Source organism: Candidatus Kryptoniota bacterium (assembly GCA_036567965.1).
Lineage (GTDB): Bacteria > Bacteroidota > Ignavibacteria > Kryptoniales > JAKASW01 > JAKASW01.
In genome coordinates this window covers 57,672-115,342 of sequence record DATCTN010000019.1, presented here as the reverse complement: position 1 = coordinate 115,342, position 57,671 = coordinate 57,672, and the positions used below count along the sequence as shown (strand labels likewise).

The 57,671-nt window shown below is 50.4% G+C and carries 42 protein-coding genes and 1 riboswitch (2 of these 43 cut by a window edge); of the genes, 11 read left to right on the top strand and 31 right to left on the bottom strand.

Annotated elements, in window-relative coordinates:
• From VIS48_08210 to asnS, 5 genes are all read right to left on the bottom strand, one after another.
• A protein-coding gene (locus tag VIS48_08210; protein ID HEY9166128.1) for a 4-hydroxy-3-methylbut-2-enyl diphosphate reductase crosses the window boundary here: on the bottom strand, positions 1-346 show its 5' end (the start). It extends 584 nt beyond the left edge of the window; only the first 346 of its 930 coding nucleotides appear in the window; the start codon lies at positions 344-346; the stop codon falls past the left edge of the window.
• Entirely contained in the window at positions 343-1,038 is a 696-nt protein-coding gene (gene cmk, locus VIS48_08205; protein ID HEY9166127.1) for a (d)CMP kinase, read from the bottom strand. Before cmk ends, VIS48_08210 begins: the two co-directional genes overlap by 4 nt.
• A 134-nt stretch (positions 1,039-1,172) precedes the next feature.
• Positions 1,173-2,417, bottom strand: a complete 1,245-nt coding sequence (locus VIS48_08200) for an ABC transporter permease (protein ID HEY9166126.1) — start codon at positions 2,415-2,417, stop codon at positions 1,173-1,175.
• A complete protein-coding gene (locus tag VIS48_08195; protein HEY9166125.1) occupies positions 2,407-3,306 on the bottom strand; it encodes an ATP-binding cassette domain-containing protein in 900 nt (299 codons plus the stop codon). Before VIS48_08195 ends, VIS48_08200 begins: the two co-directional genes overlap by 11 nt.
• Before the next feature lie 36 nt (positions 3,307-3,342).
• Positions 3,343-4,656 (bottom strand): asparagine--tRNA ligase, encoded by a 1,314-nt coding sequence (asnS, locus tag VIS48_08190; protein ID HEY9166124.1) that lies wholly within the window; start codon positions 4,654-4,656, stop codon positions 3,343-3,345.
• A 181-nt stretch (positions 4,657-4,837) separates the two neighbouring features.
• Between asnS and VIS48_08185 the strand changes: the two genes are divergently transcribed.
• Positions 4,838-5,821 (top strand): NAD-dependent epimerase/dehydratase family protein, encoded by a 984-nt coding sequence (locus VIS48_08185; protein HEY9166123.1) that lies wholly within the window; start codon positions 4,838-4,840, stop codon positions 5,819-5,821.
• 108 nt (positions 5,822-5,929) lie between these two features.
• Here VIS48_08185 and VIS48_08180 read toward each other — a convergent pair whose 3' ends face one another.
• The 14 genes from VIS48_08180 to sppA all read right to left on the bottom strand — a co-directional run bounded on the left by VIS48_08180 (position 5,930) and on the right by sppA (position 29,089).
• Positions 5,930-7,474 (bottom strand): acyl-CoA carboxylase subunit beta, encoded by a 1,545-nt coding sequence (locus tag VIS48_08180; GenBank protein HEY9166122.1) that lies wholly within the window; start codon positions 7,472-7,474, stop codon positions 5,930-5,932.
• 3 nt (positions 7,475-7,477) lie between these two features.
• Positions 7,478-9,136 (bottom strand): capsule assembly Wzi family protein, encoded by a 1,659-nt coding sequence (locus VIS48_08175; GenBank protein HEY9166121.1) that lies wholly within the window; start codon positions 9,134-9,136, stop codon positions 7,478-7,480.
• A gap of 216 nt (positions 9,137-9,352) precedes the next feature.
• Entirely contained in the window at positions 9,353-9,760 is a 408-nt protein-coding gene (locus tag VIS48_08170; GenBank protein HEY9166120.1) for an OmpA family protein, read from the bottom strand.
• Between the two features lie 185 nt (positions 9,761-9,945).
• Positions 9,946-10,614, bottom strand: coding sequence for a hypothetical protein (locus VIS48_08165; GenBank protein HEY9166119.1), 669 nt, complete (start codon positions 10,612-10,614; stop codon positions 9,946-9,948).
• An 85-nt stretch (positions 10,615-10,699) separates the two neighbouring features.
• Entirely contained in the window at positions 10,700-12,106 is a 1,407-nt protein-coding gene (locus VIS48_08160; protein HEY9166118.1) for a GWxTD domain-containing protein, read from the bottom strand.
• Positions 12,106-14,343 (bottom strand): TonB-dependent receptor, encoded by a 2,238-nt coding sequence (locus VIS48_08155; GenBank protein HEY9166117.1) that lies wholly within the window; start codon positions 14,341-14,343, stop codon positions 12,106-12,108. Before VIS48_08155 ends, VIS48_08160 begins: the two co-directional genes overlap by 1 nt.
• 38 nt (positions 14,344-14,381) lie before the next feature.
• Complete coding sequence (locus VIS48_08150; protein HEY9166116.1) at positions 14,382-15,278, bottom strand: DUF4249 family protein; 897 nt, start codon at positions 15,276-15,278, stop codon at positions 14,382-14,384.
• 120 nt (positions 15,279-15,398) lie between these two features.
• A complete protein-coding gene (locus VIS48_08145) occupies positions 15,399-16,424 on the bottom strand; it encodes a PorV/PorQ family protein (protein ID HEY9166115.1) in 1,026 nt (341 codons plus the stop codon).
• Between the two features lie 65 nt (positions 16,425-16,489).
• Positions 16,490-19,846 (bottom strand): T9SS type A sorting domain-containing protein, encoded by a 3,357-nt coding sequence (locus VIS48_08140; protein HEY9166114.1) that lies wholly within the window; start codon positions 19,844-19,846, stop codon positions 16,490-16,492.
• A 60-nt stretch (positions 19,847-19,906) separates the two neighbouring features.
• Positions 19,907-22,873: a TonB-dependent receptor gene (locus tag VIS48_08135; GenBank protein ID HEY9166113.1), complete on the bottom strand. Its 2,967-nt coding sequence runs from the start codon at positions 22,871-22,873 to the stop codon at positions 19,907-19,909.
• Between the two features lie 12 nt (positions 22,874-22,885).
• Positions 22,886-23,593 carry a hypothetical protein gene (locus VIS48_08130; protein HEY9166112.1) on the bottom strand — a complete coding sequence of 236 codons (708 nt, stop codon included), beginning with the start codon at positions 23,591-23,593 and terminating at the stop codon, positions 22,886-22,888.
• Between the two features lie 251 nt (positions 23,594-23,844).
• Entirely contained in the window at positions 23,845-25,422 is a 1,578-nt protein-coding gene (gene serA / locus VIS48_08125; GenBank protein HEY9166111.1) for a phosphoglycerate dehydrogenase, read from the bottom strand.
• Positions 25,419-26,582 carry an alanine--glyoxylate aminotransferase family protein gene (locus tag VIS48_08120; GenBank protein ID HEY9166110.1) on the bottom strand — a complete coding sequence of 388 codons (1,164 nt, stop codon included), beginning with the start codon at positions 26,580-26,582 and terminating at the stop codon, positions 25,419-25,421. The genes serA and VIS48_08120 overlap by 4 nt, the downstream gene beginning before the upstream one ends.
• Positions 26,583-26,623: 41 nt before the next feature.
• Positions 26,624-29,089, bottom strand: a complete 2,466-nt coding sequence (gene sppA / locus VIS48_08115) for a signal peptide peptidase SppA (protein HEY9166109.1) — start codon at positions 29,087-29,089, stop codon at positions 26,624-26,626.
• A gap of 131 nt (positions 29,090-29,220) precedes the next feature.
• On the opposite strand from sppA, the gene VIS48_08110 reads away from it, so the two are divergent.
• The 5 genes from VIS48_08110 (at position 29,221) to VIS48_08090 (ending at position 35,451) form a co-directional block, all read left to right on the top strand.
• Entirely contained in the window at positions 29,221-30,174 is a 954-nt protein-coding gene (locus VIS48_08110; GenBank protein HEY9166108.1) for an acetyl-CoA carboxylase carboxyltransferase subunit alpha, read from the top strand.
• A gap of 15 nt (positions 30,175-30,189) precedes the next feature.
• Positions 30,190-30,591 (top strand): thioesterase family protein, encoded by a 402-nt coding sequence (locus VIS48_08105; protein ID HEY9166107.1) that lies wholly within the window; start codon positions 30,190-30,192, stop codon positions 30,589-30,591.
• 127 nt (positions 30,592-30,718) lie between these two features.
• Positions 30,719-30,904 (top strand): Trm112 family protein, encoded by a 186-nt coding sequence (locus tag VIS48_08100; protein ID HEY9166106.1) that lies wholly within the window; start codon positions 30,719-30,721, stop codon positions 30,902-30,904.
• 153 nt (positions 30,905-31,057) lie between these two features.
• A complete protein-coding gene (locus VIS48_08095) occupies positions 31,058-32,512 on the top strand; it encodes a polysaccharide biosynthesis C-terminal domain-containing protein (protein HEY9166105.1) in 1,455 nt (484 codons plus the stop codon).
• Between the two features lie 128 nt (positions 32,513-32,640).
• Complete coding sequence (locus VIS48_08090; GenBank protein ID HEY9166104.1) at positions 32,641-35,451, top strand: T9SS type A sorting domain-containing protein; 2,811 nt, start codon at positions 32,641-32,643, stop codon at positions 35,449-35,451.
• Positions 35,452-35,559: 108 nt separating this feature from the next.
• Here VIS48_08090 and thyX read toward each other — a convergent pair whose 3' ends face one another.
• A complete protein-coding gene (gene thyX, locus VIS48_08085) occupies positions 35,560-36,447 on the bottom strand; it encodes an FAD-dependent thymidylate synthase (protein ID HEY9166103.1) in 888 nt (295 codons plus the stop codon).
• A 25-nt stretch (positions 36,448-36,472) separates the two neighbouring features.
• Positions 36,473-38,830: a bifunctional YncE family protein/alkaline phosphatase family protein gene (locus VIS48_08080; protein HEY9166102.1), complete on the bottom strand. Its 2,358-nt coding sequence runs from the start codon at positions 38,828-38,830 to the stop codon at positions 36,473-36,475.
• Positions 38,831-38,955: 125 nt separating this feature from the next.
• Positions 38,956-39,190: riboswitch (Lysine riboswitch) on the top strand.
• A gap of 77 nt (positions 39,191-39,267) precedes the next feature.
• Here VIS48_08080 and dapB point away from each other — a divergent pair.
• The 3 genes from dapB (at position 39,268) to VIS48_08065 (ending at position 41,881) form a co-directional block, all read left to right on the top strand.
• Positions 39,268-40,017 carry a 4-hydroxy-tetrahydrodipicolinate reductase gene (gene dapB, locus VIS48_08075; protein HEY9166101.1) on the top strand — a complete coding sequence of 250 codons (750 nt, stop codon included), beginning with the start codon at positions 39,268-39,270 and terminating at the stop codon, positions 40,015-40,017.
• The gene (gene dapA, locus VIS48_08070) at positions 40,007-40,915 is read left to right on the top strand and encodes a 4-hydroxy-tetrahydrodipicolinate synthase (GenBank protein ID HEY9166100.1); all 909 of its coding nucleotides are present in this window, start codon (positions 40,007-40,009) and stop codon (positions 40,913-40,915) included. Before dapB ends, dapA begins: the two co-directional genes overlap by 11 nt.
• Before the next feature lie 123 nt (positions 40,916-41,038).
• The gene (locus VIS48_08065; protein HEY9166099.1) at positions 41,039-41,881 is read left to right on the top strand and encodes a 2,3,4,5-tetrahydropyridine-2,6-dicarboxylate N-succinyltransferase; all 843 of its coding nucleotides are present in this window, start codon (positions 41,039-41,041) and stop codon (positions 41,879-41,881) included.
• 48 nt (positions 41,882-41,929) lie between these two features.
• Here the strand turns inward: VIS48_08065 and VIS48_08060 are convergent, their stop codons facing one another.
• Positions 41,930-42,364, bottom strand: a complete 435-nt coding sequence (locus VIS48_08060) for a DUF3795 domain-containing protein (GenBank protein HEY9166098.1) — start codon at positions 42,362-42,364, stop codon at positions 41,930-41,932.
• 276 nt (positions 42,365-42,640) lie between these two features.
• Here VIS48_08060 and VIS48_08055 point away from each other — a divergent pair, with 276 nt between their 5' ends.
• Entirely contained in the window at positions 42,641-43,492 is an 852-nt protein-coding gene (locus tag VIS48_08055; protein ID HEY9166097.1) for a hypothetical protein, read from the top strand.
• Positions 43,493-43,607: 115 nt separating this feature from the next.
• On the opposite strand, the gene VIS48_08050 is transcribed toward VIS48_08055, so the two are convergent.
• Complete coding sequence (locus VIS48_08050) at positions 43,608-44,327, bottom strand: phosphatase PAP2 family protein (GenBank protein ID HEY9166096.1); 720 nt, start codon at positions 44,325-44,327, stop codon at positions 43,608-43,610.
• Between the two features lie 292 nt (positions 44,328-44,619).
• On the opposite strand from VIS48_08050, the gene VIS48_08045 reads away from it, so the two are divergent.
• The gene (locus tag VIS48_08045) at positions 44,620-45,678 is read left to right on the top strand and encodes a HoxN/HupN/NixA family nickel/cobalt transporter (GenBank protein HEY9166095.1); all 1,059 of its coding nucleotides are present in this window, start codon (positions 44,620-44,622) and stop codon (positions 45,676-45,678) included.
• Positions 45,679-45,680: 2 nt separating this feature from the next.
• Here VIS48_08045 and VIS48_08040 read toward each other — a convergent pair whose 3' ends face one another.
• The 8 genes from VIS48_08040 to VIS48_08005 form a co-directional block, all read right to left on the bottom strand.
• A complete protein-coding gene (locus tag VIS48_08040; protein ID HEY9166094.1) occupies positions 45,681-48,008 on the bottom strand; it encodes a TonB-dependent receptor in 2,328 nt (775 codons plus the stop codon).
• Between the two features lie 205 nt (positions 48,009-48,213).
• A complete protein-coding gene (locus tag VIS48_08035; protein ID HEY9166093.1) occupies positions 48,214-49,794 on the bottom strand; it encodes a methylmalonyl-CoA mutase family protein in 1,581 nt (526 codons plus the stop codon).
• A gap of 67 nt (positions 49,795-49,861) precedes the next feature.
• Positions 49,862-50,731, bottom strand: a complete 870-nt coding sequence (locus VIS48_08030; protein HEY9166092.1) for a UbiA-like polyprenyltransferase — start codon at positions 50,729-50,731, stop codon at positions 49,862-49,864.
• Between the two features lie 187 nt (positions 50,732-50,918).
• Positions 50,919-51,710 carry a DUF4097 family beta strand repeat-containing protein gene (locus tag VIS48_08025; protein ID HEY9166091.1) on the bottom strand — a complete coding sequence of 264 codons (792 nt, stop codon included), beginning with the start codon at positions 51,708-51,710 and terminating at the stop codon, positions 50,919-50,921.
• A 302-nt stretch (positions 51,711-52,012) separates the two neighbouring features.
• Positions 52,013-54,151, bottom strand: a complete 2,139-nt coding sequence (locus VIS48_08020; protein HEY9166090.1) for a sodium-translocating pyrophosphatase — start codon at positions 54,149-54,151, stop codon at positions 52,013-52,015.
• Positions 54,152-54,247: 96 nt separating this feature from the next.
• The gene (locus VIS48_08015) at positions 54,248-55,945 is read right to left on the bottom strand and encodes a tetratricopeptide repeat protein (protein HEY9166089.1); all 1,698 of its coding nucleotides are present in this window, start codon (positions 55,943-55,945) and stop codon (positions 54,248-54,250) included.
• Complete coding sequence (locus tag VIS48_08010; protein ID HEY9166088.1) at positions 55,942-56,904, bottom strand: substrate-binding domain-containing protein; 963 nt, start codon at positions 56,902-56,904, stop codon at positions 55,942-55,944. Before VIS48_08010 ends, VIS48_08015 begins: the two co-directional genes overlap by 4 nt.
• A gap of 219 nt (positions 56,905-57,123) precedes the next feature.
• Positions 57,124-57,671, bottom strand: partial view of an energy transducer TonB gene (locus VIS48_08005; GenBank protein HEY9166087.1) — the 3' portion only. 187 nt of this gene lie beyond the right edge of the window; 548 of the gene's 735 nt are visible here — the last part of the coding sequence; its start codon lies beyond the right edge, outside the window; its stop codon occupies positions 57,124-57,126.

The window sequence follows — 57,671 nt, the reverse complement described above, 5'->3', positions numbered from 1 at the left end:
TCTGATAATGGTCGTCGTAGAATCTCTTGATTCGCTCCTGCAATTTTGACACAACCGGACACGTCGCGTCCACCAGTTCAAGGTTCAATTTCTTCGCCAGCTCGAATGTTGAGGGCGGTTCGCCATGAGCCCGAATAAGGACCTTCGCATCTTTCACGCTTCCGAGGTCCTTATGCGAAATAGTCTGGAGTCCTTTTTCTCCGAGCCGTTGGATCTCCTCCGGGTTATGAATTATATCTCCAAGGGAATACAATTTCCCCGACTGCTTCAATTCATCTTCGGCGAAATCTATCGCGCGCACAACGCCCCAGCAGAACCCACTGTTCTTGTCGACCGACACTTTCATTTTCTCACCGTCTCCTCAGTGTTCACCATAGCTCCATTTGCGTAATTCAAAATCATGTGGACCTGCTCTTCGATAGTCAAATGAGTCGTATCAATTTCGATCGCGTCATCAGCTTTTCGAAGGGGACTTGTCTCTCGAGTGGAATCTTTCAAGTCACGTTCTTTGAGGTCACGGACCACCTGGACGAGAGGAAGCTCGACCCCGCTTGTTGAGAGCTCTTCCTGCCGCCTTCTTGCCCGTTCCATCACGTCCGCAGTCACGAAGAATTTCAGATCCGCATCCGGGAAGACCACCGTTCCAATATCTCTCCCGTCTACCACACAACCTTTTTGTGAACCTATCTCGCGTTGCTTTTCCACCATAATTTTTCTGAGACCTGCGTAAGAACTTACAAGGCTTACGTTCCTGGTAACCTCTTCGGATCGAATAGCCTCGGTCACATCCCTGCCGTCGAGCTCGATATTCAATTTTCCCTTGTCATTGTGGAGGGTGATTTCGGATTCCCCGGCCATCTTGACGACTCGGGGCTCATCGGCGGGATCTAGGTTAGAGGAAAGGACCTTAAGAGTTATCGCCCGGTACATTGCGCCGGTATCGACATAAACATATCCGAGTTTCTGCGCCACGAGTCTTGCAGTTGTACTCTTGCCAGATCCAGCGGGGCCGTCGATTGCGATAAGTATTTTCCTCACACCTTTCCTTTTAGTACAAATCCAAAGGCCTACCTGAAGCCTCAGGGCATTAAATTTAGCCCCTTCGAGTGAAACAAGCAACGCTCCGAACCGGAGGTGGAAGAATTGGAACAATCCGGAGTGAAAACACGAAATCAGCCCCGTTTGATTGCCCAGCGCAGCAACTCCTTCAAGCTTGGGCGCTTACCGTAAACGAGGATACCGATCCTGAAGACTCTCCCGGCTGCAATCATGCAGAAATAGGTCGACACTATGAGAATCGCTGCCCCAGCTATCAGTTCCCACAAGTCAGGCGACTGGATGGGAATTCTGAATGCCATCATGGTCGGGGTGAGGAGCGGGATCAACGAAATCACCTTTAGGTATCCAGCAGTCGGATCTTGAGCAACCAGAAACGCGAGCGCAATCGGAAAGAAAATCAGCATCGAGGCGTAGCTTGTCGCCTGCTGTGCCTCCTGCTCGGTGGTGACCGGAGAACCTATCATGACGAATATTGAAGAGTAGAACAAGAATCCAAGAACAAAGAATACGAGAATCCACCAGCCATTGTCGGGAAAGGAGAGAAACCCAGCGAGCTGCCCCGCAAATGAGACTCCGATAGCAGCCCACACGGCAAGCTGAGTCATTCCAAGGAGGCTCAGCCCGAGGATTTTCCCCGTCATTATTTCGTCGGCGGTCGCGGATGACAACAAGACCTCGACTATCCTGTTCGACTTCTCCTCGATGACACTTCTGACGAGAAGCTGCCCTGACGTGATAATGAAGAGCGCGAGGATGATGATGAAGATGTAGCCGAGAGCGAATCCCGATCCGATCTCGGCCTTTGACTCTTCTCCGCCCTTAGACAACTTCACAGTCTCATAGCCAACGGGCTTTGCTACTTCGGCAATCAAACCGGGTCGGACTCCATTACGTTCGAGTTCGTTGGATACTATTATGTCTTTTACTTCCGATTGCATTCTTTCCATCTGTTGGAAGTTGGAGACGTTCTGAGAAACAAAAACGAATTTTCTCGTTCTGGCAATGCCGGAATCGATTATCAAGTACGAGGAAATTTTATCCTGGAGGACCATCCTGTTCGCAATTGTGCGACAGCTATCTCCGGGGGAGATATTCACGACGTGATAATTCGGTCTACCGTCCGGCAATTTATATTTCTCAAGAAGCTTTGCTGAAAGCCGAGGTGCGATCTCGCCCGTACTGTCGATGATCCCAATGCTGACCGTAGAAGAATCTCCTTTGTTGATAAGCAGCGTCGGAAGAACTGAGAAAAGCAATATAAATGCAGGTGTGAGGACCAACGAAATTATAAACGCTTTCGTTTTCACCTTTTCTATGAATTCCCATCTTGCGATCGTGAGTATTTTATTAATTGGCATTTTTTCCCCCGACAGCTTCAATAAAAATTGAATTAAGCGATGCTTCCTCAACCGAGAACTTCGTCACATCGACAGCTTTGAGTACCTGACTCAAGATCGCACGTCGATTATTGCCGTCGTCCATTTTGAGTTCAGCATAATTCTCGTAGAGATCCATTGATGCGATTCCTGATAGTTGACGCAACGCGGAAGGATCTCCCTCGAACTCAAGATGGATTGTGTTATTTCCGTATCTTCTTTTAATTTCACCAAGCTCGCCATAAAGCACGACCTTCCCCTTGTCGATCAGGCATATGCGGTCACACAATTTTTCTGCCTGTTCCATCTGGTGAGTTGAGAACACAATCGTTTTCCCCTTCGATTTCAATTCGCTCATTATGTCTTTGATAACGATTTGATTGACGGGATCCAGTCCTGAAAACGGCTCATCGAGGATAAGCATGTCAGGAGAATGAAGGAGGCAGGAGATGAACTGCACCTTTTGCTGCATCCCTTTCGACAGCTCATCCACTTTCTTTTCCGCGCAATGAGAAAGCTCGAATTTCTTCAGCCAGTCGGACGCGAGTCTTCTGGCGTTTTGCGGCGAGACACCGTGCAAGCCGCCAAAATAGACGAGTACATCGATGACTTTACTTTTCCTATACAAACCCCTTTCCTCGGGAAGATAGGCGAGCGAGTTTTTAATCTCGGGGGTCAGGGGTTTGCCATTGAACATTACTGTTCCTGAATCGGGCTCGATGATACCCAGAGAGATTCGTATTGTGGTTGTCTTACCTGCACCATTTGGGCCAAGGAGTCCGAAAATCTCTCCGGGCTTCACTTCAAAAGTGACGCCGTCAAGTGCCTTAGTGGTGATATAAGTTTTAGTTAAGTCCTTAACTGCAAGCATATAGTTTTCCCCTGCTGAGTTTAGTTTGGATAGACTTCAGGGTGTGTTGCGGTAGATCATTCTCGCGAACGGGATCGTTTCCCTCACATGCTCGAGGCCGCAGATCCACGAAACAGTCCTTTCGACCCCCAACCCGAATCCCGAGTGTGGAACGGTTCCGTACTTTCTCAAATCCAGGTACCACTCAAACGGTTGGCTCGGTAAATTGAATTCCTTAAGTCTGCGAAGAAGAGTCTCGTAGTCGTCCTCGCGCTGGCTTCCGCCGATGATTTCGCCGTAACCTTCGGACGCCAGAACATCGACTGACAGAGTGAGATCCTGACGATCAGGATCACGTTTCATGTAAAAGGCCTTGCAAGCTGCCGGATAATGGTGAACCATGACCGGACGATCATATTGCTGAGAGATGATAGTCTCGTCAGCTGCTCCCAGGTCGTTGCCGTACTGGAAGTCTACCGCATTCTTCTTCAGGAGTTCCACAGCTTCGTCGTAATGGAGGCGCGGGAACGGGCGTTTGACCGGAACCAATTTTGTCAGATCTCGTTCAAGATGGCGAAGTTCCGGCTCGCAAATCTTAAGGATGGTTTGGACAATGTATTCTATAAATTCCTCGGCGAGATCCATGTCGTCATTCAGATCTGCCCATGCGACTTCAGGTTCAACCATCCAGAATTCAGTTAGATGGCGCCTAGTCTTCGATTTCTCGGCTCTGAACGTCGGACCAAAGCAATACACTTTCCCAAACGCCATCGCGGCAGCTTCAGCATAGAGTTGACCGCTCTGAGTCAAATACGCTTTCCCCAGATCGAAATATTCAGTTTCGAAGAGTGTGCTCGTTCCTTCGACGGAAGCCGGCGTAAGGATGGGAGAATCGACCAAGGTGAATCCCCTGTTGTCGAAGAAGTCGCGAATCGCTTTGACGATTTGGTGTCTAACTCTGAGGATTGCATGCTGACGGGAGGACCTGAGCCACAGGTGCCTGTGGTCCATCAGAAATTCAACGCCGTGTTCCTTAGGAGTAATCGGGTATTCATTTGAAACGCTTACAATCTCCATGGACTCCAGCTGGAGCTCATATCCTCCCGGGGCACGATCATCTTTATGTACAATTCCTGTGACGATAACAGAACTTTCCTGAGTAAGGAGATCATACTGGCTAAATAATTCCGGGCTTACCTGGCTCTTGACGACGACACATTGGACCACGCCCGATCCGTCCCGTACGAGGATGAAATGGATTTTCCCGCTCGAACGTTTGTTGTAAACCCAGCCACGAACTTCCGCCCTCTTTCCGTCAAAATCGTAGAGTTTAGAAACGGATGTTACGGGAATGATTTCTGAATCTGCCATTCGAATCTCCAGTGCTCTAATTAGCGATTACAAATATAATCTACGTGCCTTACGAGTTCAATTATTGTCTCACCGGATTCTACGCGCAATATAGTTGATGACGGAACCCGTCCTGTCGTGAAATTTTGTTTTAGATGCCCTTGATTAATTAAATTCATGTTCAACGAAAGGCTGTTTATTCATGAAAGCATTGGTGACCGGATCTACCGGATTCATTGGAAGTCATCTTGTAGAAAAGCTTCTCGCACGCGGGTACAGTGTTCGATGCCTCATCAGAAGCTCGACGAAACTGGAATACATCAACGACTTGAATGTTGAACTGGTAAATGGCGACTTTGCCGACCCGGAAAAGCTTCGAGATGCGGTCGCAGGAGTGGACCATGTGTACCACATCGCCGGCGTCACTAAGTCAAAGGACAAGGCCGGATATTACAGGGGCAATCATGAATCGACAAAGAATCTCTTGACCTCTATTGAGAGATATAACTCAAGCATCACGAGATTCATATACGCAAGCAGCCTGACAGCCGTGGGGCCGGGTGATGGATCGTCACCGGTGGACGAGACTACACCGTATCATCCCATCACCACTTACGGCAAAAGTAAGATGGAAGCGGAGAAGGAATGCCTTGTCAGGATGCGTCAGCTGCCGATAACAATTGTCCGCCCGCCCGCCGTTTACGGACCCAGGGACAAGGATGTATTCGAGTTCTTCAACTCGGTGAACAAACACATCGTTCCGTTATCGGGATTCAAGCGGAAAATATTGAGCTTCGTGCACGCGTACGATCTTGTGGACGGCATCATCGCCGCTGCGGAACATCCGCGTGCAGCCGGTGAGATTTACTTCATATCGAACCAAGAGGTATACGACTGGGTTGTGTTCGGCGACATCGCAAAGCGCTGTTTGGACAGGTGGGCGATTCCCGTCAGGATTCCCGAGTTCGCACTTTACACGATCGCCGCCATCAGCGAGCTCTCAGCGAAGGCGAGAGGAAAAGCGGCTCTCATCAACATTGAAAAGGCACGGGACGGCGTTCAGTCGAACTGGACTTGCAGCGCCGACAAGGCAAAACGTGAAATTGGATTTGTGTCGAAGTTGACGCTCGAGTCTGGAATTGAGAACACAATAAAGTGGTACAGGGATAATGGATGGATAAAATAGATCAAATACCAGATATCAGGTGTGGGTATTACGGATCAATGCTGAAATTGGAGTTTCATTCATGCACCCCGCACAGTTTTCGCGACCTGATTGCCAAGACCGAACGAATTAGAGGGGAATGTTTCCATGTTTCTTCTTGGGGTTGGTATCAACTTTAGTCGCCAGCAGTTCGAATGCGCGAATCAAGCGAGGACGGGTCTGGCTCGGAACGATGATCTCGTCGACGTACCCGCGTTCTGCGGCGATAAATGGGTTGGCAAATTTCGAAACGTAATCTGCTATCAGCTTTGATTCGACCGCCTCGGAGTTATCTGCTTTCTCAATCTCCTTCTTGAATATAATCTCCACTGCCCCTTTCGGTCCCATTACAGCAATTTCTGCGGAAGGCCAGGCAAAGTTCATGTCACCGCGAATATGTTTGGAGTTCATTACATCGTACGCTCCGCCGTAGGCTTTTCGAGTGATGACCGTAATTTTTGGAACAGTCGCTTCGCTGAATGCAAAGAGAAGTTTGGCGCCGTTCTTTATGATTCCGGTCCACTCCTGTTCGGTGCCCGGCATGAAGCCAGGAACGTCCTCAAATACCAGGAGTGGTATGCTGAACGCATCGCAGAATCTTACGAAGCGCGCCGCTTTTACGGAGGCGTCGTTATCGAGTACGCCTGCAAGCACCGAGGGCTGATTAGCGATTATCCCGACCGATCTCCCGTTCAAGCGTCCAAATCCCACGATGATGTTCTGCGCAAACAGCTCATGCACTTCCATGAAGGAATCCCGGTCGACGACGCGAGAAATCACCACTTTCATGTCGTACGGCTTATTGGGGTTATCGGGAATCAGATCGTCAAGTTCCGTATCTGACCTGTTCGGATTGTCTGAAGTCCGAATTTGAGGTGGATCATCCCTATAATTCTGTGGAAGGAAGTGAAGGAGTCTGCGGATACCGAGCAGACAATCTTCCTCGGTTTCACACGCAAAATGTGCAACTCCACTCTTTGTAGCATGGGTGAGCGCTCCGCCGAGTTCCTCGAATGAGACGTCTTCGTGAGTTACTGTCTTGACCACATTCGGTCCGGTCACAAACATGTAGCTAGTGTTCTTGACCATGAAGATGAAGTCCGTGATCGCTGGTGAATACACTGCTCCGCCGGCTGATGGACCCATCACCGCCGAGATTTGCGGGACGACGCCGCTCGCCAATGTATTCCGTAGAAAGATGTCGGCATATCCACCGAGTGATACAACCCCCTCCTGGATTCTTGCGCCCCCGGAATCGTTCAGTCCAATTATTGGAACCCCAGTCTTCATTGCCAGGTCCATCACTTTACAGATCTTCTCGGCGTGAGCCTCAGAAAGAGAGCCGCCGAAAACGGTAAAGTCCTGACTGTAGACCATAACCTGCCTGCCATCTATCTTTCCATAGCCTGTGACCACGCCGTCGCCGGCGACCCGCTGATCCTGCAGACCGAAATCATGAGAGCGGTGCTTCACGAACATGTCGAGTTCCACAAACGAATTCTCGTCGAGAAGTATCTGGAGGCGTTCGCGGGCTGTCAGCTTCCCTTTCGCATGCTGGTCGTCAATTCTTTTTTGACCGCCCCCGAGCTTCGCCTGGTCGATCAGCTTTTGAAGATGACGGAGAATTTCCTTCACGGATTACTCAAACGGAATATCGATAGCAAAATCATAGTAAAGGGTCAGCGTTAGTGAAAATACACCTTTGTCCACTCCAGAGACATACATGAAATTGTGATTCTGTGAATAGCTGAATGATGCCTGGCCATACAGATAATTGTAAGGTTGATAAAGAGCTGATACTTGGAAGATATTCGATACTTGGATCGTGCCGTACGGGAACGGTTCCGTGTAACCTGTTTGAAGCGTTATGTTCGGGTCTGTAAGCCACGGCATCGTGTAAAAGCCCCAGACGTTGCTGCTGCCGTGCTCGAGGTGCATAATTTCAGCTCCGACTTTCCAATCGCGATTAATCCAGTGCGACAATCGCAAGTCGATGTTCCAGAAATCATCTCCATACGGATTTGCTATCGGGTAATTTCTCAGCAGGAGCTTCTCGAAGCTGCTCCAATTATACTCATTATAAACCCTGTTCCTCACCTCCATATACTGCAGATTCGCATCGGTGCCTGAAACTCCCAGACCCGCAAGAACATCTGCCGCTTTCAAACCTAAGTCGAGAGAATACAGGTTAGGTTTCAGATCTCCTTTGGTTTTGTGGTCCACCTGCCAATCATCTATCATAAAGTCTCCGTAGAAATTGAATCCTTTCAGCCAGAAGATGCTAAAGTCCGCACCAAGAAAAGCGTTTAGATTCTTATGATCGTTGTTCTCTAGCTCGTACGTGATCCGGAGAGGATTTACAATTTCAAGATCGATCGGCGCGTTCGGGCCTCCGAAGACTGCCGCTTGGAAGGCACCGAGGAAGACTTTGTCGGCGATATTAAATTCAAACCTCGAGCCCGTCAAGTATCTGTTCGCAGGTAAGGTCGGCTTGCCGTAGGTGGGGCCCGGACCGAATGGCTCGTAGTTATTTTTGTCCGGCGTGAACGTGGGCAAGGTATCCAGTTGGGCGACGAACCAATTGAACTTCATCACCGACGTTTTCACAAATATCGAAGCCAGATCCAGGGCGCCGGCGGTAGTCGACACCAAGACGTTTCCGTTATTTCCGTATCCCCATGAGAGATAATCTCTTCCGAAAGTGAAATCAATGTAGCGATCGGAATAGCCGACATATGCCTGTTGATGAAGTGCCCTGAGTCCGAATTTTGTGGAGCCGGTATAGAGAGTGTCATCGAGAAGAGTCTGATCAACTGTCGCGTCAGTGTACAGCAAGAAATGATTGCCCGCATCAAAGCCAAACTCAGCACGCAGAGTGGGGCGGAATCGCAAACCATCAGCCACCTTAAAGTTCCTGTAGTCACCCTTAACAAGATTGAGGAAAGCCTCACCTGAAGCACGAGCCCCGGGCAAAGCTGTGTCGGGATTTGCGGACTCGGCATCGAGAATATGAATTTCGTAACGGAACTCTTCCTCGAGTTTCCCGATGAGCCACCGAGCCGATGTTGGTAGACTTGACGAGTCGGCGCGGGACAACAATTTCTTGAGCGCTCGAGCGACTTCCAACCTCCTGTAAGGTTTAAATCCCGGGCTCAGATCGAGGAGGTAACCCCTCGTCTGCAATTGTTGTATTACATCATAAGTCCAGTTATCGACCGGAATAGAATAATTATGCTGGCCGAAGACCGGCACAACGAGAACGAGCATAACAAATGCAGAAAGAAGTCCTACTCTCATTAATTCTCCAATGAATCAGCGGGCGGGTGACTTTTGAAATGAGGTAAGGTCTCGACGGGTCGGCCTGGAGACCCGACTGAGCGTCAAACGATCCTGTCGAGGGCCCGCTTGAATATGTTGTGCAACACCACACCGGATGACACCGGTTTAATCACAAAGTAACAAATGCAGGTTGAGGCTTGAAACTATCAAATCGTCCGGGGCGAGGGAAGTTCTTCAGAAAACGGAAACTTCCACTCGTCTATTGTTCGATCTACCCTCGGAAGTGGAATTAGGAGAAACGGGTTTAGTGGATCCGTTTGCTACGATCTCAAAGCGATCCCTCGGTATCGCGAGCCTCCGGGACAAAGAGTCAATCACCCTCTCAGCTCTCTTTTGAGAAAGAATCATGTTGTACCATGACGGACCAATTGAGTCAGCATTTCCTTCGACCCGTATTTTTATTCTTCCTGCCGCGTTCTTTCCTAGCGATGCCTGTATCAAGTCGAAGATGCAGTAAACGTTTTTGTTGACGTTCGAACGATTGAAGTCAAAGAAAATACGGATGGGACCTACATGGTTAAAGCTCGACGGCAGGGGCACGGCAGGGTGTTGTTCCTGCGCGACGGTTTTCTGAACAGGCAAAGGTGAGTTCCTATCGTTAGAAGGGGTCTTGCTTTTTAATGCAGGTGGTTGAGACGCTACAGGCGTCTTTTCGGTCCTGGATAGACCCCTTAATTGTAAGAACAGAAAAAGCAAGGCGCCCAGTGCGACTACAGCAACCAGCACCTTGCCTCCCGGTTGAATCTTGACTCGGGCCATCTTGAGAATTAGTTATCGGAAGATGTGGTGCGTCTCCGTCTGACCGCGGTATGAGTCTGATCGGTTGGCTCCTGAGCCACGAAGAACTGAAGTACGCTGGACAACCTCTGTTCTTCTTTCTCCTTGTCTTGCTGCCAGGTTTGGAATCTCTCGCGAAGCTCTTTCACGATGGTGTTGTTGTCTTCCATTTTTTCGCGAATCTCATTGAATATCCGCTCCATCTCTTCCTGGAGGCGTTTGTTCTCATCGCTCTTCTTTTGTTCAAGTTCGCGGAGACGACGCTCTTCAATCTTTTCGAATTGAGTTAGGGCTTTATCACGTTTCACCGCGTCCTGAATGACCTCCTCAGCAGGAATTCGGAGCGCTTCAAGTGCTACCATCAATGCACTGCGCTTGATTTCCGGAGATGCCGATTTCAGGTGAACGCTTTTGAGCAACTCTTCAGCCCTGTAGACGGTGAATCCATGCGCAGCGTCTCTGATACCGAACGCCTGGAAGATGGCCTCAAAGCTCGGCATTTCTTCTCCGACACGAGCGACGGGTGCTTCAAGCTCGGGCTCCGCAATTTCTAGACGCGTTGGCTTTTCTGTAGAAACCGAAGTGGAAGTGCCTTCAATGGCCTTCTTTTGTTCATCCTCTACGGAAACGAAAACGTTATACCATTTTTTCTCTGCCATTTTTACCTCCGAAAATTCCAATTAATTTAGACGCCCGCAGACATTTAATCAAGCATCCAGATCACACATTAACAGAAGTGATGCCCTACTGGTCTGTCTGGACATATCTTTGCCAGTCAGGATCGTCAACTTCACCTTGTTTAGTAGAATGAATCAAAGCGTAGTTGTTGAAACCTGTCAAATCGGCGAAGATGAACACCACTCCATTTTCGATCCCGTTATAGCTCCAGATTTCATAAGGTTTGCTCCCCGCAGTGCTTGGATGCCGGTCAATATCGTCTGGTTGCCCATAATCGATATAGACCCTCCCCCTGTCGGTAAGCCAACCTGCCCTGAACGCCGTTTTATACTTCTGGTTTACATATGTAAAGCGTTTATCAAACTCAGCCCAGGAATTAAACCCGCCGAATCCCTCTTTTCGATTCTGTTCGTTCCAGAACTGTGCCATGAAAGCTCGTTTCGCATCCAGTGTTTCCAGTTTCTGATAGAATGAACTTTGTTGCGGGCTTGCAAGGTATGAGGCGGCGTGGAACAGGTCATCCAACTCTTCGCCTCCCATCGTAAAGAACGGAGAGGAGATGACATCGACGTTCGTTCCCGCGGGGGTCGGCGGTTGTTTCACGTATGGATTGTACACGAAGAAGTACTGGCTTGAGAACGCAGATCCTCTTGAAACCGAATCCGCGACGAGGAGTTCAACCGCATACTTGCCAGAAGCGAGATCGGAAATATTCATGGAGCCCAGCTCGACAAGGCTCGTAGAGGTTCCCAATCCGTGAGACGAACGGCTCTTCACAATCCTACCGTATGTGTCGATAACGTTCCATGTAATAGCGTACTCAGTCGAATCAGCTCTTTTGGCGAGCCCATACACTTCGGCGTAGCTGCTCAGGACCGGCATTCCAAGGCCGTAGATCGCTTTGGGATTCGGGACTACGTGAAGCGTGTTCTTTCCGTACACGTCCTTGTCGGATGTCTCATTCGAAATCTCGCTACAGAGCTCAATGTCCGAGAGTGTGAGCATTGATCCCGGGAAGTTTCTCACTTCGAGTCTTAAATTGGCGCTGTCAAGTACTGTTGTTGAGTCCCCAAACTCGGCGTAGATCGCTCCTGAATATCTTCCCGGTCGGAATAGAAGTCTCGTAATTGTGACTAGCTTTGAGGAGCCTGATATGGAGCTCGTGTCCGATATGCTTATGGGGATTTCATCGCTAAATGTGAAAGCGGAATCGGTCGCGACATTGGTGAACTGGTAAATGAGTTTAGCGGACGCCACGAGCGCGGTCGTTGTGTCCACTTTTTCTGCGGAGTGAAATGCAAGTTTGGCAGGAGACAAAGCGGTATACAACTCGACACAAGTCAGCGTAGAATCATACCTGAATTCGGAAAAATTAACTGCGGATAAGAACTTGCTCTGGGACCGGGAAGTGTCCGGATGCAGCAGCGCGACGGACATGCTAAAGATGGCGACAGTTCCAACTTTCGAGAACATTATATCCTCCAACTCAGAGAGAGGTTCACAATGAACGGCAGCGAATATTCGACATCACCACTCACATTATTAATATAGAAAACATTACTTCTATTATAAATGTTGATCAGCATTAGTTCGGAAGTGAGATCAAGGCCGAGCACTTTCGCCTCATAGGAAAAGCTTGCGTCGAGTCGATGGTAGTCGGACATTCGCGCGCTATTCTTGTCCCCGAAGACTATCTGGTTCGACGCAGGGCCTCCCGTGTAGCCGGTGAGATTATCGGGACTAAGCTGGAGCTGTGGATAGTATCCCGAAAGGGGGGTGTAGGGCAGGCCCGAACCGTATTCCCAGTGAGTCCTGATCCAGAATCTGTCGAAGGGCTGCAAACCTGCCGACAAGTTTAGCTGATGTCTTCTGTCGTATCTGGGAGTATAAGTAAAACCATTCGAAGTGTTGGTTACTTTGGAGAATGAATAGTTCGCTGTGAGATAAAATGAGCCGATGTCATATTGACCGCTGAATTCCAGGCCGTAGGACTTACCCGTTCCAAGGATGAAATCCGGATCGTTCTGATCCACTTTATCGCGATTGACAGTGACAAGCTTTGTAAAATCCTTGTAATACAGTTCACTTTTCAGTTCCAGGATATTGATTGGCGAGACCTGGCCACCGAGGATGTACTCGAACGCCTCTTCGTCGTCGAGATTTGATGCAGTGTCAGGGATTGAGATGATCAAATCGAAAGGAGAATAAATGTCATCCTCATTGTTCAAGCTAATAATCCTCTGATGGTATTCGCCCGCCGCAAAGTAGATCGAGGAATTTGCGCTGGTGTTGTATGTAAAAGTAGCTCTCGGGTCGCCAAGATATCCCTTCCCTGCGCCTGTCGCGTACTCGAAAGTTCTGGATAGGTCGATGCGGAATCCAAGTTCGACTTCGAGGTTCTTGATCGCCTCCCATTTGTATTTGATCCACATGTTCGGTTCCACCTCCTGTTGGTCGACAGTGAGGGGAAGGTTGTACGCGTTAGTGAACGTGAAATTGTACGCAGGGAAGTTGAAGAGAAGACCGAAGTCCAATCGTGCTGTTGGGCTCGGATAATAAGTCAGGTCGCCGTAGAATGCCGGGTCTACTATACTGCTCGACTCATAGTGCAGATAGCTGGAAGATTTCGGAAGTTGTTCCGCGTTATACATGGAACTTGAGACCGAGAACTCGAAGCTATAGCGATCACCGAACAAGTAGTTCCCAGACAACGAATAGCCCACGTCACGCCAGTTGAAGTCCGGGTCGACAGAATTTTCGCTTGACACCTGGTCGCCGGTCGACAGGAATTCCAAGGAGACGTGTCCTGTCGAAGTCAGATTGCTCGTTATTTTTCCAAACCCATCGAAAAACTGGAACGGGATGCTTCGTTGGAAATAGCGTCTCAGCGAGTTTTTGTACAATGATGTGCGGAAGAACCCTATAAAAGACGTATTACCTTCGAATGCCTTAAGGGGGAGTGGGCCGCTTAGCATCACGTCCGAGGAGAGAAGGTCGAAACTCCCGGCCGCCGTGTATTTGTACATATCACCGTCCTTTGTGTCGACACTAAGGATGGATGATAGTCTCCCGCCGTACTCTGCCTGGAAGCCGCCGGTACTCATGTCGGCGACCTTCACGATAAGCGGGTCCACGAAGCTGAACAGTCCGAAAGCGTGGAAGAGATTGTATACTCTGATTCCGTCGATCGTGACAAGGTTCTGATCCGACGCACCTCCGCGCACATAGTACTGGCTTGATATTCCACCGACAGTCACGACTCCCGGCAGCTGTGTGATTGCCTGGACAAGATCGTTGTTAAATATCCCCGTCGCCTTCTCGATATCTCTCCCGAGGATGACCGTGGTGCTCGGCGCAATCGGCTTCATTCGTCCGAGATATTCTCCGGTGACTTCGACCGTCGAGAGTGTTGTTGGTTCCTCAGGAAGTTGGAAAGTCACGTCCACTACGGGCTGACTGCTTCCTATCACAAAGATCTTTTCCTTAAATCCGACAGCGCTGACGACGACCCTTTTTTCTGTTACTGGTATTTTCGGCAAAACGAAATAACCGCCTGTATTGGTATACGTACCTATAGAGGTCTTTTCAATTCTTACCGTCGCATACGGAATACGTTCCCCCGACAGAGAATCGGCGACAGTCCCGCGAAGAATGTAGGTGCGTTCCTGGGCAACCACAGCGGACGAGAAAGAGAGAGAGAATGCGAGCAAAAAGCTGAATCGCAGAAGTTTTCTGGCACGCGGATTATTCAGGGGAACACCTGTATGTCAAGAGAATCGTACGATGCGCTGCCAAGGAATCCCAGTCCGCCGTTTACATTTGTGAATACGGGTCTTTCTGTCCGCATCGTGAGTGGGTCGTTGAATCCATTCGAAATGCTGTAGTAATCGTAGAGCGTGGCGTCGAGTTGGAGGAGCTTCACATCTGCGACTACCGTGCCGGATTTTAAAGAACCAACGGCGCTAGAAAGAGCGCTGATATAGTCTGAAAGCGGAAACGAGATCGCGGTGGTAGCTCCATTCACACGCAGGAAATAGCTCGTCGTATCCTGCTGATAAGATGGAGTCAGCATTATAGTACCTGAAATCAGCTTTCCGCTTGTGTCGGTACCCTGGTACACCAGTAACATGACAAGCCGAATCGCCATGGTATTGGATGAAGGGTAGATTGTGAACTGTGGATCCTGAGAGCCCGGTGCGGGTTCGCGAAGTGAGCTGTTAGTCCATGGAGAAGGATAGATAATGGCCGGACCGATGACCGTGGCGTTAGCGGAGCACTGGAGGTAATTGCTGGCCACAGCCCGAATCGATATCGAGTTGCCCGGGTTTGTTCTGAGAATGCCTTGCAGGAAATTCAGTTTCCCCTCGAATGATGAAACGAGCTGAATGGAATCGCCTGTCGTTTCGTTCGTCAGGACCCCGTTGAGTCCGGGAAGCTGCGATGATATCATCGAATCGGATAATTGCGTTTTGCTATTTGTCTCCACACGGATGACGACGCTTGAGTCGCCGCGGAAGACGATGCCATAGATGACGAGCTGAGGAGAGTAAACTTGCTTGACCTGGAATGGAGAGTTGCATGCTTGCGCGAGGAGGAAGGGAACAAGCGTCAGGATTCTCAGTAGATTACGGGCAAGCTGGGGCATTCAGATGACTTTTCTTCTTACACTAAGGTTATGAAAAAGCGCTTGAAACTTCAAATATGGAGAAAAAAAAAGCCGCCGGTACTCTCGTGCACCTGGCGGCTTTTCTCAAAGACAAAAGTCTTAGAACGCTACGCGGAGATCGAACAAGTGGTTGCTCGAGAAATACTTCACGGGGACAAAGGCATAGTTGAACGAGAGCCCAATGCCGGCGACCTTGGTAAGATCGACGCCCGCGCCTATCGTGTAGTTCTGGAATATCGATTGTACACCTGACTGGTCTGTACTGAAGATGTATCCGCCTCTGACGTAAATCGTACTCATGAAGCTGTACTCCAAGCCAGCGCGGTACTCATCGATCCCAAAGTTGTTATTCTGGAACATTCCTGCGATTTCCAAGGAATTCTGTTCATCGAGGGCCCTCTTGTATCCGAGGCCAATCTCAATAACTGAAGGCAACTGGAAGGATGCCGCCACAAGTTTGTAATACGACAGGCCTACGCCGGCGTTTGGATCTGTCGCTTGGACCCAGAGGCCCGAGCCATCATATCTCATTTCGGTTCCGATGTTCTTCACATCGACGCCGAGTCCGAGTCCCTGAACGCCGATGAGGTCTTCGTACTGCACTCCAACATCGAATCCGACACCGGAGGAGCTCACGCTGCCGAAAGACTCGTTGATAAGGTTGATATTCGCACCGACGCTAATTCTGTCCGTGAGTTTCTTCGAATAGGTAAGTCCACCTATGAAGAAAGTCGGGCTGATCTGTTCGCCCGTGCCATCAGGATGATCTTCAGTTGTCACGTAGATCGTCCCGATATTGAACGAGCGCAGGGAAATCGCGAGAGATCCGAAGCCGAGCTTTCCACCAATTGCAAGATAGCTAACTCCCATATTCGCGATGTATTGTCTGTAAGAGAACAAGGCGCCGCCCGAGCCGTTATCCATGTCCAAACCGGCAGGGTTCCAGTAGATAGCGTCCACTCCCGTGACGAATGCGTTTGCGGAGCCGGCCATCCCCTCGTACTTCGCACCAACCGGGATAAGTAGTTCAGGTGCTGCCGAGGTTCCAGCTTTGTCCTGCGCAAACACAGATGACGCTGTGAATGTCAAGGCAACCAAGCCTATTACAAGTAAACCTCTTTTCATATTCTACTCCTTTATTAGTTAACTAAACCGTCCCGCCAACTGACGGGACGGTCTATCAACATTCTTCAATATGTTGGCAACACCTGTTCTTGCTGAACGAGTGCCAGTTTGAGAATTTTCGTTCCGAGATTTCCCATGTCCACGTAGATGATATAGATGCCGCTGGCCACGGGGAGGTCACTCGAGTTCCTCAAATCCCAGCTAGAAAATTGGGAAGCGTCGTTCTTTTCGATCGTCCGAACCAGTACGCCGGCCAGATTGAATATTCTGATCGTCGCCTTTGCGGGCAAATGGTTGAACGTCACTTGTTTATTCAATGCGTTGGTTTCCCGGTACTGGAAGCCATAATACGGGTTCGGGAAGACGTTGACCAATTGGACGTCAGATTTCGCCGCTGTTTGACTGCTAGTGACAGCCGGCGCTTTGAAGGAAAACACGTCTGTCGAGGTGTTGACGTAGTTTGGCACGATCTCGAACTCGTCTCCTGCGGTGAAGTGCGGGTTTCTCATATTCGGCGTGCCCCACCACATGATCGCCACAGTTGTATCCAGTATGTCATGCGTAAGAGCAGGGTTATCTACGTTCGCATCATAGTTAGTTCCGAATATGAAGAACCACTCCCTAGTCGTTGCAACGTTATCTATTCCTGCAGTGTAAAGCGGAGGATCATACTTACCATCGACCGTCCCGCCTGCTGCGTTGTTCTCGAGGAATCCGACATCGAGACGTTGATTATTATTGTCCTCGTCGAATGCAGCGAAAGGCACCGGCCTTCTATCCTGATAAGGATAACCCGGGACAGGATTGATTATGAATGGCGCAAATGCCGGATCAACAGCTGCCGCGCTCGCATGGCGCAAATACCTGTATGCCTGGGACACGTTTGGATCAGACAGATTGGCGATATTGGCTGACGCGTCGGTTGTTGCAAATTTTATCACGACTTTATGCAGTTGCGACGGAAGAATCGTCGAGCTGCTGAACCATTCGTTATACGCCATTCCTATAGCGCCCGAGAATCCCTCAAGACCATAACTACTCGCGCCGCTAAATGTCCAATCTCGGACTCCGCCCGGAATATTGTACGTGCTCATTCCCGGAGGCGGACCTTGCACAATGACCTGCAAACCATCGGTGACCAGATAATTATTGTCGCCGGATTGGTTGGTCTGGCCGGTCAGGAGAACCTTTGCTGTCCCAGTCACATTCGAAAGGGTCCACGTTGTAGTCTGGGTTGTTGGATCTGTCTGGAAAGTCACCTGGTAGTTGTCTCCAGTGGTTACAGTCGGGTCGACAATCACAGGTGTCACACTTCCATTGCTCGGACCAACATGAGTTACCTTCACGGTATCGCCGGGGGTACCGTATCTCTGACCGGGGTTAGTCCCGTGCGGTATGACCGTCTTGTATGACGGAGCACTCTCCAGCGCGTGCAGAGGTGCACTTGGATCGAGGTCGACTGAATATGATGTTATCGCGTAATAGTAAACCTGCCCATTGACCAGAGGAGCGTCACCCCGGAGAGCATCTGCAGATATTGAAACGAATCGCTGAATGCCGGAGTCGGTTCCGAACTCGTCAGGTTTGGTTATTACAACGCCAGTCGTCGCATCGATAGCATTGTCAAGTACTGTGGTGACGCCGTCCTTCAGATCGAATGTCGCGATGCGCACGCCGTCAGTCGGCTTTGCACTTGCATTCGGCAATTGATAGACATTGTAGCCTTCAAATGTGAAGCCCGAGCTCGCCGAAGTCTCGATCGAATTAATATTCTCTTCGTCTGTCGCCCAGTTAAGTAGCACAGTGTCATTGAGAGCCGTCGCCGCCACGTTGGGCGTGGGCGGAGGTACCGGCAAATGGAAAAGGTTATTGAAAGCGAAATGCGCAAATGTTGTGTTGTATTTCAGCACTGACACGCTCGATGTCGCACTCTTTCCGAGTCCGCCGACCATACCGACGACCACTTCCACAGTATCGTACAGTTTCAATGTGAACGGGCCGGAGACATTGAGGTCTCTGCGGTCGCTAGCGTTCACATCGTAGCCGTCAACCCAACCAGCGTGTGTGACCGGGTCGCCGCTAAGCATGTAGTTTGTCACTATGCCATGCGCTGATGCATAGGTCGAAGCAGAGTAGAACGGCGTACCCGCGGGATACTGTGGCCTCGGGAGATCGCCTCTCATAAGGTTGAAGAATTGCTCCGTGCCCCCATAAGCGCCGAGGTCTGGATCGGTGATGTTCGTTCCAGCAGCGAAATAGTCATAGCCGGTCATTGCAACCGGATGCCAGTAGGCATATCCATGCCTCCATTGGAAATTGAGGACTGCACTGTCCGCATCGTTCCCGGTGAAGTGCGAGGGGCCTTGCAGGAAAACTGACCCGCTCGCGGCTGGCGGCAATCCTATCGCAGCGTACTTCGCGTCGATGGGCTCACCGTTATAGCAGAAGCCCAAGCTGAGAGTAGAGTCGCAACCGGCATAATCATCACCGGCGTCTCCGTTGTCGGGGTCTCTCCATTGGACAACGTACATGCTGTCGATCGTTGAGCCAACGTTGCTTGTAGCAGTGCCCTTATAAATCAACTTCACCTGCTTGAAATACATCTCGTTCAAAGGTGTAGAAGAAGCGTATCCCCAAATGGTTTGTTGCTCTTCGATACCGATCGGGGGAGCGCCATAGAGTACGCTGGTGACACCCGGGTTAAGGTCGTTACACACAAACCAGATCGTCTGACTCGCGCCCGGTATGCCTGGCCAGTCGTGAGGATTTGTCGGATCGTAGGCTGCATCGTTCCTGACCACACCGATAGAGTCGATGTACCATGGTGCGCCTTTTGCAGCGGGCCATTGGTTCCAATCAGTGACATACTGGGTCTGGATTGCCGAAATCTGTGCCGCTGTCACTGAAGCATTAGGCACCTGGTAGAAAGTGGCGGCGTCCGTTGAGAGGTCGGGAACCTTCTTTGGATCCTGATTCGGGAACACGTCAGGTCTGACTCTCCATATCCTGACGGTAGGTCCAGCGGGATCTTCTGCTACTCCGGTGCCGGTGATTGCTCCGGGCACCATGCCCGTGGGATACGTGGTACCACCAACCCTCAATGCAGGCGTACCACCGTCGTTCACAAAACCGCCGAATACTATTCCTTCCTGGAAGATGAATCCCACTCCTGATCCTCGCGGGTATTCACCGATCCATGACCCACCGACATTCGGTGGATAAAGAGCGTCGTCTTGCATCCACGCAGTAATATTATTGATATTGAACAAAGACGAGCCTGGAGTGCCTGCTACCTTATTAACGATCTGCGACTTTTTGCCATTCGGCCCTTCCTTTGCCAGCACACCTGACGCGACAAAGAACAGAGCGGCAAAAAGTGCAAGTCCGAAGAGCCCTCCGGACAACTTGCCATGAGATTTCATATCAGCAATCTCCTGAGTTTTTAAAAACTTGTTTTTAGTAATAATAGTTCCGATCACTTGTTAGAAGTCCAATCTTGCGCCGACTCTGACCTGGCGAGGCATGCCGAAGTTGTCGAAGCCATTCGCATCGCGCTGATTTTGATTGTCCTGCAAGTTTATGACCTCATACATCGGAACGTACAGGGCTCCTTGAGAGGCTATCACCTTCTCGCTCAACGATGGCGTTGTCAGATATCCGTCAGCGTAGGCATTACCGGTCCTGTAGTAAACATTTATTACGTTCTGAGTATTGAGCAGGTTCTGTGCATATATGTAAATATCCAGACCGATTCCGCCTGGGAGTTCGAAGTTCTTATCAAGTCTGGCGTCAAGCTCATAGAACCATGGTGTGCTTGAATTATTGACCGGCTCGAGCGGGAATCTGCCGCGAGCGTCAGCATCCTGAAGTATTGCTCCGACCTCCGGTCCCGACTGTCCGGCAGATCCGGTAGCCAGCGTGAACGGGTGCCCGGAATTAAATGTGAGAAGAAGATTCAGTCCGAGTTGTTGCAGGATCGGACCGCCATCGTCTTTTGCAAACCTGTAATCAAGCATCACAGATCCGCGATGAGTCTGGTCGTAAGTAAGCGGGGTCACCATCGTCACAGGTATTCCGGCAACTTCCTGGAGTGCTTCCGCACCGTTCGCAAAAGAATTCGTTCCTCTCGCATCCTGTAACGTGTAGTTTATCTCAGCCTGGAGTCTTTCAACTCTTCTGACTCTCAAACTGAATTCAAGACCCATGACCGTCTCGAAGTCACCGTTCGAGAAGACGTGATAATCACGTCCGGATGCGGTCGGGATGACAGTGACCTTCTGGTCGACCAACTGGCCGGCAACGTCCTTATAGAAGCCGGTGACGTCGAAGGCAGCGAAGTCGGTGAACTGCTGCGACAAACCGATCTCATACTGTGTGGTCCTGATCGGCCCGATATTCAGAGCAACCTGCCCGCCAAGGAAGTAGAACTGGCCCGACAGGAATCTGGCTATCTCGGCCTGGCCCTGATAGACTTGATTCAGCTGAGGAGATTGTACGAATTTTCCATACTGCATATGGAACACCGTCCTGTCAGTCACTGGGAACGACAGACCGATACGCGGCTCGAGGTAAGTAAACACCCGGCTCAATTTATACCCGAGACTGTCTGCTCCCGCACCATTCGGGTACAGTGAAAACTGGCTGTAGTTATATCCTGGATTTGAAAGATCAGGCAAGTCCCAGCTGTCCATGTAGATGTTGTCCAACCTCAATCCGGCGTTTATCACGAGGTCATTGAATTCGATCTTATCCTCGATGTAACCAGACGCAAAGTACGGATGTCTTGCCGCATTCGGACCACTTCCGTTGAAGACGGCGCCGAATTCGTCATAGCCGTAATTGTTAACAGCCTGGCTGCGCAACAATTCAGCAAGGCCTGATGACACTCTGGATGAATCGGGATGTGTAATAAGTTGACCGAATATTCCGCCGCCAACTCCATAGTGGCGAACGGTCCAGTACTGGTACGATCCACCAATCTTGATCTCATGGTTCGCAATCTGAGATGTCAGATCCACAGATCCACCAAGATACCCGTTGTGATCCTTTGCATATCCTGTTAAATCGGTCCCCGGACGATTGAACGGGAATCCATAGAACACGTACTGCGCAGGACCGGAAGTATAAGTATTGTATGTCCAACCGTGAGCAGCTGCGGCGACGCTGTCGCCATAGGCTAGCACGTTCGAGCCGAAATTTGGATCCGTGGTTTGGTCACGATAGTCTAGGTAGTTAAAATTCACCTCGAAGAAAGTATTAGCAGAGAGGAAATAGCTCAGCTTTCCATCAAGGAGGGTATTGTCAGACTGGAACAGACCGACCCTTGACAGATCGAAGATGTCATATATCGACGCGTCGTTCTGTTGCGAGTTCTGCGTGAAGGCTCCGGCAATACGGATCTGCAGCGGCTTGTAATCAAAAAGCAACGTGCCGTTCAGACTGTAACTGTTGTTCATTCCACGAGGAAGATTGCCGCCGCCCCATGATACCAACGCTGAGTCGGCCTTGTTGCCGCCCGCGTCGCCTCTATCGTGCAAATACCCGAAATTGGCACCCGTCCAGAAGAGAGGACCGCCGCCATAGTTGTCGCGTAGGAAATTGTTTTGGCCCGCTAGGAACAACTTGATGTTGTCCGTCATAAGTGGACCGCCAAGAGTCAGAACATAGTTAGAGTATCCATACGAATACGTACTGAACGGTCCCTTCTTTCCCGGGTAGTTCCCAAAATCGTCAGTCTCACCGGCAGCCGAAAGGTTCCACTTCGCACCACCCGTCCTGAAAGTCTGTTGTACGATACCGCTGTTGGCTCCGCCGAACTCGGCGCTGTAACCGCCGGCCTGCACACTGACTTCCTCCAGGGCTTCCGGAATAGTCGTGATGTAGTTACCGTTGGATACAATGTTCCTGGTGTCGGCACCTTCAACTTGATAACCAACCTCATCTGCACGGCTTCCTCTTATATAGACGGTGTTATTCTGCAGAACTACTCCTGGCTGAAGAGTGAAGTAAGCCTGCGCGCCTCTGACAGGTAAATTCTGGATGTCCTGAGTCCCTACGATCCTGACAGCGTTCGTCGCAGTTTTTTCAATTAACGGACGTTCCGCGATGATCTCAACGGTGGGCGCCTGAACGGCAGTGCTTGAGAGCTCGATGGGAAGATCCCTCGTCAATCCCGACAGGACGCTCAAGTTTGAAATTGTGAGCGGATGATATCCGACGTAGGTTACCTTCACCGTATAAGTTCCGGCGGGCACGTTCAGGATAACATATTCACCATTTATATCAGTGGAAGCACCGAGGCTGGTCCCATCAAGGAGCACAGTTGCTCCCACAAGGGCTTCCTTGGTTTCATGATCCACCACCTTGCCCGAAATTTTTCCGTACTGGGCAAAGGTCAGCGCGGGAATCGCGAGCGCAAGGAGCAATCCTATAGCAAACCTTTTAAACATCGCTGTCCTCCTTTAGTGTTCTGTTAATACCAATGTCTGAATGCTGGCGTTGTTTCCATAGATTATAACCGAGTAACGACCCAGGGATGCAAGGTTCGATAAAGTTGCATTGCCAGATAAGGTATCGCCAGTCGCATGAATCAAGACCGTGTAATGATTGTTACCTGCTCGCACTTTCATGTACGACGTCCAACCGGGATATCCAACGCCGTCGGTTTCCAATGTGTCTGCCAATATGAAATCGAAACCGGTTAAGAATGTAGCCACCGTATCGCTTGACAGGTTGAAGAATCTCACAAGAGCGGTGTCTTTCACACCTGCCGCACCGAACGTATACGCCTGGCCGGCAAGCACATATTTCCTTGCGACATCACCATTCAGGGGTTCGTAGATGCTAAAATAACTGTACTGGTAGTTCGAACTTAATCCTTGGTTAAGCGTGTCTAATGACGCACCGTAAGTAAAACTCATCCTGCGCGTACCGGAGGGTATACTGGCATATGACGCCGAGTGATTACCGAAGTTCAACGTCCCCACCGCGGTTTGATCATATTTTATTGCCATGCTGGTGCCGGTATTTGCCAGATCAACGAACATGACAGTCGAATGGTAATCGGTAGGTGGAACAATGGTCTGGTCCACATTTGTACACCCAAACATAGTCACAATCAGACCGACGACAAAAAATCCCGTCAGCCCGATTCTACCGGTTCGTTTCATATTACCTCCTTGAGTGTGAAGTTTGTTAGTAGGTGAGAAATGAAAAGATAATATCAACTAACTAATGACCTCCTACAATAGTTGATAAGAAAACCGTCTAGACTATATGCGAAGAAGTAACTGTGTGAATACTTCCTCTGTGAATTCAGTTAGGATTGAATGAAATACCGTTCTCTGCTCCACAGCCAGCATAAATTTCGCTGAAATATAATGTGCCTCATTACCTTTGTCAAGTGAAAAATAGAGGTTTCTTACAGTCTAACGGCCTTTACTTCGTATACTCCGGCAATCTTTGTAAGCTGAAGAAGAACCTTTTCAGGTATCTCGCTGTCGACGCCCATCACTGTCAGGGCACGCTCACCTCGCGCTGATCTCCCGAGAGAGACATCGGCAATATTTACATCAGCCGACGCAAGGAGTCCTCCGACTGCTGCCAGCATACCCGGCCTATCAGTGTTCGAGTAGAAAAGGAAGTGTCCTTCGGGAAAAATCTCGAAATGGAAATCATCTATTCCGACGATACGCATCTCGCTCCCATCGAATACAGTTCCCGCTATGCTCCTATGCTCCCGGTCGGTCGCAATTTCAACTTTCAGAAGGTTGGAGTAATGACCACTTGCCTGTTCCTTTTTTTCACTTATGGCGATGCCGAGCTCTTTCGCAATCGCAGGCGCATTCACAAAGTTAACCGGCGCGAACATCAACTTGTCAAGCATTCCCTTCAACACTGCTGTGGACAACAACTCTGAAGATTTCTGGAGAAGTGCGCCACTATAGGCCGCAGTTATGGATTTCACCTTCCCCGTGATGAGCTGAGCAAGCAGAGAACCGATTTTCTCGCCAAGCACGAGATAAGCGCGCATCTCGTCGCTAACGGCTGTCTGGTAGTCCACGATGTTAACAGCCCCGACGATGCCCCTTCCCTTGAAGAAATCGACAAGTTGCTCGCCGATCTGCTTTGCCACTTTCTCCTGAGCTTCTTCTGTCGACGCACCCAGATGAGGTGTGGCCACGACCTTCGGATGATTGAAAAGCGGATTCTCGCCGGGAGGTTCCTTCATATATACATCAAGTGCAGCACCTGCAACCTTTCCGCTTTCCAGGGCTTTCAACAGCGCCTGTTCGTCTATTATGCCTCCCCTCGCGCAATTTATGACGCGTACTCCCTGCTTGCAGAGGGGAAAAGTCTTCTCGCCTAAGAGTCCCCGAGTCTCTTCGGTAAGAGGAGTGTGCACCGTGATGAAATCGGATTTGTGAAATATCTCTTCGAGAGGAACCAACTCCAATCCGAGGTTTGCGGCATTTTCCGGCGCGAGAAGCGGATCGTACCCGATCACATTCATTCCAAATGCTTTAGCCCTTGAGGCGACTTCTCTGCCCACCTTCCCGAGACCGACGATACCAAGCGTTTTGCCGAGGAGTTCGGTCCCCATGTATTTCTTCCGTTCCCACTTCCCCCCCTGCAAATCCCGGTACGACTGCGGAATATTTCGCGCCATGGAGAGCATGAGTGCCATGGTGTGTTCCGCGGTGGAGACCGTATTCCCGCCCGGTGTGTTCATCACGATGATGCCCTTCCGGGTAGCGGCGGGTACATCAATGTTGTCAACCCCGGCTCCTGCACGCCCGATCACTTTCATGGACTTCGCCTCCGCGATAATATCCGCCGTGACTTTGGTTCCACTGCGCACGATCAGCGCATCGTAACCACCGATGATCTTTTTGATCTCGTCCGGTGGAAGACCCGGCTTTGCGTCCACCTCCATTCCTTCCTTTTGAAGTATGTCGGTGCACACCTGCTCGATCGGATCGGTAATGAGGATCTTCATCTTGCCACCTCCGTTGCCTCACGTGAGTACTTCGCGAAAGTTTTTTGTACGGCGGTAACACCTGATCCCGGTTCGAATTTGAAATTCAAGTCGTGAAGTGTCCACTCCAGCGCCGCGACAACACCTACAATGTCCACTTCATCGTAGTATCCGAGATGCGCCACTCGGAATATCTTTCCCTTCAAGTGCTCCTGGCCTCCCGCGGTCGTAATTCCATATTTCAATTTCAGAATCTTATTGAACTTAGAATACTCGACACCTTCGGGAACGTAAACGGAGGTCACGGCATGTGACGCCGGCGAGCCAAATAATTTCAAGCCGATAGCCTCGCAACCGTTTCTGACCGCCTCGGACAGTATCCTGTGGTGGAGCCAGATCCTCTCAACTGTCTCGTCTTTTATCATGCGAAGTGCCTTTTCGAGTCCGATGACGAGCGTAATTGCCGGAGTGAACGGTGTGTCGTTTCCCGCATGTGCTTTCAGCGCCTTCTTCAGGCTGAAATAATATTTCGGAAGATTCGAAGTTTCGAGCATCTTCTTCGCCCTGTCGCTCAACGTCGCAAAGGCGAGCCCGGGTGGAATCATCAAACCCTTCTGCGAGCCGGTAACGATCGCGTCCAGTCCCCAGTCATCGAACCTCATTTCATGCGCGCCGACCGAAGTTATGCCGTCAACTACAACTGCGATATCGTATTTGTCGTGTACTGCCTTTGCAATTTCCTTTATGTTCGTGAAAACGCCCGTCGAAGTTTCGCTGTGAGTCAAGTACACCGCCTTGACTGTGGGGTTATTCTTTATTGCGTCAAGAATTATTTCCGGCGACGGCGCCGTGCCCCACTCGACCTTTATCTCGACAGGCTCAACGCCGTAAGCTTTCATTATCTCTCCCCAGCGCTCGCCGAATTTCCCGAGGTTGACGAAAATCGCTTTGTCACCTGCCGATAATAAATTCGATACCGCAGCTTCCATCGCCCCGGTGCCTGAACTCGTTAGCGTCACGACTTCATTCTTCGTCTGGAAGAGATATTTCAAATTTTCATTTACACTCGTAAGGATTGCTTCAAATTCAGGATTTCTGTGATGAATGATCGGCTCCGCCATGGCGAGCATTACACTCTCCGGAATCGGCGTAGGCCCTGGTGTGAATAATCTTTTCTTCATAAATGTTGCTCCGATAATTTTTTGTTAATTGAAATTAGAAATTAGTCGTATAGTTTCCAATCAGATATGATTTGCAGTATGTCTATCCCCAACCCCAGGTAGTCTCCGAACCCAATCCCGGGAACTGTGAACATTTTAATCTGATATTCACCGGATACTCCGGCTGATCGAGCGGCATACTGGATCGCTTTGTCGAGTCCGCCGAATTCATCTACCAGGTTCAGGCTTTTGGCCTGATCTCCGGTGTAAACCTTACCCTGTGCCAGCTCTTCGACTCTCTCAAGTGCCAACTTTCTTCCGGCGGCAACTTTTTCCTTGAAATCCATGTAGGTCTGATTGAGGAACGCGTCGATGTACTTCAGATCCTGGTCGTTCCATCGATGGAACGGCGACAGAAGATCGGAGTTCTCGCCCGCGCGGTATTGTTCGACGTTGGTCCCAAGGTCTTTCTCAAGAAAATCCGTAAGGACCGGGAAGAAGATGACGACCCCGATGCTTCCGGTCACTGAAGCAGGTTCGGCGAAAATTCTCTTTGCACCTGCCGCAACATAATAACCGCCACTAGCCGCTACGTTGCCGAAGGATGCCACAACCGGTTTCTTCGACGCGGCTTCGGTCAATGCTCTGTAGATCTGATCCGATGCGAGAGCTGATCCGCCGCCGCTGTTTACCCGCAATACGATTGCCTTGATGTCGCTGTTGGATGCTGCCGCGTTGATTTGAGCCGCCACGGTTTCCGATCCACTCGTCCTCCCGCTCCCCAAAAACGGGATCGGAAATGGTCCGGGAGCCGAGCTTGGCCCGGTCACTATTGATCCATACACACCTATCACCGCAATTTCCGGCTCCTTCCCCCATGCAGACTCGTACCTATGTAGGTTCGCGGGATCGATCGCACCTGACGCGGAAGCCAATCCGTAAAGATCTTTGTCCACATCTTTCTTGAATTCATCGTAATATTCCGCGCCATCGATCACGTGGACTGCGGCCGCATCTTCGGACGAGAGAATTCCCGACACTGCCGACTTCACACTGTCCGGCAAAGTTATCCCGCGACTCACCTCGATCTGTTTCAGCATCTGGGTATAGATGTCGTCGGCAAGTCCCTGTATCAGTTTAGCCTGTTCGGGAGTTGCGGAATCAGTATAAATCGTATGAAATGTCGATTTAAATTTCCCTGCCGTCTGCGCGTTCCATGATATGTGCAGCTTGTCGAACAGCCCTTTCATCCTTATGAGATCCATATTCACGCCGTACCCCGATATGAATGCGACAGGTGCCATGTAAATCTCATCGGCGGCGCTGGCAAGATATAGTTCATCCACTCCGCTGTCGTCCATCAGGTATGCATAAACTTTTTTCCCTTTGTCCCTGACGTATCTCACCGCATCCGCAAGTTCCTGCGTTTCGCCCGAAAGCGAGAAGAACTTATCGCTGGTCGAAAAGGGATAGATCTTAAGTATTAAAGCCGCTATGGAAAGATCGTCGCCGCACTTTTTGATTTCCTCTATATACTCGAGCAGGGGCTTATTCGCTTTGAGGAAGAAAAACGATTGCTCCTTTGCGTCCTGGAGATTTCCTCTTATCGTTATTTCTGCCACGCGATGACCGAGGAGAATTGTGGACATATCCTGGGAGGTAAACACGACTCTGCCATAAGTCGCCGCGTACGCCCGCGATTGATAGCTTGAAGCTCCCTCCGCGTGAACGTGCGAACCCAGGTTCATGCTTACACCTATGGATAGACTGTTTCCCCACAGAGTAGAGGGTCCGATGTATCCGGGATTCGAATTCGGCACAACGCGACTTACTTCGATGCCGTAACCCGATCTGTCGTAGATCGCAAAGAATCCCAGACCGGGGAGCGGTTCGACATTGATGCCGAGTTTGTAACCGTCTCCATGGATTGGCGAAGACAAATCCGCGTTGAGAGTCAGGAAGGGTGTTCCAAGAGGACGGACGCTGACGCCGAAGTTCGTCGCTTCTTCGATTGGATGTAACCCGAAAGCTCTCTCTGAGAAATTATGGTACGCCGCCCCAAAGCTCACGAACGGATTGGGGCGCCAGATGATACCTACACCGGGAAACCATCTCGACCCTAGACCGGTAATGTTCGTCATCGACAGCGACACGCCCGCCGCAAACCTGGAGTCGCCAAGTCCAAGACCGATGGAATACTGGTTCAAGTCCTCGGACGAAGTTGCAGCATTTCTGAAAGACACGCCGAACTTCCCGCCTTGAAGAAACGCTCCAAAGTCGTAAAATGTCTGCTTCGACGGATTCAGCTGGCCGGTGCTTGGATAGAAATAGTAAGCGTCGAGCACACTCCCGCGGCTGTACAATCCGAGATACGCGGGATTATAGAGAAATGCCTGAGTCTCATCTGTTCCTGCGGTAAAGAGGTACTTCTGATTCTGTGGATTCACGAGAATATCCTGTCCGCACGCATACCCGGACAACGACAGGACACAGGATACGGCAATCGCACACGCGAACAGCTTGTTCATTTTAACTCCCGACTCAATTACAATATATGGCATAATAAATCTATTTCAAGCTTTAACAAAAAATATATCAGAAGTGAATCCCAGTCACACTTGACTTTGTACTCCCCGTCTCGTTACTTTTTTTGACACTTATGGGCAAACAAATACTCGAATTTGAAAAGCCGATCCTCGAACTCGAGCAAAAGATCGAGGAGATGCGGAAGCTGTCCGATCAACTTGATATTGAAGACGAAATTAAGAAACTTGAATCGCGAGTTAGCGAGCTGCGGAGCAACATATACTCTAATTTAACGCGCTGGCAGAGAGTTCAGCTTGCGCGCCATCCAGAGAGGCCTTACACTTTGGATTACATAAGTCTTATCACTACAGATTTCATAGAGCTCCATGGTGACAGGTATTTCGGTGACGATCACGCGATAGTCGGGGGTTTTGCCAAACTTAACGGGAAGACAGTGCTCGTAGTCGGCCAGCAGAAAGGCCGCGACACGAAGTCGAATATTTACCGTAATTTTGGAATGCCGAACCCGGAGGGCTACAGGAAGGCGCTCCGCATGATGAAGCTTGCCGAGAAATTCGGGAAGCCCATAATCACACTTCTGGACACGCAGGGAGCTTACCCGGGAATCGAAGCGGAGGAGCGCGGACAGGCAGAGGCGATCGCCCGGAATTTGTTTGAGATGGCACAGCTGAGAGTCCCAATCGTCGTTGTCGTAATCGGTGAAGGAGCTTCGGGAGGTGCGCTGGGACTCGGAGTCGGAGACAGGATACTGATGATGGAGAATGCCTGGTATTCGGTCATTGCCCCCGAATCCTGCTCATCGATACTCTGGCGAAGCTGGGATTTCAAGGAACAAGCAGCGGACGCACTGAGGCTCACCGCGCCTGATCTTCTCGCACAGAAGATTATCGACAGGATCATACCCGAACCCATAGGCGGCGCGCACAAGGATCCGAAAGCTGCTGCCGAGTCCGTGAAGACGATTCTGGTAGAAGAACTCGACGCACTCAGGAAGATCAAGCCAGAAAAACTCGTCGAGAACAGGATCATGAAATTCGGATCGATGGGCTCATTCTCAGGGAGTTGAGGCCGGTCCCGGCTAATGTATTCGATCAAAACAAGTATAAGAGTTCGTTACGCGGAAACCGACCAGATGCACGGCGTCTACAACGGCCGGTATTTTGAATACTTCGAGGTCGGCCGCGCCGAGTTGATGCGCTCCCTGGGTATGACTTATCGCCAGTTCGAACAATCAGGCTTCTTCCTCCCGTTAACGGAAGCCTATGCCAAGTACCTGAAGCAGGTACAATACGACGACGTATTAGACGTAGTAGCATCATTGAAAGACCGGCCTCAGGCCCGGCTCAGAATCGATTACGAGATCTATCGTGGAGCGGAGAAGATGACTGAGGGATTCACCGTTCACAGTTTCATAGACGCAAAGACAGGCAAGCCCCTCAGGGCGCCGGCTCTTTTTCTCGATTTGCTTTCAGGAAAACTCTAGGTGAATCATAAATCGGGAAGTCGCATATCGGGTGTCCCTGCTCGTCACGCGCAATTGTCCGGTTCGTATCGAGGCGACGAAACTTTTGTGTCTATATTGATTTCTGATTTTCGATAAGGAGAACCATATGCTTAAGAAGGAATTGCTCGAAATACTCTGCTGCCCGAAACCGGATTGCCGGGGCGACCTGGATTACAGCACGGAGAAAAATACACTGACGTGCAAGAAATGTGGGCACGTTTACCGGGTAGAGAACGATATCCCCATAATGCTCATCGATGATGACGGTGGAAAGGACGCGAAAAAGGAGTGACCTCGGTTTCGAGAGAAGATCCGACGTCAAGATCACTTATTTCCGGATACTTTCAATCCTCTTCTACGGCAACAGTCGGGCTAACTTTTCTCTCCTCGGCAGAACTCACCGAAAAGGTTTTGAGTCATTGCGTAACAAGTTTTCGTCAGACGGTTGCTTGACAAAATAAAATCTCTTGGTGCCGACACCGCCGTCTACGGCGTCAGCACAATCATCGGCAGGTTCCTCAATTTTCTCCTCGTTCCTTTCTACACAAATGTACTTTCCACATCTCAATATGGAATAGTCGCAACCGTTTACTCCTACATTGCGTTCATGAACATCATCTATATCTACGGAATGGAATCAGCGTATTTCAAGTATGCTTCGACAAGAGAGATCGGCAACGACAGAGAGATTTTCACGACACCCTTCATTTCTGTTTTTATAACTTCTGTCATCTTCTCCTCAATATTATTTGCCGCGAGCATACACCTTGCGCCGCTTATCCAGGTACCGGTTCAATTCGCTGACACGATCCGTTATTCGGCGATAATACTGATACTTGATTCAATGTCGGTAGTTCCATTCGCAGCTCTGCGACTTCAGCGCAAGGTAAAATTGTTCGCCTCAGTCAAAGTCATCAACATTGTTGTTAACGTCGCGTCAAACGTGGTCCTCCTCGTGAAATTTCATGCCGGCATCGAGGGAATTTTTATTAGCGGGGTCATCGCGTCTGGGGTAACGCTGATCCTCCTTTCACCCACGATCTTGCGGATGTTCGCGCCAAAGTATAACCTCGAGCTATTCCGCGCGCTTCTCAAGTTTGGACTGCCGTACATACCTGCGGGACTTGCCGCTATGATGGTCCAGGTAATCGACAGGCCGATACTCCTCGCGCTGACAAATGAAAGCACGGTGGGAATCTACCAGGCAAATTACAGACTCGGTATATTAATGATGCTAATCGTGTCCATGTACGATTATGCCTGGCGCCCGTTCTTCCTGACACACGCGAACGACCCCAACGCCAAGGATCTCTTCTCACGCATCTTGACCTATTTTACATTATTCAGCTCGATAGTGGTCCTATTGGTCACTCTGTATATAGATGATCTTGTCAAGTTTAGAGTGTTCGGCAGATTCATTATAAACCCGGCGTACTGGTCGGGCCTGGGGATAGTCCCTATCGTACTCATTGGGTATCTCTTCAATGGAATTTACGTGAATCTGATGGCAGGAATATACATCGAGAAGAAAACCGCACATCTCCCATACATCACCGGCATCGGAGCTGCAATCAATGTCATCGCAAATCTCCTCCTGATCCCGAAGTTCGGGATGTTCGGTGCTGCGTGGGCGACTTTCTTGGCGTACGGCGGAATGGCAATTGCGATCTACATTGTCTCTCAGAAGTTCTATCCGGTCCAGTACGAAACGGCAAGATTGACAAAGATCGGTTTATCGCTCGGGGTCGTCGTCTTGCTGTTCGCTTACCGCAACACTCTATTCTTTTCATTGAATGAACAAGTCCTGAAGATTTCTGGTTTGGTGACTTTCATTGTGTTGCTCCTTATTCTTAGATTTCCAAACAAGGGCGAATTAAGGATCGTTAGACGGAAAGGTTAAGGTATACATCCATTGCACTTCTTGCGGCGACAATCACCGCGGGGGCGCAAAGTATCAGGGGGCAAGGCCCGGTTTTCGGAGGCGTCTGCGGTTCGCCTCTCTTTTCCGAACCCGGATTCATCCACAACGTGATCGAAAAGACCAAGTTGATCGCTCCGGACACGTACCGCCTCATGGAGGCTGCAGCACGGGAAAGGGTCTCTACAGGCGCCCAGGATAGCGTAGGCATGGTACAGCAGTTCTTCGCGCTCAATTTCGTGACAGAAGTTTACTACACGGTCTCGGCGACGCTCATGGTTAGAGGGGCAGTGACTGAAATCTGGGTTGACGACGCAGAGCTTGCTAACGGACATGTGGACGCCGCAGTTGTGGACTCCATCTTCATCGCACTTGAGAGTCGGACGCCATCCGGATCTAGAAATCCTGACGAAGGAATTGTAAAACTTGATGAAGAGTATTTCGGAATGCCACCGAATTCGGGGAACAGCAACGGCTACATCTCAATTTTGATTACTGATCTCAAAGACGGTTGGACGTCCTCGGTGAACTCTCCGTTCATTGCGGGATTCTTTCTTAATAACGATCAACCAGACCCGCAAAGCGGCTTGTACCAGGCAGGAAGTAATCGGCGCGACATGCTTTACGTAGATTCATATCCAGGCATATATTACAACGGGATAAAAAATCCCGCCGCGCCCCTTCCGACAGTAGCCCATGAGCTGCAGCATCTCATTCACTGGCATTACGATCCAGGGGAAGTCACTTTCCTGAACGAAGGCTGCTCCACGAACGCCGAAGTCATCTGTGGGAACCCGCTGAGAAGTCCCTCCCTCTATTTCAACGACACAAACGTACCGCTCTTTACCTGGCACGCAACGACCGATCAGAATGTGCTCGCGGATTATTCACGGGCCGCGCTATTCATGAGATATCTTTTCGAACAATTTGGAGATGACTTCGCCAGGGACTTCGTGCAGAACCCCGCCGAGGGGATCGCGGGAATAAGCTCGACTCTGTCCGAGGTTGGAAGTTCGTTGACGTTCGAACAGGTGTTCAAAAATTGGGCAATTGCAAACGAAGTGAATGACACCACCCTAGGTCGTGAATACGGTTACGAGTATCCGATTTCGCTTAGACCCGTTCCGCTTTCCATCACGGACCCTAACGTTTGCATGACGCAATACAGCACCAATGGTACTGCAGTAAGGTACGTAGACTACTCGAATGGAAGTTCTCTCACCCTAAATTTTGTATCGGGCGGAGCGGAAGTTACGGCGATCGAGACCGGCGTTACGAAATCAGTCCAACCAGTGCAGATACCGTCGGCATCTAACTTTCCGGATTTCGGATCAAGGTATAACGACGTCACACTAGTAATGGTCAATCCCAATTTGATCGGAAGCGGCACGATTTCAATGAACAGCAGCGGGTTACTCGAAGCCCTCCGCAACGAGGCGATGTACGACGACGGGACACCCGACGCGCTAGACGGCGTAAACTTCATCGGATTCCACGGAGCTTCCGCTGGCTCAGGTTGGGCGGTCCAGTTTACACCCCTTAGGCCGAGTAACCAGCTGGTCAAGGCGGAGATCTATGCCGCGTTTGCGCAAGAGTTTTCAGGATCAGGCCTTCCCTCCAATGCGCCAAAGGAATTCACATTCCATGTGTGGGGAGATGACCAGGGGATTCCTGGGCAGGACATAATTACACCTTTCCTGGTGAGCGTGAACAGGTCTCAGTTCGACGCATCATTCATCCAGGTCGACCTGACACCTTATGCGAACCAACTCTCCAATTTGAAAGGTCCGATCTACATTGGGTTCATTGATAATGACACGCTCAGCACCTCGGTTGCATTGAATCATCAGCAGCCGACAAATTATTCCTTCGGATACTCTCAGGCCGTATTAGGTGGATGGTCAAAGTTATCGAACATGACTCTATCGACATCAACGAAGCAAAACATTTCGCTTGTCGGATGGAACCTGATGATGCGCGCGGTGTTCAGCTACCCAACCAACAACTCCGCGCCTCCAAAGCTTTCAGCGGGGATTATCCATAGTTACCTCGAGCCCGGCCTGATCCAGGTAGAGGTAATCGCGGATTCGGCCCTGAGACAGCAAAGCATTTGCGCAACGGTCACCCAGTCGGGCTCGTCCAATTCTGTAAGTCTTCTTCAGAGCAGTCCCGTGAAATTCTTCTCGACTGCCGGTGCGCCTCTCAGCGCCGGTCCGGGAAGCGTGATGGTGAAAGCCGCGAAGTTGTTCGGGGGAAACTATGCCGATACGGCCTTCGTGTTCAACTCGACAAGCGTCGGTGATCTGGAGACACCCATGGAATCTCCGGACGCTCGATTCCACATGACTTTCCCAGCCGTATCGAGCGCATTCCTGGCCACAATCGCGGAAGGAAGTGTCGTTCCTGTGGATTCAAGGGCGTTTGACGTTTACACGATCGGACCGGAAGGACAGTCGCTCGACTCACCCGCGAGTATCGTACTTGATTCGGTATCATTCGATACTACCCAATTTGTTCCGGCAATTAGCTTGAATTCCTCATGGTACTCCTTACCGTTTTCAATTGAATCCGGAAATCTTGTTTCCATCACTACCAAAATTTCTATGTTCGCTATAGTCCCAAGAGAGATCACCACAACTCTTCTGATTCCGTCGACTTACACTCTCTTTCAGAATTTTCCGAATCCTTTTAACCCAACAACTTCGATTCTATACACACTCCCGGTAAATACACCGGTTAGACTAGACGTATTCGACGTGCTCGGAAGACGCGTTGCGACTCTGGAGAATTCCACAATGAACGCAGGGCCACACCAGGTGGTATTTGATCCGTCTAAGTATGCGCTCTCGAGCGGCGTATACTTTTATAGACTCTTGGCAGGGGGATACGTCTCTACAAAGAAAATGATGATATTGAAATAACCCGACGAGATTCGCGTTGAATATTCATCTGATTACCTGGGCTGCAACTAAGAGAGGATTGCACGGTTAGTCAAGATACCTTCCGGATCCCGATCGCGGGTACCGTGCCTACCACGATTTTGTGATGTTAAGCTTCTCGAGTTTCTGCTCCAGCTCGTCTCTCTCCCGGTTCTTCTTCAAAGTTCCATCTTCGGCATAATTGAGAAGCCCGTACTTCCCGAGCAGTTCTTTCGCGCTATCACCCTGATTGCACGAGAGAAGTTGGATGATTTCCATTTCAATCCGCGAAAGGTTGAGCGAGTTCACGCGGTAGTCCAGGAAAGCCTCCCATGTGAAAGGGCACCACTTGCTTACGACGTCGTAACCTATCGCCCTGGCATACTGCCTGATCTCGAATTGGGCGTACTCATCCATTCGCAGCTCGAGAAAGTGCAAGAGGTTGTGAAGGTCGATCTTCCAGTAAGCTTCTGTGTAAGTTGAAAGCGGTAGATCTTTTCGCGCCTGTTCGCGAGCTATGCCGGCATCGAGCCTCTCATTGTAGATCTGTCTCGCAAGACTCTGAAGCTCTTCTTCTTTGGCAGATAAATTTTCGCCCGCTTCCTCATTTAAGAAGCCCTGACTCCCTTGCCTGTTGGACGCCGCCTGGAGTCTCCACTCGGAAGGTTTTGTTTTTTGCGTCGCGTCTATGGCGATAGAGTAACGCGTGGAGTACTCGTTTACATTGGCGCTCCTGTGCCTTATCCATTGCCGCCAGCAATCCATCGGGACTCTGAGGTGGAATTTTATCTCACACATCTCAAATGGTGTTGTGTGCCTGTGCCTCATCAGGTATCTGATCAGACCTCTGTCCTCCGATATCTTCTTCGTCCCCTTCCCGTATGACACTCTCGCTGCCTGAACGATCGCATCGTCCGAACCCATGAGGTCGACGACCCTGATGAATCCGTCGTCGAGCACCTTAATGTTCAAGTCTTTGAGTGATTCTAACTCGCCCATCCGAGAATCTCCGTCATGATATTTTTCAATTTCCCCCCGAGATTATTGAATACCTCGGCGCCGGCATCTCGGTCCCTTTGATCGCCTTCCAGAGGATTTCATTGAACAATCTATCCGGAACCGCATCGGCAACTTTGAAATTCATTTTCTTCATCAGGTTTTGCCCGTACTCGCCGGCTTTATTTTTCGCGTTCAGATCAATCAGCGGCTGTACCACGGTGTAGCTGGACGTATCCGGCGACGGCGTGAACGAATCGAACATCGGATTGGCAGCGACATCGTACTGGCTCATTGGCGGAAGACCGAGAATAAGTTCCATCGTCCTGAGAATGGATGAGGTCGAATAGAGAGTGTGATCGACAAAATTGCGTTTTACGAACGGCCCCAAGACAAGCGCCTCCGTTCTGTGCGCGTCGACGTGGTCCGCTCCATTCTGGGCGTCGTCTTCAATTACAAAGATCGCCGACTGACTCCAGGCGCTGCTGTGTGAAATCTTGTCGACGAACATCCCGAGAGCATAATCGTTCTGCGCCACCATTGCCTGTGGAGTCAGCGTGCCCTTTCGCGTCCCCGAAGTGTGATCGTTTGGGAGCCGGATTATGTTGAACTGCGGCAGCTTCCCGATGTTTACGAGCGAGTCAAAATCCTTTTCCCAGGCTTTGTACCTGTCCAGGTCGGAGTACTCGAGGTCCCATCCTTTGTACGCCGGGTCGAAATTCTCGGCAAGTACTTTTTGATTCGGACGGTCCAACCCAGGGTTGTCAGGATCTGAATCGACAAACTCACCGTAATCTCTGAGCGTTACGCCGTGCTTCGCACAGTCGTCCCAGATGTAACCTGAAGTCGGTGCAGCCGTTTTTTCCTCTCCCTCAAAATCATAGGGTGCACCACGGCCTCCGTAGTTCGAAGGCCAGCTCTTTTCTACATAGTCAGTCGCATATGCGGCGGTCGACCAGTTGTGGCCGTCTGCACTTACTTCCGCGTCCGCGTAAAGATTGTCCAGCAGGACGAAGCTCGTCACAAGCTTATGCAGGTTCGGTGTTACGGTCTCTCCGAACATTACAAGACTCGTGTCCCCGTTGCCCTGCTTTATATCTCCGAACACCTGGTCGTATGTGCGATTCTCCTTGATGAAGTAGAAAATGTACTTGATCGGCGAGGCGACGCCGACTTTGTTCGGCACCGGATTCCCCGGTTCGAAGCCTGCCTCCTTTGATACGCTCGGCCTGTACGGAGTGTTCGCATATACCTGCTGCGTGTATTTCGAGCTCTCTCTTCCGATTGGGAAATCGATGAACGATAGAGTGCCCTTCAAAAGCGTCCCAATGTATTGGTGTTGCGGGTTCGCGTACGACCTCTCACCCTTCCCGTTCAATACGAGTATCGTCCCCTCCTCATCGTGCTTCTTCCCCGGAACGATCATTACCTTTGTGGGATACCAACCGACCGGAATGAATCCCACAGGCGTCGGCGAATTCGGCTTTGACACATTTATTATTGCGACCGAATTGTTGTCTGCATTCGCAGCGAGCATAAATCGGCCGTCCGATGTCGCACATACTGAATTTGTAGTTGATCCTTCCGGTGAATCCGGATATAGCGCGGTAGAAACTGTAGCAGTGACCTTACGAGTCTCCAGGTTGAAGACCGTCACGCTGTTGTCGTTGGAGTTCGCAACGTATGCGAACATCCCGCTCGGGCTCAAGCAGATCTCAGTGGGATGGTCACCGGTTCTAAAATTGTACAGAAGCTTCTTCGAACTGAATGCTTCCACCTTTTTGGATCCCCAGATTGATACCAGCAATATTCCGTCTCGTGTATATTTGCAATAGTATGGCATCCCGTCGAGCTTCGCTGTCAAGATCTTTTTGTTCCCAAGATCGTAATAACGTAAGGTGCTGTCTCCCCTGAAGACGACCGCAAGCGTGTGCTTGTAAACATCAAGACCCGCCGCCCAGGCAGTTGACTTCGGGACCGGATCAGCAAACTTGATCGCACTCGAATCATGAAGCTCTCCATGATCAAGATCGAACGTATATACACAGTTTTGATTTCCGCCCGAGACAAACAGTTTCTTCCCCTGAAATGCGATTCCGAGCCAGCTATCCCTCAGCTGGATAGACTGTACCACTTTTTCGTTAGTGAGATCGACAAGCATCAGGACGGGCTTCGACACTCCGCCGTGCGTGACCGCCAGATATTTGCCGTCGGGAGATACAGCCGCGTTAAGAGGGAGATCCCCCAAAGCAATGGAATGTCCTGCCGGAGACAACCACCAGCCGTTGGGAAGGAGATAGCGATTGTTCGCTTCACCGGGAGTTTGAGCGACACATAGTGCGGACATTATAAGGTCGACTAGAAAAAAGTACAGGATTTTTTTCATGACTTCCCTCACCAAGGCTGTGCGATACAAGTTTAATTCAGCCGTGACTTTTTAACAATAGGAGCTGCATTTTTCATTCGAGCAGAAAACTTGATTCAGTGTGAACACGCGATTATATTTCATCGTGGTTAAATAGAGGAGCGGTGGTCATTAGTAATCGCGCGGAGGCACGGAGCGCCGACGATACGCGACCAAAGGGACACCCGCCGAAACCATCAAATGAAATTCGACATAGATGGTTGGGCTGCCCCCGAAGCGGGGAAACCGGAACGAAAAAAATGATCCGGTGAAGGTGAATAACCTGCAGACTGTCATCCCGTTAAGTTGTAGCAAAGCAAGGGATGGAGCGCTATTTGACTGATCGCTTTTTCATTCTTCGATCGGCCCGCCTCGATTTAACCTCCTGAACAGAACATGAAGATGAGGTTTCTAATCAAGTGAACATCGGTCTCATCGGCTACGGCAAGATGGGAAAGGAAGTGGAGACCGTCGCGCGGCAGCGCTCGCATTCGATCGCGGCAATTGCAGATGTCGATGCTAACCTCAGTGAGATGGAGAGCCAGTTCCGAAAATGCGACGCGATCGTGGACTTCTCCGTACCGACTGCTGTGCTCGACCACATAAGATTCGCGGCAACCGTGTCGAAACCTATCGTTATAGGGACCACCGGCTGGCAGAAGGAGATGGAAGAAGCGAAAAACATCGTCAACAGTTCGGGGATCGCGGCGGTCGCTTCGTCAAACTTCTCACTCGGGATGAATCTCTTCATCTCGACAGTCGAGCGTGCCGCGAAACTTTTCGGACAATATGATGGGTTTGACTGCGCCGTTTTGGAATCGCACCACAACCAGAAGGCCGATGCGCCAAGCGGAACCGCTATCAGTATCGGGAATGCGATTCTCGAGAACTTCCCTTCAAAGAAAAAGACGCGTGCGGGAATTCCCGTCGGGCGAATTCCGAAAGACGAACTACAGATAAATTCTATTCGAATCGGAAATGAATTCGGAACCCATTCTGTGTTTTTTGATTCCGAAAACGACAGGATCGAACTCACTCACACATCCAGAGGACGTCGGGGGTTTGCTCTCGGCGCGGTGATAGCGGCGGAATGGTCGGTGGGCAAGAAAGGATTTCATCTCTTCAAGGACATATTGAGCGAACAAAATAGAGGACGAAATGAAGGCTAGACTATTTCGGGGAACCGGTGTCGCGCTCGTGACGCCATTTCAAAAGGACGGTTCCGTCGATGACGAGAAACTCCGCGAGCTGGTGGAATTCCAGATCGCAAATGGTACGGAAGCTATCCTGCCGGCCGGGACCACCGGAGAGAGCGCTACGCTTTCTCATTCCGAACATCACCACGTTATGGAAGTGGTCCTCGAGCAGACGAACGGCCGCGTGCCTGTAATCGTCGGCGCCGGGAGCAACTCGACGCGTGAAGCAATATCGCTGACGATCCACGCCAAATCGATCGGGGCGGACGGAGTACTTTCTGTGGCGCCGTATTACAACAAACCGAACCAGGAAGGCTTATTTCAACACTATGCGGCCATCGCGGAGGCGGTCGACATTCCGATCCTCGTATATAATGTCCCCGGAAGGACCGGCAGCAACATAAACGCTGAGACCACACTGAGAATGGCCGAGGAGATACCGAATGTTTTCGCAGTCAAGGAGGCAAGCGGCAACATTCCTCAAATCATGGAAATACTCCGAGGACGGCCGGACGATTTCGCAGTGTATTCCGGCGACGACTCGATCGCATTCGCTGTAATCGCGCTCGGCGGTGACGGTATTGTTTCAGTGATAGCGAACCAGATCCCGAGGATGTTTGGAGACATGATCAGGCTCGCACTCGCCGGCAATCTTGATGACGCCCGAAAACTGCATTACAGACTTTTGCCGCTGATGAATGCGAACTTCATCGAGCCAAATCCGATCCCTGTCAAGTCCGGGATGGCAATGATGGGAATGATCGCCGAGATCTACAGGCTTCCACTCGTCCCGCCGTCCGAATCGACACGAGCCAAGCTGAAGAAAGTCCTTTCGGACCTCGAGCTGATTCCCGAACGCGTCGCGAAATGAAAGTGTGGTGTAATTCTTCACCTTACCTCCTTTAGACAGATGCAAAGCCGAGAACGGGTTTTGACGCGATGAATATTATTTTCGCAAATGCAATCTTGAGTACCACAGACTGTTGGACCAAGTATGAGTCGTGACCTTTTAAGAATCGACATAGAAAAATCGTTTGATTCAAATACAATCACGCCCGAGACTGCGTCGTGCGTGGAACGGTTCCTGGAAGTCCTGGACATCGGGGAAGTCAGAGCGGCTGAACCCGACAAGAATTCTCCCACCGGCTGGAGAGTCAATGAGTGGGTGAAGAAAGGGATATTGCTTGCCTTCCGGGTCGGCAAGGTGGTAAGGATCGAGAATGGATACCCGAACCATTTTTACGACAAGAGTACTTTTCCCACGAAGGGTGTTTCGATCTCAGACGATATCAGGCTCGTGCCCGGCGGCACTTCCATCAGACGCGGCGCATACATCGACAAAGGAACGGTCATAATGCCTCCAACTTACGTTAACGTCGGAGCGCACATCGGCGAAGGAACGATGCTGGATTCTCACACCCTCGTCGGATCGTGTGCACAGGTCGGGAAGAAAGTTCACCTGAGCGCCGCGTCTCAGATCGGAGGAGTTCTTGAGCCGGTTGGCGCGCTGCCGGTAATAATCGAAGACGAAGTGATGATCGGGGGCAACTGTGGCATTTACGAAGGAACGCTAGTAAAACGACGCGCCGTCATCGGCGCTGGCTGCATCATCACCGGATCGACCCCGATTTACGATCTTGTAAAAAGAAGGATCTACAAAAAAGAGAAGACGCGTCCCCTCATCGTACCCGAGGGCGCCGTCGTGGTGCCGGGCTCGCGAATTGTAGACAGTGACTTTGCCAGGAAGAACGGCATCTCGATTTATACTCCGGTGATCGTCAAGTACCGCGACGAGAAGACCGATGCCGCTACGGCTCTCGAGGAATCACTCAGGTAGCGGGCGGGCAGGAAACCGGAACCCGCGGGTCAATCCGGGTTCGATCTTCTATTTCAGTTGCGGCCCTCCGCCAATTTCGATCTTGCCGGTGTAATACCTCTTCTTGATGTGCCTTGACTTCTCAGTGAATGCATCGACCCCGATTTTTTTTATCGTGCAGAGATTGAATACCTTCATGTTGTGGGGGAGGACATCCGCTCTGTCAACTGCGGGATGGAGTTTGTCGCATGGAAACTCGTCGCATTGATAACAGAACTCTTTCTTTTTTTCAAGAACACAGAGATAAGTCTCACAAGTGCCTCCGATGACCGGGGAGTTTCCCTTCACCGATCTGCAGCCTTCGCATGGTATTTTATCGCTGGGTATACCCTTCTCGATAAGTCTATCGAAAAGACGCGAATCGTCTCTGCAGACATGCAGTTCGCAAATCCCGCAGTCTATCCCGCAGGGAGCAACCAGCTTCAATCTCTCTACTGTTGACATGAAATTCCTTTCAGTAAGATTTTTGTCGCGTGTAAATGGATACACGCAATTGTCACGTCACAAGTTATGGGCCCAATCGCACCGCTGAAGTCTGTGCGTTGAGGTACATTCAGCTCTTCCCTGACACTGAGCTGGATTATTTTAATAACGGGCTTGACGAAATCCAATAGATGCTCTCGCTCTGGCTGATGCACTGCATTCGCCGACCACGACCGGCAAATATTGTTTTAGTTACGCGCGTCTGCCATTTTATGGAAACAATGTCGGAGCCTTCGCATGGGAATTAAAATTCATTTGTTGTCGATCGTCCTTACTGTGCTGTCCGTTTCGTTCGGCGATCCAAAAGCATATTTCTTCAGAAGCAAATTAGCGCCCAACAGCACGTACAACATTTCGATGGATATAAGGAGCGAATCCACGATCAAATTCGTCGCGGACAACGAGACTCTTGCGCTCCTGCATAATTCAGGACTAAAGAACCCGACGAAGTCAAGTTCGGTGCAGAAAGTCGAAGAGACGATCAAGAGCGGTAACGCCGGGAGCGATAGTTCGTTCTTCGTCCGGATGACGATCAACAAGTTCGATAATGTCAGAAGGGTCAACGGTGTAGAAAGCAGCACGGGACCAGGCATTTCAATGAGCGGCCTCGAAGTCACGGGCATCTACACGAAAGAAAACAGACTGACGAACATCCGGATCGAAGGGGGCAAGCTTACTGAGGAGATGAGGACTGCCATCGGCACAATGGCAGAAAATGCGCTGGGGAACATTAGATATCCTGATAAGCCAATGGCGATCGGTGACAGCTTCCAACAGCAGATGCCGATGGTAATACCGATCCCCGGCTACAGCCCGGCGAGGCTTGAGATGGTTGTCAGTTATAAGCTGACGCGGGTTGACGGAGACACCGCTTATTTCGACAACACTTATACAATGAAGATGGACCAGGAAGAGCATGAATACAAAATGGAGCTCAGTGGAGGAGGCGCCGGTACATTAAAGCATGACCTTCGCCGAAATTTCTTTATTGCGGATATGTCGAGGATGAAAATGGACGCGAAGGTGAAGACCGACAAATTCGAGATGGATGAAAAATCAGACGTACAGGCATCAGTGGTCTACCATTAGCTCAAAGCGAAGACCGGATAGTTTGTTTGCTGAAAAGCCGGAAGAACGATTCGGTTCCGGGATCAAGGACAATATTTCATTCAGTGGTTCTCAAGTGCCGGAGGAGTGAATCACACTACGTCCCCTCGCTGTGTGATCCGACCGGCCGATTCACTAACTCATCTTCATGGCTGCGGAGCAACCAGATGGCGGCTGCGGAAGCGTTCACCGTGGAAAAAATCACATCGGAAAACCAATGAGCATCGTAGTACATCCTGGAAAGAGACGTCAGCATCGCGATGATTATCCAGACAGACCTCCACACCCAGTTACGCGAGAACCCGGCGAGTATTATTGATAACGAGAATGCGACGGCCACATCTCCGGATGGGAAGGAAAGGTGGGAATTCGGGCCGGCAACAAGGGGTGTAAACGCCAGGAACCCTTTGCCGGCGAAAGGTCTGAATCTCCCGACAAGCGACTTAAGTGAAATCGTGATCAGGCCGGAGTATAGGTAGGCCTGAAGGACCATAATTCCCTTCAGCCTGGTTCTCGGAAAATTGAAAAGGAGCCCGCACAAGTACAAACCAAGAAAAACATATAGCGTCGCATATCCCGTACCGTACCAGTGCAGATAACCCGCCAGTCTGTCCGCAAAGTGGGTGTGGAGCGCGAAGAAAAAGTACCTGATCGGCTCGTCAAAGCGAAAGGCGATCACAACGACAGACGCGAAGAGGGCTGTATACACCCATCCTCTCAATTTCCATCGTACCGGTGAGCTGTAGTACGTGCCCCAGTCGATGAACAATCTTTTCAAATCGCGTCCCAGGTCTATGATTCTGTTTGCCATTTTCATTTATGATCCGGTTCAGCTGATAGTTTATGTTGAAAAGAGTTGCCGAGCAATTACCTCCAGTTTCCGCTGATCGTCAACTCAGACGACTTTTACAGGCTTTTACTCTTTTTGCGTTTTACTCGCGTCCTTTGCTGTCGGACTCAACCGTGCATTCCTCGGCAAAAGCGGAGAGACCGTAAATCGTCTGACATATTTGGATTAGCTTGCCGGCAGGATCCGTGAATCCTTGAATCACGTTCCACGTCTTCCGATATTAATCAGTTGCATTATCAGGGCAAAAGGGTGCAAGTGAATGTTTAGAAATTTTCTAAAGATGTTCGACGACGGCTCTCATAATCTCAGGCGTAGAATCGGCTGGTTATATGTGTTCCTGGTTTCTACAAACCTCGCGGTCTGGATCGCGGCCCTGGCGACCTTCCACAGTTTTCCTCTACTGATCGGAACATCGGTGATCGCATACACATTTGGTCTCCGTCATGCTGTCGACGCCGATCACATCGCGGCGATTGACAACGTCACGCGTAAGCTGATGCAGGAAGGCAAGAGGCCTACTACCGTCGGGTTCTTCTTCTCACTCGGACATTCGACCGTAGTGATCATTGCATCGGTGGCTATCGCGGTCGCGACAGTATCTGTCGAAAAGAGTTTTCCGGGATTCCGGGCTATCGGCGGCCTGATCGGGACAGCCGTATCCGCTGGATTTCTTTTCCTTATCGCGCTGATAAATATGGTCGTCCTAAGGGACGTGCATAGGACATTTAACCGTGTGAAAATGGGAGGTTCGTACAACGAACAGTCGGTGTACGATTTGCTGGACAGGCGCGGGCTCATGGGAAGATTATTCGGCCCGCTCTTCAGATTCATCAAGCAGAGCTGGCACATGTATCCGCTCGGATTTCTTTTCGGACTCGGGTTCGACACTGCGACTGAAATCGGTCTTCTCGGCATTACTGCCACTGAGGCTACAAAAGGTCTTCCGGTCTGGTCGATTCTCCTGTTCCCTGCTTTGTTTGCGGCTGGGATGTCGCTCGTCGATACAACCGATGGCGTACTTATGCTCGCCGCATACGGATGGGCGTATGTCAAACCGCTCCGGAAGCTTTACTACAATATGACAATCACGTTTGTGTCTGTACTTGTCGCAGTTCTCGTTGGAAGCGTGGAGGTGTTCGGCATTCTCGCGGATAGATTTGAACTGAACGGCTGGTTCTGGACTTCAGCCGCGCGACTGAGCAACAGTTTCGATACGATGGGGTACTTCATAGTCGGGATTTTTGTACTGAGCTGGGGTGCGTCGACGTTGATCTACCGGCTGCGGCGGTACGAAGATGCCGATGTAAGAAACGATTGATGTCAGAAGATCAAATCGTAATTTAACCGGAACCCTCTGGCCGGCTGCGGCACAAAATCTTTGATCACCGAAAGATTATCTCTGTAGACCTGGTTAAACAAGTTGTCGCAGTTGAAGCTCACGTTATGAACCAGCCTATCTTCTGTCAGCCTGATGCCGAATCCGATGTTCACCACACCATAACCTGCTGTGTAGGTGTCGCCTTCCCCGAGTCTCTTCTGGGCCGCAGCCAGGCGCCATTGAATCATGCCTGAGTAGGCGTCATCTCGATATGTCACCGACAGCAACCCCCGGAGCGGAGGAGTGAATGGAAGGGGGACGCCGTTCTTTGTGTCTTCGGCGTTCACATAGTCGGCGCTCGCGCTGAATGCAAAACTTTGCAGCGGCTGAATGGCGACTCTGGATTCAAATCCTACGAGCCGGGCGTCAGTTGCCGAAAACTTTCGGACGGGCAAATTCTGTATCGTGTCGCCGCGAAGGTAACTATAAATGTAATTGCTTATGAAATTGACATAAGGAGACACCTCGACAATAAAGCCCGACACATCTCCTTTCAGCGATGCATCGATCCCCGTTGCAGCCTCGGGAGTCAGAGCTGCGTCGCCGACGGAATAAGTGTTGCTCGCCGCATCTGCGCCGTTGGCAAAGAGTTCCTGCACGGTCGGCGGACGGAACGACCTGGCCAGGTTCAACGATGACACGATTCCTGGAGCGAGATTCTGGATGAGCCCAACCGAAGCTGTCACCGCCTCGTGAGTGCGAACGATATCGATCGACTGAAACACAGGATCGGTTGACGCGGAATATGGTACGGCGTGAATCCGATTATAATCGAATCTAACAGCTCCCTGAAATCTCGTCTTTTCACTCGCGACATATTCCTCGTAAATGAAACCGGCGAGGTCCGTGGTAAACGAGTTCGGTCCAAGCGGCTGGTCCCCTTCGATCGAGAGATTCTCCAGGTTCGACCACAATCCAAGTGTTCCACGGAGAGCGCCGATTTCCCGGTGGTGCATCTGCAGCATTACATTGAAAGACCGATTATTGAAATGATTCGCCTGCGGATTCGAAATACCGGACGAATCCTGCTGGGTTGGGAACTCGGAATGATTATAGTCGACGTATCCCGCATCGAGTCTAAATTGTTTCACAATGCCGCTCTCCGGTTCCAATATGCTTCGCAGCTCTATTGAATTAACATTCTGCGCGATGAGAGATGTGGTTGGCGGGTCTGTAATCCAATCGGGATTTGGAGGAGTACCCGGAATACCGTATCTCATCTCGTAGTGTTTGAATCCGATTCCAGCCATTCCTGATTCGCCCTGGTACGAGTAACCCGCACCCTCTTCTTGAGTATGATTAAAAGTCTGCGGCATCCTGTTCAAATCAAAACTCTGAACGCCGTCGAAATAATTTGCCGCCGGGATGCGTGTATCTTGCGAGTGGACTCCACCTGCTAAAACACTGAATGCATGTCCGCCGTTGCTGTAAACACCGTTAAAGTAACCCGAGTATTCGTCGCTGACACTGTTCCCGCCCAGAGAGGCAGTCCCCGAAAATCTTTCAGACGATGCACTCGGGATGGTATTTGTAATCACATTAATAAGTCCGCCTACGGCATTCGGACCATAAATAATACTTGCAGGTCCGCGAACGACGTCGACTCTCTCGACGCTCATTGGTTCGATCGGCACTGAATGGGCGGGGTCGTAGGTCGAAACATCACCTGTGCGCATTCCATTTTCCAGCACGAGCACTTCGTTGTCGGATAATCCCCTTATGATCGGCCTCGCCGGCGCAGAGCCGTTATATCTGACCGCAATTCCCGGGAGATCTGAGATCTCTTCTGCCACGCTTGAGCCCGCAGTCTGATGAAGTGCGACCTTCGTTTTCGAATCAGAGGACTGGTACAATTCATCGGTCGTCTGCGCATACGGAGACGCAGAAACGACTATTTCGCTCGCTTCTATCGCGGATTGACGGAGCTCGACTGCGAGCTCAACCGTGCTGTCTTTGACAGCAATGCGGTTCACTCTCGAAGCATAACCGACACACCGAACAAATATTTGGTAATCCCCGGTGGGGATACTTGAAAATGAAAACTCACCTGCAGCGTCAGTATACGTCGCGCGGTCAAGCTCGAGGATGCGAACAGTCGCGCCGACCACCGGCTTTCTGTCGGACAGGACCCTTCCGCTAATATTTCCAGTCAAATGATTCTGTGAGTAGACGGCTTGGCTCATTCCCATCATCAAAGTGAGAATTATCAGAAGCGAGCATACGCCCATCATCCATGAATGGAGAATCGATTGCTCTGCAGTAGATTTCATTTGATGAATATATTTTGTGCCATGATTCTATCCAACCAAGTCCAGCCCATGGCGGAATCTCGAACTCGCAGTCGGAAAGTTTGCCATGCTTCCGTTTCTCTTTACCTCATGCTCCAATCGAAAAGCTCCGGTTTGTCTCACGACTCAAAGTCTCACGTTTTCCTGCCGGCGTGCTTTCTCACCTTCGGGAATCGCGCGGAGTTTTCTAGTTGAATGTTCCCCACACTTCTCTAAGCGCATCGGATATTTCTCCAAGTGTGGCATACGCTTCAACACATTCAATCAAACCCGGCATTACATTACTCTTCTCACTTGCGATTGTTTTCAACCGATCGAGCAATGTATTGACCAGTACGTTGTCTCTCTTCTTCCTCAAATGGGCTAATCGCTTGCTTTGAGTTTCTCTTACTGACGGATCCAAATGAAAAATTTCGGGACGGTTACTTTCCTCCACCCTATATTCATTGACTCCAACGATGATTTTCTCTTTTGTCTCGATAGCCTTTTGATATTTATACGCGCTCTTCGCTATTTCGTCCTGGAAGAAACCAATCTCGATACCTTTTACAGATCCGCCGATAGACTCAATCTTGTCCAGATACTTCCAGACCTCTTTTTCGATTTCATCCGTTAGTTTTTCCAGATAATAAGATCCGGCAAGTGGGTCAATCGTATTTGTTACTCCCGATTCGTGCGCAATTATTTGTTGAGTTCTGAGCGCCAGTCTCACCGAATCTTCTGTGGGCAGGGCGAGCGCCTCGTCTCTGCTGTTTGTGTGGAGTGATTGGCAGCCTCCAAGAACTGCCGCAAGCGCCTGGTAAGTGGTTCTCACAACGTTGTTGTCAATTTGTTGAGCGGTGAGAGTCGAGCCGCCGGTCTGCGCATGGAACCGGAGTTTCATCGCCTCATGATTCCTGCTGCCGAACTTCTCCCTCGTAATTTTCGCCCAGATTCTTCTGGCAGCTCTAAACTTCGCGATCTCCTCGAAGAAATCGTTGTGCGAATTGAAAAAGAAAGAGAGCTGGTTACCGAACGAATCGAATTCGAGGCCGGCCGATATTGCCGACCTGACATACTCCATCGCATTCGAGAAAGTGAAGGCGAGCTCCTGGACCGCAGACGATCCCGCTTCCCTGATGTGGTATCCGCTGATCGAGATTGCATTCCATCTCGGTAAGTTCTCACTGCAATAGCTGATTACGTCCGTTACAAGTCTGAGTGAAGGTGTGGGCGGAAAGATATGAGTTCCGCGCGAAATATATTCTTTCAGTATGTCATTTTGCGTCGTGCCCGAAATTTTCTTGAGGCCGGCATTTTGTTTCTTGGCAACAGCTACATACATCGCGAGAATGATTGCCGCGGTGGCATTGATCGTCATGGAGGTGGTGACCTTTTCCAAATCGATCCCATCTAGGAGCCGTTCCATGTCTTCGAGTGACGAAATCGCTACTCCAACCCGCCCCACCTCTCCTTCGCTCATCGGGTGGTCGGAATCGTATCCCATTTGCGTTGGTAGATCGAATGCGACCGAAAGGCCGGTGATCCCCTGACGGAGCAAGTAGCGGTATCGCTTATTCGACTCGTCCGCGCTCCCGAATCCCGCATACTGCCTCATGGTCCAGAACTTTCCCCGGTACATCGTCGGATATACGCCGCGCGTGTAAGGATATTCGCCGGGGAAGCCGAGCTTCGAGAGGTAATCGAAATCTGAGCGAGAGTATACCTGCTTAATCTCTATCCCGGAGTCGTTCTTGAAGGGCCCCTTTTTTACCGGTTCGGATTTCATAATCGCAAACCTATATTCGATACTTCGATCTGGCTTTGTCCTGAGAATGGCAAAATGTTTACTGTCCTCACATTCCGGTGACAACATCTACGAGCGTGAATAGAAACAGCCCGACGCTGAGATACGCATTGAGATTAAAGAACGCGAAGTTAATCTTGCTCAGGTCGTCTGGTCGCACGATCGCATGTTGATATGCGAGAACACCGGCTACGAGCAGGAGACCGACCAGGTAGACAACTCCGAGAGGGAGTATGAATCGCAACGAGACGAGGAGGAAGAAAGAGACTATATGCAGGAGAGTAGATACTTTCAGGGCTTTCTTTACGCCGAGATTCCGCGGCATAGAAAACAGTCCAACCTCATCGTCATACCCCAGATCCTGGCACGCGTAGATGATGTCGAAACCCGCTCCCCACGCGACGACAGCGAAGCCTAGTAGAACCGCCACGAGATTAAACTCGCCGGTAATGCCGAGCCATGCGCCGACGGGGGCAAGCCCCATTCCGATTCCGAGAAAAATGTGAGAGAGCCAGGTGAAGCGCTTTGTGAATGAGTAGAAAAATACAACCGCGAGAGCAACAGGCGAAAGATAGAAGCAGAGTCTGTTCAGCCTGTACGCCGCGTAGACCAGAAGAAGCGCAGCAATGGCAACGAAGAGTGAGGCTTCAAGGACGGAAATCTTACTAGTAGGTATCTCACGATCTTTCGTGCGCGGATTCTTACTGTCGTATTCGCGGTCGGCAATCCGGTTGAACCCCATTGCCGCAGAGCGAGCACCGACCATTGCCACAAGTATCCACGTCATCTTGTAGAAAGTGATCCTGCCTGCAAATGATGCGAGGGCTACACTCGTGAGAGCGAATGGAAGCGCAAATAGGGTATGCGAGAATTTTATCATCCTTCCGAAAGTAGCGATTCGATTGATAAGCGTCCTCATAGGTGTTCAAAATTATTCATGGTATTCTCAAAAAACAAAGAGATAAACATAATGGTTCAAGACTAACTTATCTCTTTTCGGATATAAAAAGGAAAACCCCGATAGGTGTCATCTAAAACCTATCGGGGTCTGATTTCCCAGGTTGCTGTGGGATTTTGGGCCTGAGCGCCTCGCCCTGCAAGACACCCTACTTTTTCAAAATCTGGATACCGCCATTTGTGGTGTGGAGATACATTCGCTTCCCGCCGTTATTGATCTTGCCGTCGAGACTTTTTGAATTGAACGACCCGCTGACAGTTACCGGGAACTCGGTATCAATTCCTCCGTTGGTTGTGTGTGCCTCAATATCCGCATCGATATCTTGAGGACAATAAATCTTTATTCCCCCGTTTGTGGTCTTCGCCTCGAGATCTTTGAAGGATCCACTCTTTGAAACTGATATCGAGATACCGCCGTTGGTTGTCGAAGCGTCTATTTCGCCAGTAACTCCGTCCAGGTTGATGCCACCGTTCGTGGAGTGAGCTTTTACATCTCCGGACACATCCTGGACTTCAACTTTACCGTTGGTCGATCCCAGATCCACCGTGACCCCGACTGGCACCTTAAGAGTATATTCGACATCCGCCGATTTCTCTCCGAGATGAAAGAGCCAGTCGAAGAATCCGCGGTTCCATTCGTGAGGATAATGTGTGTGAACCTCAAGGAAATCTTTTCCGCTTTCAATTTCAATCGAGAGATTGGTAAAATATTCGTCCGCTTCATCCTGGTCATCAGCTCTCACAGTCTTCTTGATTTGAAGAGAAACTTGATTCTTATCCCACGATTCAACGTAGATGTCGCCGTTCACGTTCTCGACAGTGACTTTGCCATCCGAAGTGATGTTGTAATTTCTCGTTTCGGTCTTGGAATATCTCCCTGCAAAAGCAGTCCCTGCAATTATTAAGAGCGCAATAAGCGGCAGTGTAGAAATCTTCTTCATGTCCATGACCTCCTCTTTTGATTTACGACCCAGAAACATACCATTAGCTACGAGGAACGGCACCTTAAGTTTCGCCGCTGAAATAACGTCTCCCCCGAAACGTGATAGTAACGGTCTCAATTCAACAGAGATCAATATCCAACGGATGCTTGGTGCTCATGCACGGCACGAAGAAATTTCGATCACGCAAATTAAAGATTCAACTCGCAGTGAGGCCGTGGGTAGCATGTTCTCATGGAAAACAAAAGAGGCAACCCGCTCTGAGCGAATTGCCTCTTTTATCTCAGGTGTATCGAGATTAGCTATACGAACAGCGGTGCGAGAACGAGGGTAATTGTTGCGAGAAGTTTTATCAGCACATGCAGTGAAGGTCCCGCAGTGTCTTTGAACGGATCACCTACGGTGTCGCCGACGACTGCCGCTTTATGAGTCTCACTTCTCTTCCCACCATACATACCGGTCTCAATATATTTCTTCGCGTTGTCCCACGCGCCACCGCCATTGTTCAAAAGTATGGCCACAAGTATCCCGGCGATCGTTCCAACCATGAGGAGAGCCGCGACTGCTTCGGCGCCGACATTGAACAACCTGAAAATCACTCCGACCGCTATCGGAGTTCCGACGGCAAGGAGTCCGGGACCAACCATGCTGCGGAGCGCAGCGCGAGTAACGATATCGACCGTGCGTCCGTAATCCGGCTGGTCGGTGCCTGCGAGTATTCCGGGTTTTTCTTTGAATTGGGCGCGCACATCATTGATGACGAAATATGCCGCCTTGCCGACTGCCTTGATCGCGAGCGAGCTGAACAGGAACACCAACGCCGCACCGAGGAGTCCGCCGATGAACACCTCCGGCCTTGCAATGTTCACGGAAGTCATCGCAGGAAGTCCTTTTTCCTTCAGGAGCACATTAACATCATCTATATATGCAGAGAAGAGTAGGAATGCTGCGAGAGCGGCGGAACCGATCGCGTAACCTTTTGTCAATGCCTTTGTGGTATTCCCTATCGCGTCAAGCCGGTCAGTTTTCTTGCGAACATTTTCAGGCTGACCGCTCATCTCGACGATTCCGCCCGCGTTATCAGTGATCGGGCCGAAGGTATCCATCGCGAGTATATATGCCGCGGTTCCAAGCATTCCCATCGTGGCTACAGCCGTTCCGAAGAGCCCGGCGTTCGGAATGCCTGTCGCCAACCCGAGATAGTAAGAACCGACAATCGCGATCGAGATCGTGATGACAGGCATCCATGTCGACTCGAGTCCGACAGCAAAACCAGTGATGATATTAGTCGCCGGGCCCGTCTGAGATGCTTCGGCAATCGATTTGACAGGTCTGTATTTGTATTCGGTGAAATACTGTGTAATGTAGACGAATGCAATGCTTGTGAGGATTCCGACCATACCCGCGGCGAAAAAATACAACCAGGCATTCGGTGCGCCGGGAGTGTACAGAAGCCACCTTGATCCGATGAAAAATCCGATTGCTGCGAGAGCGGAGGTAATGTAGTAACCGCGGTTTAACGCCTGCATTGGATCTGCATCTTCGCGAGTCCGTACGCACATCACCCCCACAATTGAGGCAATTAGTCCGAAGGCACGCACAACAAGCGGGAACATAATGACACTGATGCTATGGTTAAAAACTGGAAGAGTATACAGTGCGACGCCCAGGATCATAGCGCCGATATTTTCAGCGGCTGTCGACTCGAACAGGTCCGCTCCGCGGCCCGCGCAGTCGCCGACGTTATCGCCGACTAGGTCCGCGATCACGGCGGGATTTCTCGGATCATCTTCGGGTATGCCCGCCTCGACTTTTCCGACGAGGTCGGCGCCGACATCGGCAGCCTTGGTGTAGATTCCGCCTCCGAGTTGGGCGAACAACGCAACGAATGACGCACCGAATCCGAATCCGACGATCATGAAGGGAATCTTCTCAATCGGAGTGCCCATTGCCTTGAGAGTTCCGAAAAGTCCGCCAACGCCGAGCAGACTCATTGCCACCACGAATAGTCCTGATACTGCGCCTCCGCGCATTGAAATCTGAAGAGCACGGTTGAGAGAAGTCAGTGCAGCATTAGCTGTACGTGTATTGGATCGGATCGAAACAAACATACCAATGAATCCCGCGATGCCCGAACACAAAGCTCCGAAAAGAAATGCAAGTGCCGTGTAAGCAGCGAGACGTTCCGGGGCGACCGGATCGTTCGGCATAGGTTTCCTCACCCAAGCGTAGAGGATAAATATGATGGCAGCTACAACGACGCTAAGCATCGCTATAGTCGAATATTGTCTTTTCAAAAACGCTTCCGCCCCCTGACGGATTGCGTCACCGATCTTCTGCATCTCCGGTGTGCCGCGATCCTGTTTCATAATCCGCGCCGCAAGATACACCGCGAACAGAAGAGAAAGCACGCTAATGCACAGAATCAGTGTTAATTCCACTATTAGTTCTCCTTAGTTTGCAATTAAGGTTTCGAATTTATTTAGACAGAGATGAAGGCGTGAGTGAATCTACTCAGCCGATATCACTTCAGTATGTTACTCGCAGTTTAGTGCTTTTTGAAGTTTGATCATCTGATCGTTCTTCGGGTCTTGCTTCAATACTAACTTGATCTCTTTGCATGCATCGTCGATCTTTCCGAGAAAGGCGTAGTCCTGTGCAAGCAGAGCGTGCGTCTTCAGCTCCTTTGGATCGTACTTGAGAGCCGTCATAAGATCCTGCTGGGCATCGGTGAAATATTTCTTCGCCTCATCGGGTTTGTCCTTTGTTAATTTGCTCCCCGCCATCAGCTTCGAAAAACCGATCTGCCTGTAAGCCTCGTTGAGTTCGGAAGAATGATCCGCCGATGTGTCCGCGAGTGCAAGCTTTATCACATTCTGATACACTTCGGTCTCCTCGTCCACCGAATCCACCAGCGAGTATGTAAGCGCGAGCCAGTGCGTCCCGACGAAGTTGTCCGGCTTGATCGAAACAACTCTCCGCAGTGCCGTGATCGCGTCGGGATAATCCTTGACGACGATGTAGCACAACCCCATGTTCAATTCCGCTGCGACATCATCCGGGGTCATCGCAAGGTGTCTCTGGAAATGAACTATTGCCTGGTCGTACCGCTTCGAGGCAAAGAGAGTATTTGCGAGGAGATTCTCAAGAACGGATTGTGTAGTATCGAGCTTTACCGCGTGGCTCCAGGCATCGATGGTAGCATTCGTGTCTTTTACGGCCTGAGCAGCGATCCCAAACCTGGTAAGATCCTTGACACTCATGGAATCAATGGGAATGGACTTGAAAGTGTTATATGCGTCCGGAGCTTTCTGCCAGAAGAAATAAGCCGCAGCCAGGTTCTTCTTGGCTTCAACTGAGTTGGGGTATTTCTTCAGGTATTCCTGATAGTACTTGACTGCCTCGGGATAAAACTTGCCTTCAACAGCGGACTCCCCAAGATGGAGAAGCGCTTTGTCGTCGTTCGGAACGAGTTGGTGATATTTTTCCAGAAAAGTGAATGCTTCACGGTATTTCTTGTTGATATAGAGAATTTCTCCCGCCTGCCTTTGCGCTTCGGCATTGTTCGGCTCAATCTGGGTAGCGTTCACGAACTCCTGATACGCATCCGTCCCATCGTTGTTCTTCATGTAGGTGTTTGCAAGCTTCAACCTCAACGGCACATTGAGTGAATCCAGGGTAAGGGCTTCTTTGTAGTTGTCTATCGCCGCGTCAAGTATCCCCTGTTCCCGGTATACGTCGGCAATTCCTTCGATCGCGCGGGCGTTCTTATCGTTCATGTCCCTTGCCTTGTAAAAGGCCTGCATCGCATTGTCGAGAGAATCTATGGCGAGATAATTGTTGCCAAGCGAGATCACATAGGACGAATTCTTGGGGTCTAATTGAGAAGCAACTTTATAATATTGGATAGCGTCGGTATTCTTTTTTTCCAGTGCAAGGGTTTGCCCCAGAGCTCCGAATGCTTCCACAAGTTCATCGTCATACTTAACTGCATTCTGCAGGAACAATTCCGAGCTGTCGAGTTTCCCGAGACACAGATATGCCTCACCTACGTACATATTTACTTTCGCGGATCTCGGATCGTCGGCAACAGCTCTCAAAAGATATTGAAGTGCACCTGAGCAATCCTTGCTCTTCAACAGGTTTCTTCCCATGGTTAGCTGGTCCTGAGCCGGAGCGCTTTTCACGACGACAAGAATGAATAATAGAATCAGTAGCGGTGCAATCTTCTTCATAATGGTTGGTTGTTTAGTTGTACATAATTGACGGGAACCGTCATCGGGACGAGCCCGTTATCTAGAAATATTTTCTGGCCGCGATTACCCGCCGCGTACGTCAGGAAACCCGCAGCGAGGCCAAGATTGAAATCTCTTGAATAGAAGATGATCGGTCTGGTAAGCGGATAGTACTTTCGGCCGATATTTGCAGGCCACGGGTAGTGGTACGCTCCAAACACGTTAGGATCGATGTATCCCATAGCAGTGGAGTCGACCTCGGCGACATCGAGCGCCTTCGGTGGATCCTTCTTACTCGGGAGAAGGGTCGATCCGTTCGTCAGCCAGTCGGCGCTTATGAAACCGATCGCGTACCTGTTATCTCTGACGAACGAATATACGTTCGACATGCTTGAACACGGATAGGCTTCGGAGAATTTCTCTCCCTTCATAACCCTGCTCTGGAAGAATTCTACCGTTCCGGAGTTCGGGCTCTCGAGCGCCGGGATTATCCTGCCCGAAAGATTTGGGTCCAGATTCCTCCAACGCGTCGCCTTTCCGGTGAAGATATCCCTGAGCTGGGAAGTATTGATCTGCGCGAGCGGGTTCGAGTGATTCACAATTATGGCGACCCCGTCTAGCGCAACCCTCGTGCTGTCCACTTCAATATTAAATTTCTTAATGACATCAAGTTCGCCCTGGTTGAACGGTCTTGAACAAACGGCAAGGGTTGTCTCGTTGTTCAGCAACTTCACGATAGCAGTCCTGGTCGGCACCGCGTGTACCACGATGTGAGCCTTCTGGTACAATCCCATGAAGTCTTCAGCTATTTTCGTGACGGACGGTGCGACTGATTCCGCACAATACACATCAAGGTTCCCTTCCGTCGGAGAATAGTCCGGGTGTTTCTTGAGGTTACAAGAAAAAATGAAGACCGCAAGAAGTAGCGTCAGTAATTCCGGAACTCTAATCTTCTTCACGTCGCCTTGATTTGGTTTGAGTCACAACGAAGCGATAGATTGCCCATAGAATCAGCACAATGCCGAGCATAATCCTGAATTGCTTCGGGACATTAGTCGGAACGAGCGCTCCGAAAATAACGAAAAGCCCGCCCAAAAGAAAGACGGCGGACAGGAAGTACGAAACATACTTCAGGATAGTTTGAAAGGGGCTTTCCCGATCGGCTTCCACCTTGCCCGCTACTGACTCTGCTTGAGTCTGAATGTAAATGGAATGCTAATCCACACAGACACCGGCCCCTTGTTCATGATGGCCGGAGTGAACCGACATTGCATCGCGGCATTTATCGCCGCTTGATTGAAGATTTCTCCGTCGGATTTCAGTACCATGGCTTTCTTTGGAACGCCGCGCTTATCAACCCAAATGTTCACAACCACCCTTCCCTGTAGCCCGACCCTGCGTGCCATCTCGGGGTACTCCGCCTTCGCTTCTGTAATAAACTCCGGATATTTCTCGAACGCCCTGAACGTGTCGGGAGGCGGTACATTTTCACTATCGATGGTGCTGTTCTCGCCGGAAGTATTTGTGGATGTTCCATTACCGCTTCCGGCCCCGGTGCCGGTCAACTGTCGCAATGCATTTTGATCCATGATAGTCTGTTCCGGCGAAACGTCCGCGTCCGGTACTATGACAGGAACACCTCTGTCTGGAGTTATAGTCGTCGCAATTTGAACGCCCTGTGTCGTTCCAAAGGGTCTGACATCCATCCACGTGGGCGGCTCATAGC

What these genes read in the sequence shown, in the direction of transcription:
- VIS48_08200 (HEY9166126.1), bottom strand. Translation starts at nt 2,417, where the DNA reads ATGCCAATTAATAAAATACTCACGATCGCAAGATGGGAATTCATAGAA.
- VIS48_08195 (HEY9166125.1), bottom strand. Translation starts at nt 3,306, where the DNA reads ATGCTTGCAGTTAAGGACTTAACTAAAACTTATATCACCACTAAGGCA.
- asnS (HEY9166124.1), bottom strand. Translation starts at nt 4,656, where the DNA reads ATGGCAGATTCAGAAATCATTCCCGTAACATCCGTTTCTAAACTCTAC.
- VIS48_08185 (HEY9166123.1), top strand. Translation starts at nt 4,838, where the DNA reads ATGAAAGCATTGGTGACCGGATCTACCGGATTCATTGGAAGTCATCTT.
- VIS48_08175 (HEY9166121.1), bottom strand. Translation starts at nt 9,136, where the DNA reads ATGAGAGTAGGACTTCTTTCTGCATTTGTTATGCTCGTTCTCGTTGTG.
- VIS48_08165 (HEY9166119.1), bottom strand. Translation starts at nt 10,614, where the DNA reads ATGGCAGAGAAAAAATGGTATAACGTTTTCGTTTCCGTAGAGGATGAA.
- VIS48_08160 (HEY9166118.1), bottom strand. Translation starts at nt 12,106, where the DNA reads ATGTTCTCGAAAGTTGGAACTGTCGCCATCTTTAGCATGTCCGTCGCG.
- VIS48_08150 (HEY9166116.1), bottom strand. Translation starts at nt 15,278, where the DNA reads ATGCCCCAGCTTGCCCGTAATCTACTGAGAATCCTGACGCTTGTTCCC.
- VIS48_08145 (HEY9166115.1), bottom strand. Translation starts at nt 16,424, where the DNA reads ATGAAAAGAGGTTTACTTGTAATAGGCTTGGTTGCCTTGACATTCACA.
- VIS48_08140 (HEY9166114.1), bottom strand. Translation starts at nt 19,846, where the DNA reads ATGAAATCTCATGGCAAGTTGTCCGGAGGGCTCTTCGGACTTGCACTT.
- VIS48_08135 (HEY9166113.1), bottom strand. Translation starts at nt 22,873, where the DNA reads ATGTTTAAAAGGTTTGCTATAGGATTGCTCCTTGCGCTCGCGATTCCC.
- VIS48_08130 (HEY9166112.1), bottom strand. Translation starts at nt 23,593, where the DNA reads ATGAAACGAACCGGTAGAATCGGGCTGACGGGATTTTTTGTCGTCGGT.
- serA (HEY9166111.1), bottom strand. Translation starts at nt 25,422, where the DNA reads ATGAAGATCCTCATTACCGATCCGATCGAGCAGGTGTGCACCGACATA.
- VIS48_08120 (HEY9166110.1), bottom strand. Translation starts at nt 26,582, where the DNA reads ATGAAGAAAAGATTATTCACACCAGGGCCTACGCCGATTCCGGAGAGT.
- sppA (HEY9166109.1), bottom strand. Translation starts at nt 29,089, where the DNA reads ATGAACAAGCTGTTCGCGTGTGCGATTGCCGTATCCTGTGTCCTGTCG.
- VIS48_08110 (HEY9166108.1), top strand. Translation starts at nt 29,221, where the DNA reads ATGGGCAAACAAATACTCGAATTTGAAAAGCCGATCCTCGAACTCGAG.
- VIS48_08105 (HEY9166107.1), top strand. Translation starts at nt 30,190, where the DNA reads ATGTATTCGATCAAAACAAGTATAAGAGTTCGTTACGCGGAAACCGAC.
- VIS48_08100 (HEY9166106.1), top strand. Translation starts at nt 30,719, where the DNA reads ATGCTTAAGAAGGAATTGCTCGAAATACTCTGCTGCCCGAAACCGGAT.
- thyX (HEY9166103.1), bottom strand. Translation starts at nt 36,447, where the DNA reads ATGGGCGAGTTAGAATCACTCAAAGACTTGAACATTAAGGTGCTCGAC.
- VIS48_08080 (HEY9166102.1), bottom strand. Translation starts at nt 38,830, where the DNA reads ATGAAAAAAATCCTGTACTTTTTTCTAGTCGACCTTATAATGTCCGCA.
- dapA (HEY9166100.1), top strand. Translation starts at nt 40,007, where the DNA reads ATGAAGGCTAGACTATTTCGGGGAACCGGTGTCGCGCTCGTGACGCCA.
- VIS48_08065 (HEY9166099.1), top strand. Translation starts at nt 41,039, where the DNA reads ATGAGTCGTGACCTTTTAAGAATCGACATAGAAAAATCGTTTGATTCA.
- VIS48_08060 (HEY9166098.1), bottom strand. Translation starts at nt 42,364, where the DNA reads ATGTCAACAGTAGAGAGATTGAAGCTGGTTGCTCCCTGCGGGATAGAC.
- VIS48_08055 (HEY9166097.1), top strand. Translation starts at nt 42,641, where the DNA reads ATGGGAATTAAAATTCATTTGTTGTCGATCGTCCTTACTGTGCTGTCC.
- VIS48_08050 (HEY9166096.1), bottom strand. Translation starts at nt 44,327, where the DNA reads ATGAAAATGGCAAACAGAATCATAGACCTGGGACGCGATTTGAAAAGA.
- VIS48_08045 (HEY9166095.1), top strand. Translation starts at nt 44,620, where the DNA reads ATGTTTAGAAATTTTCTAAAGATGTTCGACGACGGCTCTCATAATCTC.
- VIS48_08040 (HEY9166094.1), bottom strand. Translation starts at nt 48,008, where the DNA reads ATGAAATCTACTGCAGAGCAATCGATTCTCCATTCATGGATGATGGGC.
- VIS48_08035 (HEY9166093.1), bottom strand. Translation starts at nt 49,794, where the DNA reads ATGAAATCCGAACCGGTAAAAAAGGGGCCCTTCAAGAACGACTCCGGG.
- VIS48_08030 (HEY9166092.1), bottom strand. Translation starts at nt 50,731, where the DNA reads ATGAGGACGCTTATCAATCGAATCGCTACTTTCGGAAGGATGATAAAA.
- VIS48_08025 (HEY9166091.1), bottom strand. Translation starts at nt 51,710, where the DNA reads ATGAAGAAGATTTCTACACTGCCGCTTATTGCGCTCTTAATAATTGCA.
- VIS48_08015 (HEY9166089.1), bottom strand. Translation starts at nt 55,945, where the DNA reads ATGAAGAAGATTGCACCGCTACTGATTCTATTATTCATTCTTGTCGTC.